The following is a 50,767-nucleotide window of genomic DNA, read 5'->3' as shown; positions in this document are numbered from 1 at the left end:
GCACGCCGGTGAACCAGACGGCGACCTTCTTGCCCTTGAAGTCCTTCACCGAATTGATGCCGCTGTCGTCATAGGTGACGAAGGCGAAGGGCGTGACCTGCTGGTCCATGCCGATGCAGACGACCGGCAGGCCCTTCTCGCGTGCGTAGAGCACGCCTTCGGTGCCGCTGGCGATGCCGAAGGTGTCGTTGCCGGAGCCGACCAGCGTCTCGGCATTGAGGTTCGGACCGCCGGGGTTGATCGTCATGTCGAGCCCGGCCTCTTCATAGAAGCCCTTGGCCTTCGCCACATAGAGGCCGGCGAACTGGGCCTGCGGCAGCCACTTGAGGCGCACGGAGACGGGCTCCAGGGCCGCGGCCGGCTGGAGCGAGGCAAGGCCGGCGACGGCGGCAACGGTGGCGGCGGCCAGGCAGCTTTTCAACGGTATCATCACGGATCCCCTCGCATTGGCAGGCACGAATTGCTGTATGCAGGAACCGTATTTCAATATGCATGCCAACCAACGGAACCGGCGGAAATCCGCCTGCCACTTACGCAACTGCCGGGCGGGCTCGGCCTCAGACCGGCTGAAATGCGCGCGTTGACCAGAGGATGCGCAGCCGGCGCATGAAATATGGGCATTGATTATTCAAGATCGCGTGTTTTGTATACATCAACGTGACGCCGCGCGCCCGGCGCGCCGCCCGCTCCGGAGTTCGTGCCGTGACCGCCAGTTCCGCCGGTATTTCCGTCGGCCATGAAGACGTGACGACAGGCGCCGATCCCGCCGACCTCGGCCTCGTCGAGGCTGCCGCCGCCCTGCGCGCCGGAACACTGACCTCCCGTGCCCTCACGGAGACGATGCTGGCGCGCATCGCCCGGCTCGACCCGTCGCTCCACGCCTATGCCCATGTCGCCGCAAACGCGGCGCTCGCCCGCGCCGACGCCATGGACGCCGAGCGTGCGGCCGGGCTCGACCGCGGCCCGCTGCACGGCATTCCGATGGCACTGAAGGACGTGTTCTGGACCCGAACGATGCCGGCGCGCTTCGGGACCACGATCTTCGACGACTGGACGCCACCCGGCGAGGCCACCGTTCTGGCCCGGCTGGAGGCGGCTGGTGCGGTGCTGCTCGGCACGCTGACCCTGACCGAAGGCGTCTATGCCGGCTATCATCCGACCGTGACCGAGCCCCTGAACCCGTGGGGCGCTGCTCACTGGACCGGCAACTCCTCCTCGGGCTCCGGCGTCGCGCTGGCCGCAAGGCTCTGCTTCGGCTCGGTCGGCACCGACACCGGCGGCTCGATCCGCCTGCCGTCCGCCTGCTGCGGCGTCACCGGGCTGAAGCCGACCTGGGGCCGGGTCTCGCGCCACGGCGTCTTCCCGCTCGCGGCCTCGCTCGACCATGTCGGGCCGATGGCCCGCTCGGCCGCCGACGTCGCCGCGATCCTGTCCGTGATCGCCGGCGCCGACCCGGAGGACCCGACCGCTTCCGTCATGCCCGTGCCCGATTGCCTCGCCGGCATCGACGGCGGGATCGCGGGTCTGCGGATCGGCATCGACCGCCACTTGATCGCCCGGCGCGCCGATGCCGAGGTGGCGGCGACGGTGGACGCGGCGGCGGAAATCCTCGCCGGTCTCGGTGCCGAACTCGTGCCGGTGGAGTTTCCCGAGACGCAGGACGTGCTGACCGGCTGGGCCGTGGAATGCGCGGTCGAGGCGGCGCTGGCCCATGCGGAGACCTATCCCGCGCGCAAGGCCGACTATGGCGAACGCCTGTCGTCGCTGCTGGCGCGCGGCCAGCGCCACAGCGCCTTCGATCTGGCCCGCGCGCAGGAGGCACGACGGGCCTTTGCCGGCAAACTGTCTTCCATGATGGCCGGCATCGACCTCTATCTCTGCCCGGCGCTGCCCGTGGCCGGGCCGAGTCTCGCGTTCATGGATACGCTCGGCGAGGATCCGGCAGCGATCCTTGCCATCGGCCCGTTCACCGCGCCCTTCGATTCCGCCGGCCTGCCGACGATCACCCTGCCCGGTGGCCTCAGCGCGGCCGGCATTCCGGTCGGCGTTCAGCTGGCCGGCCCGGCCTTTTCCGAGGCGCTGCTCTGCCGCGCCGGCCACGCCTTCCAGAGCGTCACCGACCATCACCGCCGCCGTCCTCCGGGACTTTGAGTGCGGCCGCCGATCCCTGTTTTGAGAGACCCTGTCCCCGCCATGTCCGAGATGCTGACCCGCAACCGCTACTTCGACACGCTGTTCTCGACGCCGGATCTCGCGTGGATGGGGCAGAACACCAACCACATCCCGGCGCATCCGGCGGTGACGGCGGCCATCGCCGCCTCGGTCGCGGCGCTGGAGTTCAACGCCTACGCGCCGCCGCTCGGCTTCGAATCCCTGCGCGCCGCCATCGTCGCCGATCTCGGCGTGCCGGGCATGGAGGCGATGGTGACGGAGGGTGGCGTCAACGCGCTGGCCATGGTCACCCGGGCGCGCTGCCGGCCGGGCACCACCTTCGTCACCACCGATCCGACGTGGAAATGGCCGTGCCTGTTCGCCGAGCAGGCCGGCGCCGAGGTGATCCGCATCCCGATCTACGATCCGGCCTGCGCCTATCGCCTGACCCCGGCGGCACTGGCCGCCAACGTCGACGCCCGCACCGCGATCATCTACCTCGTCGATCCGAACAACCCGCTCGGCATCACCTATTCGAAGGACGAGATCGAGGCCTTTGCGGCAATCGCCAGGGACTGCGGCGCGCTGCTGGTCCACGACTGCACCTACCGCGACTTTGCCGAGGGCCATCATCCGGCGCTCCACGCCGCGCCGGAGGGCGCCATCGTCTCGCTCAGCTTCTCCAAGTGGCTCGGCCTTGCCGGCCTGCGGGTCGGCGCGCTGGTGGGAAACCCGGCGCTGCTGGAGGAGATCGCGCCCTATGCCTCCGGCGTGCTCGGCGCCTCGGTCATTGCCCAGCGCGCCGCCGAGGCGGGGCTCACCGTGAAGGGCGAATGGATGGCCAGCGTGCGGGCGATCGATACCGCCAACAAGGCGATGATCCGCGATGCCTGCCTCGCCATCCCGGGCCTTGCCCTGCCGGTCTGGCCCTCGCACGGCAATTTCCTCGTGATCGAGACGGTCGGTGCGGGGCTTCGGCCGGAAGCGCTGGTCGCGGCCTTCATGGCGGAGGGGGTGATGATCCGTCAGGGCAGCTACCACACCGCCGCCTTCGGCGAGCGCTTCATCAAGGTCTCGACCTCGGTGCCGACCGCCTGGGCCGAAAAGTTCTGCGCGCTTCTGCCGGCCATGGCCGAGCGCGCGCGCACGCTGAACGACGTCCAGTCGCAGTTCTGAGGCCAGTTGAAGTTCAAAGGAGAGACCCCGATGTTCGTCACCGCCCGCGACGGCACCCGTCTTCACGTGGAGGAGGCGGGCAGCGGCACGGCCATCCTGCTGATCCACGAATTCGGCGGCAACCACCTGTCGTGGGAGCCGCAGATGAACCATTTTGCCCGCAGCCACCGGGTGATCACCTATGCCGCCCGCGGCTATCCGCCGTCCGATGTGCCGGACGACATCGACCGCTATTCCCAGCGCATCGCCGCCGAGGACGCCGTCGACGTGCTGGCCGGTCTCGGCATCGAGCGCGCCCATGTGGTCGGCCTGTCCATGGGCGGGTTCGCGGCGCTCCACGTCGGCCTGATCGCGCCGGAGCGCTGCCTTTCGCTGACGGTGGCTGGCGCCGGCTATGGCTGCGAGAAGGAAACCGAGGACTATTTCCGCGGCGTGTCGCGGACCGTGGCCGACAGTTTCGAGGCGCAGGGCTCTGAAACCTTTGCGAAGATCTATGCGCTGGGCGCTAGCCGGGTCCAGTTCCAGGCCAAGGACCCGCGCGGCTGGCAGGCCTTTGCCGACCGCCTTGCCACCCATTCGGCGCGCGGCGCGGCGCTGACCATGCGCGGCGTGCAGGCGCGCCGGCCGTCTTACTACGATCTTGAGGCGGAACTGTCAGCGATGACCGTGCCGACGCTGGTGATGGTCGGCGACGAGGACGACCACTGCCTGAAGCCCGGCCTGTTCCTGAAGCGGGTGCTGCCGGCGTCGGGTCTCGCCATCCTGCCGAAGACCGGCCACACGCTCAATCTGGAGGAGCCGCTGCTGTTCAACCTCCTGCTCGCCGGCTTCCTGGCGCAGGTCGAGGCCGGGCGCTGGGGTCTGCGCGATCCGCGCGCCAACCCCGCCCAGATCATGCGCACGGACTGAACGATGACGCCGCCCCGCCTCTCCGTCGACGGCGACCGGCTCTGGGGCCGGTTGATGGCGCTTGCCGGGATCGGCGCGCTGCCGGCCGGCGGCGTCGACCGGCAGGCGCTCACCGCCGGCGAGATCGAGGCCTGGCGGCTCGTCATCGGCTGGGGGCGGGCGATCGGCATGACACCGGCGACGGACGCCGCCGGCAACCTGTTCCTGACGCTCCCCGGCACCGATCCCGCCGCCCTGCCGTTGCTCGCCGGCAGCCATCTCGACACCCAGCCGACCGGGGGGAAATTCGACGGCGCCTTCGGGGTGCTTGCCGCACTGGAAGCGGCCGAAACGCTGCACCGCGCCGGCCTGCGCCTTGCCCGCGATCTGATCGTGGTCGCGTGGATGAACGAGGAGGGCAGCCGCTTTGCCCCCGGCATGATGGGCTCGGCGGCCTTCGCCGGCCTGCGGTCGCTGGGGCAGACCCGAACGGTTGCGGATGCGGCTGGCATCACCGTCGGCGCGGCGCTGGATACCCTTCACGCGGCATTCCCGGACATCGCCCGAAAGCCGTTCGGCTTTCCCTTCGCCGCCTTTGTCGAGCCGCATATCGAGCAGGCAAGGGAGCTTCAGGATACCGGAACCGTGATCGGCATCGTCACCGGCATCCAGGGCAAGACGACCTTTCGCGTGCGGATCGACGGCGCCGAGGGCCACGCCGGCACGGTGCCGCCCGCCGCCCGGCGCGACGCGCTGGCGAGCTTTGCCCGCATCGCCGCCCGGCTTCACGACAGTGTCGGCACGATCGACGACGCGGTCCGCTTCACCATCGGCCGGATCGTCGCCGAACCCAATGCCCCGTCGGTGATCCCGGCGAGGGTGGTGTTTTCGGTGGACCTGCGCCATCCGGGCAATGCCGTGCGGGACGCGGCCGGCCTTGCCATCGAGGCGGCCTGCCGTGAACTTGCCCCGCCCTGCACGGTGACCGTCGAACGGCTGGTCGACGCCCCGTCCAACGATTTCGATCCGGGTATTGGTGCGAGCATTGCCGCCTCGGCGCAGGCCCGCGGCCTCCCTGCTCTGCCGCTGCTGTCGGCCGCCGGGCATGACGCGCGGCATCTCGCGGCGGTCGGCCCGACGGCGATGATCTTCATTCCCTGCCGCGACGGCGTCAGCCACGCCGAGCACGAATGGGCCGAGCCGTCGCATGTGACGGCCGGCGCCGACGTGCTGCTGGACACGCTGCTGGCGCTGGGCATGACGCCCTGAGCCGTTCCTTAGCCGTGCAGGCAGAACCCGCGCCGGTTGCGCTGCGGCACAACCGCGGGCTGGCCATGCCGGCCGATCTGTCGCATCCTTGTCATACGGTCCCGCTAAGCCGCCAGAAGCTCATGAGGACCGAGCCAATGGAGGAGGCCCCGATGACCCGCCCGACGACACGATGGACGCTGACCGCCGGCGCTGCGCTCGCCATGGCGGCGATGGCCGGCACGGCCGAGGCCCGCACCGAACTCCAGTGGTGGCACGCCATGACCGGCGCCAACAACGAGGTCGTGGACACGCTGGCCAAGGAGTTCAACGACAGCCAGGCCGACTACACGGTCGTGCCGGTGTTCAAGGGTACCTATCCGGAAACGCTCAATGCCGGCATTGCCGCCTTCCGCGCCCGGCAGGCCCCGGCGATCATCCAGGTGTTCGACGTCGGCACCGGCGTGATGATGGGCGCCGAGGGCGCCGTGAAGCCCGTGGCCGAGGTGCTGGAGGCCGGTGGCTACACCTTCGACAAGTCGCAGTATCTGGCCGGCATCGTCGCCTATTATTCGAAGCCCGACGGCACCATGCTGTCCTTCCCCTACAACTCGTCCTCGCCGATCCTCTATTACAACAAGGCGATCTTCGAGAAGGCCGGGCTGGACACCGCCACCCCGCCGCGGACCTGGGACGAGGTGTTCGAGGCCGCGCGCAAGATCAAGGCGTCGGGTGCCGCCAACTGCGGCTACACCTCGACCTGGCTGACCTGGATCCATCTGGAGAATTTCGCCGCCTGGAACAACGTGCCCTACGGCACCATGGAAAACGCCTTGGCGGCACCGATGTCGAGCTGAAGATCAACGCGCCGATCTATGTGGAGCATTTCCAGGCGATCGCCGATCTGGCGAAAGAAGGCGTGTTCCGCTACGGCGGCCGCACCTCCGAGGCCAAGCAGCTCTTCCTCTCGGGCGAATGCGCCATCCTCACCGAATCCTCGGGCGGTCTCGGCGACGTGGTGAAGTCGGGGATCGACTACGGCATCGGCCAGCTGCCCTATGAGGCGAAGGCCGCCGGCGCGCCGCAGAACACCATTCCCGGCGGCGCCAGCCTCTGGGTGTTCGGCGGCAAGTCGGACGAGGAATACAAGGGCATCGCCCGGTTCTTCAACTTCCTGTCGCAGACCGAGATCCAGTCGCGCCTGCACCAGAAGTCGGGCTACCTGCCGGTGACCATGCAGGCCTACGAGGCGACCAAGGCCTCCGGCTTCTACGAGCAGAACCCCGGCCGCGAGACGCCGATCACCCAGATGATGGGCAAGGCGCCGACCGAGAACTCCAAGGGCGTGCGCCTGCCCAACCTGCCGCAGATCCGCGACATCGAGAACGAGCAGTTCGAGGCCATGCTGGCCGGCGAGAAGACCGCGCAGGAGGCCCTCGACGAGGCGGTGAAGCTTGGCAACGCGGCCATCGCCGCCACCCACTAAGGGCTTTGCCCTGAGATGATCGCCGCCCGGCGTGCCCGGGCGGCTCTCCCCGTTGTGGTGGCCGGAGGCGGGGACCGGCAGGAGGAAAGCGCATCGCCGTGCCGAAAGCCGTCTTCCCCAACCGGCTGCTGCCCTATCTCCTGCTCAGCCCGCAGATCGCGGTCACGCTGGTGTTCTTCTACTGGCCGGCGGTCCAGGCGCTGTGGCAGTCGATGCTGCGCGAGGACCCCTTCGGGCTGAAGACCACCTTCGTCGGCCTGCAGAATTTCAGCAACGTGCTCGCCGACCCGGCTTGGCTCAACGCCGCCTGGACCACGGTGGTGTTCAGCGTCTCCACCTCGGTGCTGTCCATGGGCACGGCGCTGCTGCTGGCGACCGCGGCCGAGAAGGTGCTGACCGGCAAGGCCTTCTACCGCACGCTGCTGATCTGGCCCTATGCGGTGGCGCCCGCCGTCGCCGGCCTGTTGTGGCTGTTCATGTTCAACCCGGCCATGGGCACCTTCGCCTACATGCTGCGCGACGCCGGCCTTGCCTGGGACCCGCTGCTGGACGGCGACCAGGCCATGGGGCTGGTGGTGGTCGCCGCCGCCTGGAAGCAGATCAGCTACAATTTCCTGTTCTTCGTCGCCGCCCTGCAGTCGATCCCGCGCTCGCTGCTGGAGGCCGCCGCGATCGACGGCGCGCGCTCGGGCAAGCGCTTCCGCACCATCGTCTTCCCGCTGATCGCCCCCACCAGCTTCTTCCTGCTGGTGGTCAACACGGTCTACGCCTTCTTCGACACCTTCGGCATCATCGACGCGGTCACCGCCGGCGGCCCGGCCCGGGCGACGGAGACGCTGGTCTACAAGGTCTACACCGACGGTTTCGTCAATCTCGACCTCGGCAGCTCGGCCGCCCAGTCGGTGATCCTGATGGCCATCGTGATCGCCCTCACCGCCGTCCAGTTCCGCTATGTGGAGCGCCGGGTGCACTATGGCTGAGCCGCGAGGGACCCTGCCATGATCGAGCGCGACGCCGCCGGGCGTGCCCTTGCCCATCTGGTGCTGATCGTCGGCGTGCTGATCGTCGCCTTTCCGATCTGGTACACCTTTGTTGCCTCCACCCAGAGCGTGGAAACGATCCTGCGCCCGCCGCTGCCGCTGGTGCCGGGCGGGGAATTTGCCGAAAACTACGGCAACGCCATCTTCGGCGGCATGAGCCGGATCGGCGGCGTCGGCGTCGGCACGCTCCTGTTCAATTCCACGGTGATGGCGCTCGGCATCGCCCTCGGCAAGATCGTCATCTCGCTGCTGTCGGCCTTCGCCATCGTCTTCTTCCGCTTTCCCTTCCGCATGGCATGCTTCTGGATGATCTTCATCACCCTGATGCTGCCCGTCGAGGTGCGGATCATGCCGACCTACAAGGTGATGGTCGACCTCGGCCTGATCGACACCTATGCCGGCCTGATCCTGCCGCTGGTCGCCTCGGCCACCGCGACGCTGCTGTTCCGGCAGTTCTTCATGACGATCCCCGCCGAACTCGTCGAGGCGGCGCGGATCGACGGTGCCGGGCCGCTGCGCTTCCTGCGCGACATCCTGCTGCCGCTGTCGAAGACCAACATCGCGGCGCTGTTCGTCATCCTCTTCATCTACGGCTGGACCCAGTATCTCTGGCCGCTGCTGGTCACCAACGACAACCGGATGAACACGATCGTCATCGCGCTCAAGAAGATGGTGTCCTTTGCCGACGCGGACACGCCCTGGGACATGGTGATGGTCACCGCGATCCTCGCCATCGCCCCGCCGGTGCTGATCGTGGTGCTGATGCAGCGCTGGTTCGTGCGCGGCCTCGTCGAATCGGAGAAATGAGCCCGTGGCCGCGATCGAACTTCAGGATGTCCGCAAGGTCTACGCCGGCAATGTCGAGGCGGTGAAGGGCGTCAGCCTGTCGATCCCCGACGGCGCCTTCGCCGTGCTGGTCGGCCCGTCCGGCTGCGGCAAGTCCACCCTGCTGCGGATGGTGGCCGGGCTGGAGGCGATCACGTCCGGCACCGTCTCGATCGGCGGGCGGGTCGTCAACGATCTCGAGCCGGCCGAGCGCGACATTGCCATGGTGTTCCAGAACTACGCGCTCTATCCGCACATGACCGTGCGCCGGAACCTCGAATACGGCCTGCGCAACCGCCGCACACCTGCGGAGGAGATCGCCCGCCGCGTCGACGAGGCGGCCCGCATCCTCGACATCGCCGGCCTGCTCGACCGCCGCCCGGGCCAGCTCTCCGGCGGCCAGCGGCAGCGGGTCGCCATGGGCCGGGCGATCGTGCGCGAGCCGGCCGCCTTCCTGTTCGACGAGCCGCTGTCGAACCTCGACGCCAAGCTGCGCGTCGCGATGCGCGCCGAGATCCGTCGCCTGCAGCGCCGGCTGCGCACCACCAGCCTCTACGTCACCCACGACCAGCTCGAGGCGATGACCCTTGCCGACGTGCTGGTGGTGCTGAACGCCGGCCGGATCGAGCAGTCGGGCACGCCGATGGAGCTCTACGAGCGCCCGGCCAGCCTGTTCGTCGCCACCTTCATCGGCTCGCCGGCCATGAACGTGATCCCCCATGGCGCCGCCGTCGCCGCCGGCCTCGTTCCGCAAGGGGCACCCGAGGCGACGCTCGGCATCCGCCCCGAGCACATGCGCCTCGTCGAGGGTCTCGCCGCGTCCGGGGACGAGGCGGTGGTGGATCTCGAGGTCTCCGGCGTCGAGGTGGTCGGGGCGGAGAGCTATGTCACGGGCCGGCTCGGATCGTCCGCCGTGGAGATTTCCGTGCGGGTGCCGGGCCACAGCCGGCTGGAGCCCGGCACGCCGATGCGGGCGGCCGGCGGCCGGGCCGCCTTCCTGCGCTTCGATCCGCAGAGCGGGGCGCGGATTTCCGCGGTTTCCGGAGCGTGACCGCGTTGCCGGCAATGGCGGCGACTTTGAGGAGATTGTCTCCTGACGGGGCCGTCGGATGCAGAAGCCGGCAGGTTCGGGCACCTCAATGGCCAACCCGCCGCAAACTTAACCTATGTTGGAGCAGGGTGCGGCCTCCTCCGCTACGCATGTCGGAGGGACCGGGGCCCGTCGAGTTCGACACGGCTGGCGGTCGTTCCCAAGGAGGCGGACCCCTTGCAGATGCAGCCCGAACTGGAGGCCCGCGACCATCACCTGATGCTCGAAGAGGTCCGTCACCGACTGTCCAACAGCTATCAGCTCGTGGCGGCGCTGGTGCGCACCCAGCTGCGCGCGGCAAGCGGGCAGGAAGCGCGCGAGCGGCTGGAATGGGTGGTCGAGACGGTCACGTCGCTGGCGCGCCTCCAGAAGAGCCTGGCGTCCCTCGGTGGCGCCACCTTCGACAGCTACCTGCACGAGGCCTGCGCGGTCTGGCGCGATGTCTGGACCCATCAGGACATCAACATCGAGGTCGATGCCGACAAGGGCTTGCAGCTGCCCGACGACGTGGCGATCAACATCGCGCTGATCCTCAACGAACTGCTGACCAACTGCTTCGAACATGCGTTCAGGGACGGCCGCAGCGGCACGATCCACGTGCGCCTCAAGCGCGACACCGACACGGTGGCGCATCTGACCGTGCGGGACGACGGCTGCGGCCTTGCTCCCGACAGCACGATCGAGACGCTGGCCGGACAGGGATCGCTGGGCCTGTCGCTGTCGCGTTCGCTCGCCGCCGGCATCGGCGCGCGGCTTCACATCGGCCCCGCCTCACCGTGTGGAACGCTGGCGCGGATCGACTTTCCCTTCTGACGCCGCACGCCGGGGCGAGCGGCGCGGCGGAGCCGGGTTCGCGTTCCATGTTCCCGCTGGGTGAACCAAGATGCCCGCGGCGGCGTTACCTCGCGGGAGCCCTGTGCTAGGAGTGAGGATGAGGTCCACGGCCGGTGTGGCCGCGGCCCGCAATGGGGGCGTGGTGCGTGATGGACAACCCGCTGATCCGGAAACTTGAATTCGGCGCGCGGCTGGAGACTGCCGACCGCGCCCGGCTGGAGGAGATCTGTCGCCGCGCGCGCCGTGTCGAGGCGCGCACCGATCTCATCGAGCAGGGCGAACCGCCGAGCATGGTGCGCCTCGTGCTCGAGGGCATGGCCTATCGCTACAAGCTGCTGCCGAACGGGCGCCGGTCGATCGTCGGTTTCCTGCTGCCCGGCGATTTCTGCGACCTGCACGTGGCGATCCTCGGCCGCATGGACCACGCCATCGCCACCGCGGTGACCTCGACCGTGGTCGAGATCGATCGTGACACCATCGAGGACATCACCCGGACCGAGCCGCGCATCACCCGCGCCTTCTGGTGGGCCACCCTCGTCGACGAGGCGACCCTGCGCGAATGGCTCGCCAGCATGGGCCATCGCCCGGCCGACAAGCAGATGGCGCATCTCTTCTGCGAGTTGCTGATCCGCCTGCAGGCCGTGGGCCGCGCCAGCGTCGACAGCTTCCGCCTGCCGGTGACGCAGGACGAACTGGCCGACACCCTCGGCATCTCGGTCGTCCACGCCAACCGTGTGCTGCAGCAGTTGCGCGAAGACGGGTTGGTCACCATGCGCAACCGCACGGTCAAGATCCACGACGTCGGCCGTCTCTACGCCTTTGCGGAGTTCGATCCGACCTACTTGCATCTCGCGCCACCGCGCAACGAACCCGAAGCCGCCTAGGCGGAGGGCGACAGGCGGACAGGATCCGTTGCGGCACCGGGCGGTCGCGAAACGCACAACCCCGGAGACGACCATGGCCCGCTTCTATTTCGACATCGATGACGGCCTGCGTCTCATCCGCGACCAGGAAGGTGTGGAATTCGCCAGTCTCGGCGATGTCTCCACCGCAGCCATCGGCGTCCTGTCGCCGATCGCCTCCGACCACCTGCCCGACGGGCGACAGCGGGTCTACGTGGTCAAGGTTCGAGACGACACGGACCGCTACATCTTCGTGGCGACGTTGTCGCTGGTGTCCGAGCGGCTGGACTGAGCGGTTCCGGTTTCATCTCCTGATCGGAAATTCTGGATGGGTGCCTGCCGGCGCCGAATTCGCCGCTCACCCCCCCCATCCCTCCCGGCCTCGGGTCACGCGCCCCTCGGTGTTCGGCCTGCGGCCTCACCCCCACAAGGGGAGGCACGCCAGACGCACCACCACCTGCCAATCGGCCTTTCGCCTCGGCGCGCAGTCGCTGTCGCGCAAGCCCTTGCCTTCATCGTCCCCTCCCCCCTTGTGGGGGAGGGACAGGGGAGAGGGGTGGGCCGTACGGCACCGTGCCGGCGTGAAACGCCGGACCATCTCCCACCACCCCCTCACGCGCACCAGCGTGCCACGGCGATCGCGATCGCTTGGTGCAGTCGACCAGATCGCGCACCGACACCTGTTCGTTGGGCTGGTGCGACTGCGCCGGATCGCCGGGGCCGAAGTTGACGGTCGGCGTGCGGCCGAGCCCGGTCGGCAGGCCGATGTCGCTGTGGGCGCCGAAGCCCGACAGCACCGGCGACAGGCCGGCCGCCGTGACCGCGCCCTGGAATGCCCCGACGAAGGGATGGTCGGCCGGCACCTCCGCGCAGTCGGCGTCGAGAATCCATTCCACCCGGGCCGGATGCGCGGCGAGATAGGGGTCGGCCTGGCAGACCGCCGCCACATGCGCCTCGATCTCGCGCTTGACGTGGCCGCCGAGGCCGAACTCGTCCTTCTCGTGCGGCAGATACTGCACGTCGATGATGATCTCGGCCTTGCCGGCCATGGACGAGGGATGCTCGCCGGCCTTGATCTGGGTGACGATGATCTGGTTCGGCAGGTCCATCAGCGGATGGTTTTTCTTCGGGTCGAACATCCAGCGCCGGTTGAGGATGTCGAGCCCGTCGAGCATCTGCCGGCAGAGCTGGATCGCATCCACCGGGCCGCTGCCATACCAGGCGTTGGGCGTCAGCTCGGCGTGGCCGCCGATGCCGTCGATCACGATCCGCCCCCACAGGATCCCGTGGCAGAGCGGGGCGATGCGGTTGGCGGTCGGCTCGGTCATGATGCCGGCGTCGGCCGAGAAGCCGCGGTCGACCATGGCGAGCGACCCCATGCCGCCGATCTCCTCGTCGACCACCGTGGTGAAGACGATGTCGCCGGCAAGCGGAACGCCGGCCTCCTTCAGGAACTCCACCGCCATCAGCATCGACGCGACGCCGCCCTTCATGTCGATGGTGCCGCGGCCGCGCACGAAGCCGTCCTCGACCACGGGCACGAAGGGATCGCTCTTCCAGTGTTCGGCGGCCCCCGGCGGCACCACGTCGATGTGGCCGGTGAGCATGATCGAGCGCCCGCCGCCGCTGCCCTTCAGGACGCCGCCGAGATTGGGTCGCCCCTCGAAGGTGCGGCCTTTGTTGGCGCCGGGCCGGCCTTCATACTTGGCATAGAGCGCCGGGCCGTCCGGGTCCCAGAGATCGGTGGTGAAGCCGAGCGCCTCGATCCGCTTCTGGAGATAGAGCTGGCAGTCGCGCTCGCCGGGGCCGGCCTTGGTCGGGTCGTTGAGCACGATCGAGGGGAAGCTGACGAGATCGCAGAGCGTGGCGACGATGCGGTCCGCGCCGGCCTCGACGAGGGCGGCAATGCGGTCTTCGGTGGCGGTCATGGTCATCTCCGGCGAGTGGTGAGGGCGTCGGCGACGAGGACGGCGACGAGCAGCGCCCCGACGATGCCGACCTGCCAGACGGTGTTGATGTTGAGGCGCAGCAGCGCGGTCTGAAGGGTGACGAGCAGCAGCACGGCGGCCAGCACGCCGGCCACCCCGCCGCGTCCGCCGAAGATGCTGACCCCGCCGAGCAGCACGGCAGTGAGCGAGGTGAGTTCGAGATTCTGGCCGATGTTCGGCCGCGCGCTGCCGAGCCAGGCGAGCGACACGAAGGCCGCCGCCCCGCTGGCAAGGCCGCTGAGGCCGTAGACGATCAACCGCGCCCGGTCGACCGGAATGCCGACCAGTCGGGCGGAGCGTTCGTTGTCGCCCATCGCCACCAGCCAGCGACCCCAGGAGGTGGCGGAGATCACCACGCCGGCGACCAGGAACAGCGGCAGGGCGAGGGTCAGGAACGGCAGGGGAATCCCGGCGAGCGCGCCGCGGCCCCAGGGCGTGAAGGCGGCCGGCACGCCCGACTGTGCCGCGCCCCCGGTGAGTGCCACCGCGCTGCCGGAGAAGACGTAGAAGGTGGCGAGCGTGGCGATCAGCGGCAGAATGCGCAGCCGCGTTACCAGCAACCCGTTGCCAAGGCCGAGCGCGAGCCCGATGCCGAGGCAGGCGAGTGGCAGCAGTGTGGCCGGCAGCCCGGCCGAGACCGCCATCATCGCCAGCACCGAGGCGAGCGAGACGATGCCGCCGACCGACAGGTCGATGCCGGCGCCGCCGGCCAGAATCACCAGCGCCTGCCCGAGCGAGACCAGCGCGAGGATCGACGAGAACTGCAGGATCGTCGTCAGCGTCGAGGCGGTGAGGATGCCGGGGCTGAGGAGGGCGATGCCGGCGACCAGCAGCACCCACAGGCCGGCGAGGATCGCGAGCGTCGGCGATTGGCGCAGTCTGGCGGTCATGCCGGCCTCCGCACGAGGCGGCGAAGCCCCTCGCTGCCAGCGCCGGCTTCCAGCCCGAGCACGATCAGCAGCATGGCGCCGGTGACCACCGGCTGCCACAGCGACGGCACGCCGACCAGCAGCAGCCCGTTCTGCATCAGCCGGATCAGGATCACGCCGAGCACGGTGCCGACGAGGGTGCAGCGGCCGCCGAGGATGCTGGTGCCGCCGAGCACGGCGGCGGCGATCGCCTCGAGCGGCAGGGTCGCGCCGATGGTCATCGACACGTTGCGGTAGGTGGCGATGTAGAAGGTGGCGGCCAGGCCGGCGAGCGCGCCGGCGACGACGAAGGTCATCAGCCGGATGCGGGTCACGGCGATGCCGGAGAGGCGCGCCTTCTCGTCGGAATTGCCGACGGCAAGCAGATGCGGCCCAAAGGGCGTGCGTCGCAGCAGCACGAACACGGCGAGATAGGCAAGCCCGATCAGCACGATCGCCGGCGGGACGCCGAGGACAGGGGTTGCCACCAGATCGGTGAGGCCGGTCGGGATGCCGGACAGCCAGGCGCCGCCGAGCGTGAGGAAGATGCCGGCGCGGTAGACGCCGAGCAGGCCGAGCGTCGCGACGATCGCCGGGATCTTCCCGAAGGCGACGACGGCGCCGGCGACAAGGCCGAGCGCCGCGCCGGCCAACGGCCCGGCGATGCCGGCGAGCGCCGGATCGATGCCGGCCATCAGCAGCTGGCCGACGACGATGGCGGCCAGGCCCATCGCCATGCCGATCGACACGTCGATCGCGCCCATCGCCAGCAGCAGTGTCATGCCGAGCGCGGCCAGCAGCAGCTCCGTGCTGTTGCGCAGGACGGTCAGCAGGTTGCCGGGGGTGAGGAACACCGGGGAGGCGGCGGCAAAGACGAGCGCCGCCACGAGGCAGGCCGCAGCCAGCGTCGCTTCCCGGCCGCCGAGGAGGCGGGTCATGGCTTTCGCGCTCCGGTTTCGGGTCATGAGACGGCGCGCGGCCGTCCGGCACCTCGGGAGACGAGGCGGGGACGGCCGCGCGGGCGGTCAGAAGTCGAACTGGTCGACGTTGTCGGCGGTGAACACCGCCGGCTCGCCGAGCAGCAGGATGCCGGTCGCCGGATCATAGGTGGTCGGGCTGTCGAAGCCCGGCAGCTGGACGCTTGCCTCGAAGGGCTTGCCGTCGATCAGCTGCTTGCCGGCCCAGACCGTGAGGTAGCCGAGCTTGGCCGGGTCCCACAGCACCGAATAGCCGAAGGAGCCACTCTTCAGATAGGAGCGGGCGGTGTTCGGGCTGCAGTAGCCGGTGCCGATCACGCTGCCGATCTTGCCGGCGGTCTCGATCGCCTGGCCGACGCCGGGGCAGGTGGTGGAGGCGACGCCGATGATGCCCTTGAGATCCGGGTTGGCGGCCATCAGGTCGGTGGCGATCTGGGCCGCGCGGTCGGCGGCGCCGCCCGCATACTGCGGCTCCAGCAGCGTCAGCTTCGGATACTTGTCCTTGGCGCGCTCCTGCATGAAGCCGATCCAGGCGTTGAGGTTGGAGGCGGTCGCCTCGCCGGAGACGATGGCGACGGTCGCCTCCTCGCCGACCCGCTCGACCATCTCGTCGATGATCGCATAGCCGAGGCCCTGGTCGGTCGCCTGCGCGACGTAGACGGCGCGGCCGGAGTCCGGCGCGTCGCTGTCGGAGGTGAACAGCTTGACGCCCTTGGCCTTGGCCTGCTCGACCACCGGGGCGATGGTGGAGGCATCGAGGACGCTGACCGACACGGCGCCGACGCCCTGGTCGATCAGGTTCTGCACGATCTGCAGCTGGTCGACCGGGTTGGTGTCGACCGGGCCGGAGTAGATGAACTCCACGCCGAGGTCGGCGGCGGCCTTCTTGCCGCCCTCCTCCATGGCGTTGAAATAGGGGATGCCGATCAGTTGCGGCACGAAGGCGACGGTGTTGGCCGGATCGGCGCTCGCCGGGAGGGCGCCGGTGGCGAGCAGAGTCGCGGCGAAGAGGGTGAGTTTCAGCTGGCGCAGCATGGTCGAGTTCCCGTTCTGGTTGGACGTGCCGTCATTGCTGTTTGTCGAGTGCCCGCACGTCCGGATGGGCACCCGTGATCAGGGAGACGATCTCCTCGGGGTCGGTCGCGTCGCGGCGGCGTTCGGCGACCTTGCGGCCACGGCGGAACACGGCCATGCGGTCGGAGACCTCGAAGACGTCGGCGATGTTGTGGCTGATCAGGAGGACGGCGCAGCCGCGGTCGGCAAGCCGCCGCGTCAGGTCGAGCACCTTGCGCGTCTCGGCGACGGCGAGTGCCGCGGTCGGCTCGTCCATGATCACCAGCCGGGCGTCGAGATAGAGCGCGCGGCAGATCGCCACCGCCTGGCGCTGGCCGCCCGACAGGCTGCCGACGGGGGCGTCCGGATCGGAGATATGGGCGTCGAGTTCGTCGAGCAGGCGCCCGACGACGTCCTTCATCTCGCGGCGACGCAGGAAGGGCACCCCGGCGACCCGGCGCACGATCTCGCGGCCGAGAAACACGTTCTCGGCAATCGAGAGATTCTCCGACAGCGCCAGCTCCTGGAAGATCGTGGCGATGCCGACGTTCGCGGCATCCTGAGGCGAGGCGAAGGCGACGGGCGTGCCGCCGATCGTCAGCGTGCCCTCGGTCGGGGCATGGGCGCCGGCCAGCACCTTGATGAAGGTGGACTTGCCCGCGCCGTTGTCGCCGAGCAGCGCCAGCACCTCGCCGGCATTCACGTCGAGATCGACGCCGGACAGGGCGGTCAGCGCGCCGAAGCGCTTGGTGAGGCCCCTGGCCTCGAGCAGCGGTGTCGGCATGGTCCCTCAAAGCTCCTGTTGCCGGTCCGGATCTGTCCGTGCCCGGTCAGTACCAGCCGGGCCGGACGCCCGTGCCCAGCATCTCGTCGTAGACGTCGGTGCGCCGGTCGCGCAGCACCTGGTTGAAATCGTTCCAGTTGCGCCGCCGCCGGGCCTCGGCCACGTTGATCATGGCGAGCAGGATCTCCTCGCGGTCGGGGCTTGCCGGCCCTGCCACCGGCCAGCCGGTCTGGGCGACGATCAGGCTCTGGCCGATGAAGGGCTGGCCGCGTTCGGTGCCGACCCGGTCGGCGGCGACCACGAACACGGAATTGCTGTGGGCGGCGCCCATGACGATGATGTTGGCCATCGCCTCGCGCGTCGGGTCCTGGCCGGGGATCGGCACCCAGTTGGTCGGCACGCACATGATTTCGGCGCCCTGCAGCGCGGCGAGCCGGAAGCTCTCGGGAAACCAGCAGTCGTAGCAGATGTGGCAGCCGAGCCGGCCGAGCGGGGTCTCGAACACCGGAAAGCCGAGGTCGCCGGGCGTGAAGTAGAGCGCCTCGTCCCCCCAGAGGTGAACCTTGCGATAACGGCCGATCAGGCCGCCGGGACCGACGATCACCGCCGAATTGAACAGCTTCTCGCCGTCGCGCTCGGTGATGCCGGCGACGATGTGGACGCCGAGCCGGGCCGCTGCGGCCATCCACGCGGCGGTGCTCGGCCCCTCCGGCACCGGCTCGGCCAGCGCCCGGGCTTCGGCCCGGGTCTGGAACACGTAGCCGGTGTTGCACAGCTCCGGCAGCACGATCAGTTGTGCCCCGGCGGCGGCCGCCTCCTCGATCAGTTCGAGGCCGCGGGCGACATTGGCGGCCGTCTCGCCGATCCGCGGCTCCATCTGGATCGCGGCGACCGTGACGGGGGCTTCGGCAGGCTTCATCGGCTCGGATCCTCGTCGGCGGGCGGGAGATGCGCGTCAGTCGCGGGCGGTCAGCCAGTCCAGCATCTGGATCACGAGCTGGCGGAAGCCCGGCCAGGCCACGAAGTCGTTCGGCAGCCAGTGCGGGCCGATGTCCGAGGTCCAGACCAGCGTGCGACCGAGGCCATGACGGCCGGTGACCAGCAGCGGATGGCCGCCTTCGTCGTCGGGCAGCGCGGCGATCAGCTCCACGTCGGGGCCGGCCTTGATCCGCACCTCGTTGGCACCCAGCAGCAGCGGCCAGTCGGTGCCGAGGCCCGCGACCACCGGATGCTCCGGCTTCAGCACCTTCGCGGTGAAACCCTCGGGGATCTCGAGCCGGTCGTCATACGGCAGGCATTCGACCGGCAGCGCGGCCTCCACGGCCGTGCGGGCCCAGCGCGCCTTGCCGTCGATGCCCTGGAAGCTGAAATAGCCGCCGAACATGGCCAGACCGCCGCCGGTGGCGGCGTAGTCGCGCAGCAGCTTGAGGCGGTTCGGCACCGGCTTGCCGTGCAGCCAGACGTCCGGATGCAGCAGCAGCGAGTTGGCGCCGACGTCGGAGAGCAGGATCGCGTCATACTCGGACAGGCCGTCGAGGGTGAAGGGCAGCGCCTCGACCGCCACATGGGCGGCCATGTGCTCCACCGCATAGTCGCTGTCGGCGAGCAGCTTCAGCAGGGGGCCGGCGCCCGAATGGAAGGTCACGCTGCCGAACTGGTCGAACCCCTTGTAATGGGTCGCCGAACTCATCCAGGTCTCGCCGACCAGCAGCACTTTCTTCTTGGTCACCGTCTGCTCCTTGTCTTGCTGGCCCGTCATCGGGGGATGCGTCGGCGGATCGTCATCACCGGCCTCTGGCCGGAGGCGACCCGTCGAGCCTCGGCCAAGCCGTGCCTTCTGCGGTCTGCTTGCGCCGGATCGGCGCCTGAACCGTTTCGATCTACGGCCAGCTTAGACTCGAACCGTTTCGATCATCAAGCCGAAGTTTTCGACATATTGCCCCTTTTTGCAGCGCAAAATGCGCAAGATTGCCGCTTGTCGGAAAAATTGAAATGGTTCAATCATTGTGCAACACCGCTCGGCGGGCCAGTCCGCCGGCGTAATGAAGGGGACCCGACATGACCCTCGATCGCCGCAGCTCCGCCTCCTCGTTTTTCCGCCCATCCCGCCGGATGGCGACCTTCGGCCTTGCGGCCGGGCTCGCCGCCGCCGCGCTCGGCCTCGGCGCGCCGTTCGCGGCCACCCCGGCGTCGGCCGCCACCAAGGTGACCTTCGTCCAGGAGTGGCCGGTCGCCGACGGCTTCTGGATCCCGTGGATCCTCGGCAAGGAAAAGGGCTTCTACGCGGAGGAGGGCATCGATCTGGAGATCATCGCCCCGCCGACCGTCGCCGACACGATGAAGTTCCTCGGCACCGCCAGCGCCGACGTCGCCTTCACCACGGTGATGGACGTGATCTTCGCCAAGGAGCAGGAAGCCCCCGTGATCGCCATCGGCCGCTATGGCCGCAGCAACAACTGGGGTCTGCTCAGCAAGGCCGGCAAGCCGGTCGATCTTGCCGGGCTAAAGGGCAAGTCGGTCGGCATCTACAACGACGCCTGGAGCATGGCCCAGCTCTCGATCATGCTGAAGAGCGTCGGCCTCGCCCCGACCGACCTCACCCTCGTCACCGCCGCCGACGACACCGTGCCGCTTCTCCTGCAGGACCGGGTCGACGCCATCACCGGCATCACCAATGCCGAGGGCACCGGCATCCAGGTCGCCGGCGAACAGAAGGCGGAATTCCTGCCCGCCATCGACCACGGCGTGCCCAACACCCCGATCTTCATGCTGGCCGCCAACACCGACTGGCTCGCCGCCAATCCGGAGCTGGCCAGGGGCTTCCTGCGCGCCACGCAGAAGAGCATCGTCTACGCCATCGCCAACCCGGATGAGGGCACCGCCGCCTTCGCCGCGGCCTACGCCAAGGCCTATGATCCGAAGTTCATCTCCACCCAGTGGGCGGACACCATTCCGCTGTTCGGCACCCCCGGCGCCGACCTGATGGTGATGAGCGACGCCGACTGGAGCGCGCTGCTGGCCGCGGTGGGCGAACTCGGCATCGTCAAGGCCGTGCCGGAGGCGACCAGCCTCTACACCAACGACTACCTGCCGAAGTGAGCCAGGCGATGGCCGATCCGGCGTCCCGCCTCGTTCCGGCCTGGACCTATCGTCCCGGGCCGGACGTCTCCCCCGCGCCGCCGCCCGGTCTGGTGGCGGCGCAGGCCCTCGCACGGTCGGCGGCCGCGGCCGGCCTTGCGGCGGCAGCCCCCGGCGTCACCGAACAGGCGATCGAGGCGGCCGCCGGCGCCCATCTGCGTGCCGCCGGCATCCAGCATGTCTGGACGATCACCAACGTCGGCGTCGGCGCCAACGCGCATATCTGCTTTCCGACCCATCCGCCGACCGATCTGGCGGTGGCGGAGCGCGATGTGGTGATGATCGACATCCACCCGGTCACCGCCGACGGCTTCTGGGGCGACTGCACCCGCTGCCGGGTGATCGGCGACCATCCGGACGCCGTCGCCGCGCTCGCCGATCTGGAGGCGATCCACCGCGAGGTGCTGGCCGCCTGCCGGCCCGGCATGCCGGCCTGCGACCTGTTCGGGATCGCCAGCGCCCGGCTGGCGGCCGAGGGCTTCGAACTGCTCGACCTTCTCGCCAACATCGGCCACGGCCTGTCGCCGGGCGCGGCCTATCTCGGCGGCTTCATCGATGCGGGCAACGCCACGCCGATGTGGGGCGCCTGGGCGATCGAGCCCTTCGCCGCCCGCGGCGGCATCGCCGTCAAGGTCGAGGATCTCGTCTGGTTCGGCCGCGACGCCTGCGTCGTGGTCTGACAACATCAAAGGAACCCGCGATGGCGCAGGCTGCAATCCCCAAGCTCGCGCTCGACGGCGTCGGGCGGACCTTCGGCGAGACGGTGGCGCTGGCGCCGACCGACTTCACCATCGCCCCCGGCGAATTCGTGTCGATCGTCGGCCCCTCCGGCTGCGGCAAGAGCACGCTGTTCAACATGGTGGCCGGCGTGCTGGCCCCGACCGCCGGCCGAATCCGCATCGACGGCGACGATGTCACCGGGCAGACCGGCCGCGTCGGCTACATGCTGCAGAAGGACCTGCTGCTGCCGTGGCTGACCGTGGTCGAGAACATCGTGCTCGGCGCCAGCCTGCGGGGCGGGGCCACCGCCGCCCAGCGCGCCGAAGGCGTGGCGCTCGCCCGCCGCTACGGCCTCGGCGACTTCATCAACCACTATCCGGCCGCGCTCTCCGGCGGCATGCGCCAGCGCGTGGCGCTGATGCGCACGCTGGCGATGCACCGCGACCTGATGCTGCTCGACGAGCCCTTCGGCGCCCTCGATTCCCAGACCCGGCTGGCCATGCAGCAGTGGCTGCTCAGCGTCTGGGCCGAGCAGCAGCGCACCGTGGTCTTCGTCACCCACGACATCGACGAGGCGATCTTCCTCGCCGACCGCGTGGTGGTGATGACGCCGCGCCCGGGGCGCATTGCCGAGGTGCTGGCGGTGCCGATCGAGCGGCCGCGCCCGCTCGCCTGCCTCACCGGCGAAGCCTTCGTGGCGATCAAGCGCCGCATCCTCGATCTCATCTACACCGACGCGGGGACGCTGACCCATGCAGCCTGACCTCTCCCGCCGCCGCCGCCTGCTGCTCGGCGTCCTCGGCCCGGTCGCCGCCGTGATCGTCGTGCTGGCGACCTGGGCCTTCTCGGTCTGGTATTTCGCCATCCCCGCCTATGTGATGCCCTCGCCGGCGCGCACCTTCGCCGCGATCGCCGCCGACTGGCAGACGCTCGTCACCGGCCTGCGCATCACCTTCGTGGAGTTCATCCTCGGCTTCATCCTCGGCGCCGGCGCCGGCTTCCTGTTCGCGGTGCTGATGGACGCGTCCTCGGTGGTGCGCGGCGTGCTCTATCCGATCCTGATCGCCAGCCAGGCCGTGCCGATCATCGCCATCTCGGCGGCGCTGACGATCTGGCTCGGCTTCGGCCTTGCGCCCAAGCTGGTGATCGTCGGGCTGGTGGTGTTCTTCCCCGTGGTGGTCAACGTGCTCGACGGCCTCGCCTCGGTCGACCGCGACATGCTCAATCTTGCCCGGTCCATGGGCGGCGGGCGCCTTGCCATCTTCCGGCTGGTCAAGCTGCCGGCGACCTACACGCCGCTGTTCTCGGCGCTGAAACTGTCGGCCACCTTCTCCGTCACCGGCGCGGTGATCGGCGAATGGACCGCCTCGACAAGCGGCGGGCTCGGGGCCTATCTTCTGCAGGCGAATTCTCGCCTCAACACGGCCGGCACCTTCTCGGCGATCATCTTCCTCGCCGGTCTCGGCGTCGCCGCCTTCCTGCTCGTCGTTCTGTCGGAACACCTGATGACACCCTGGAAGTCCTCCCCGAGGCGCGGCGCTGGTCGCGCTCCTACTGGCGGGAGACCGCGGCCGCCCGGACACCGACCGAAGGATGAGCGACGACGAGACGATCCCGGCGCCCGCACGGGCCCGGCCGGCGCGGCGGCTGACGATCCGCGACGTCGCCCAGTCGGCCGGCGTGTCGATCGGCACCGTCAGCGCCGTCCTCAACGACAGCGCCGTGGTGGCCGCCGACACCCGGCGCCATGTGCAGCGGATCATCACCGAACTGGGCTTCGAGCCCAACAATTCGGCGCGCAGCCTCAAGCGTGGCCGGATCTCGTCGATCGGCTTCATCGTGCCCGATCTCGGCAATCCCTTCTTTGCCGCCGTGGCCGAGGGCATCCAGACCGCGCTGGTCGGCCGCGACGTGCTGCTCGTCCTGTGCATGACCGGCGCCCGGCCGGAGCAGGAGGAATATTACGCCAAGGTGCTGCGCACCCAGCGGCTCGACGGCGTCGTCTACCTGTCGGGCACCGGCATGCCGAGCGCGTCGCTGATGGAACTGGCGCGCAAGGGCGCGGTGGTGTTCGTCGACGAACGGCTGCCCGGCGTCGACGTGCCCTTCGTCGCCGCCACCAACCGGCTCGGCGCGCGCGGCGTTGCCGCCCATGTCATCGCCGCCGGCCATCGCCGCATCGCCATCGTCAGCGGCCCGCCGCGCCTGTGGACCAGCGAGCAGCGCCTTGCGGGCTTTCGCGAGGCGCTCGCCGGAGGCGGGCTCGATCCGGACGGGGCAGTGGTGTTCGAGGGCGACTACGAGGAGGCTTCGGGCTATGCCGCCGCCAGCCGCCTGCTCGGCGCGGCGCCGGCCGGGGAGCGGCCGACCGCGATCCTCTGCGCCAACGACCTGATGGCCATGGGCGTGATCCGCTACTGCCGCGAGGCCGGCCTGTCGATCCCGCGCGACCTCAGCGTCACCGGCTTCGACGACATCCCGTCGTCGGCCTTCCTCGACCCGGCACTGACCACGGTCGCCCAGCCGGGACGGGAAATGGGCGCCGCCGCCGCCCGCTGGCTGCTCAACCTCTCCGGCATCGACACCGCCATGCCGGCCCGAACCGAATTCGAGACCCAGATCGTCCTGCGCGACTCGGTCGGGCCGGTTGCGGGGGCGTAGGGCGGCGGTCCGGGGCGTCGCGTTTCGCCCGCCCTCACGCCCGCCGCGCCGTTCCGGAAAACCGCTGGATCGCCTTGTAGACGAGGTCGGGCAGGGTGTCGGCGTCGAGCTTGGATTTGAGGGTCGAGCAGACGTTGGCCACCGTCTTGTAGCTGACGCCGAGTTCCTCGGCGATCTCGCCGTAGGACCGCCCCTCCGCCAGCAGCGACAGGATCTCCTGCTCGCGCCGCGTGAAGTCCGCAAACGCCGACCGGGCCGCGCGCTCGGGGGCGAGCGCCACCTCCATGGCAAGATCGGAGGCGATGTAGCGCTGGCCGGCGCGCACCCTGTCGAAGGCGATGGCGATCTCGCCGGGCGGGGCGTCCTTGTGGACATAGCCCGTCGCCCCGGCGGCAAGCGCCCGGCGCACCACGTTCGGATCGCGGTGCATGCTGAAGACGAGGATCGGCCGGGGCGGGTCGGCGGCGCGCAGGCGGCGCACCAGGCTGAGGCCGGCGAAGGCCTTGCGGTCGAAGGACAGGTCGACGATCACCACGTCCGGCCGCTCGCGGCGCCACAGGCGGAAGGCCTGCAGCGGCCGGGAGGCGGTCAGCACCTCGCAGGCCCCGCTTTCACTGAAGATCTGCCGGCAGCCCTGCAGCACGATCGGATGGTCGTCGACGACCAGGATCTTCGTCATCGTGCGTCGCTCTTTCCCATGCTTGTCACCGCCGCGTCGTCGCCGACCGGGAGCCGGATCTCCGTGCGCGTCCGGCCGTCCGCCCGGTGCGGCGGCATCCAGGCCCCGCCAAGCGCCGCGACCCGTTCGGCAAGGCCGATCAGGCCATAGCCCGGCTTGGCCACGGCCTCGGCCGGAACGCCGCTGCCGTCGTCGGTGACGACGACCGCGAGCCGGCGCCCGCCGGCGTCGAAGCGGTCGTCGATGGCCACCGTGATCCGCCGCGCCTCGCCATGGCGGATCGCGTTGAGCACGCTCTCCTGCACGAAGCGGTAGACGGTGAGATCGATCGCCTCGCCGTAGCTGCCGGTCAGCGTCCCGGCCTCCAGATCGATCCGTGCATCCGGGGCAAACCGCTTCACGCTGGCGATGCCGTCCTCGACGAGGTCGGCGACGCTGACCTCGCCGAGCGACATCGGCCGCAGGTCGGAAATGATCCGCCGCGTCCGCGTCTGGATCGCCTGCGCGAGGTCGGCGAGCGAGGCGAGATCCGCGCCGAGCCGGTCGTCGCCGGGGCGCTCCCGGCCGAGGCGGTCGATGGTCGCCCGGAGGCCGAACAGGTAGGGGCCGAGTTCGTCGTGGAGCTCGTGGGCGATCTGCTGGCGCTCGGCGTCCTGGATCCACAGCAGCCGGCGGGTCAGCTGCTGGTTCTCCTCCTCGCGCCGCGAAAGGGCACAGGCCACGTCGTTGAAGCGGTCGGTGAAGGGGCGCAGTTCCGGGATGCCGGGGTCCGGCAGCCGGACGCTGCCGCCGCCGTCCTGCAGGCGCAGCAAACCGTCGGAGATGACCCTGAGCCGGCTGAAGATGTGGTTGAGGGCGATGAAGGACACGCCCACCAGCACGAAGGTGTAGGCGATGGTGATCGGCATCACGAGGCGGAAGTCGTCCCAGACCTCGAGGATCTCGTCGAAGGAACTGCTCTCCAGCACCAGCGTGTAGACGTCGCCGCCGGGCAGGGCGACGGCAAGGTCGCGGCGGATCGGCTCCACGTCGATCAGCGCGACGAACCAGTCGGGCGGCGCGCTCTCATCCTCGTCGTCGTCATCCTCGACGCTGCCCTCGGCCGGGGCCGCCGCGGGCAGGACCCGCCCGTCGGGGTCGAGCACGGTGATTCGCACATGGCGGGCGCCGGCGTCGGCAAAGGACAGGCGTTCGACCCGCTCCGCCGTGTTGCCGGGCCGCTCGGCCTCGCGCTTGCGGGCGTCGAGCACCTGGGAGGCGATGTCGAAGGACGCGCTGATCTCGCGCTCCACGGCGATCCGCGCGTTGAACACCAGCGCGGTGGCGAGCAGCAGCCAGATCGCGGCGCCAAGCCCCACCAGCGTCAGCACGATCTTGGTCCGCAGCCGCATCGTGGCGGCCGGCGTCCGGCTGCGGGATGCCGCCTCCCGGGCGGCGGCGGGCGTGCCGATCTCGAAGGTGCTCATGGCGTCGTCTCCCCTGCGGCAAAGCGCGTGCGGACCTCGTCCACGGCTGCCGCATGGCTGCGCCCGCCGCGCCTGAGTTCGATATAGGCCTGCGACACCACGCCGAACCAGAGCTGGCCCCCATGGACGGGGTGCAGCGTCAGGTCGGCCAGCACGGCCTCCGGACTCTCCGGGCTGCCGTATTCCCCGGAAACCTCGGCGACCTGGGCGACGCGGTTGGCCAGCATGCGCCGGGTGTCGTGATAGACGGCCTCGGCGCGGTCGAGGGCGGCGCCGAGGCGCGCCGCGCGCTCGGGAACGGAGCCCGGCGCCGCCGGGAAGCGTTCGGCAAGCCAACGCGCCGGCTCGCGCTCGTCGTCGACCGTCAGCCAGTCGCCGGCCGGCCATTCGTCGGCAGGCGCTTCGGCGGCCGAGGGGGGCGGGGACGCGGTCACCGGCGCGTCGTCGCAGCCGGCGACAGCCAGCAGGAAGACGAGCGCCGGCAGGGCGCGCCGCTGCCTGCGGGAGCGGGCCGATCTGCGGGCAAGTCGCTCCCCGTCGCGCATGGCAGGTGACCCTCGGCTCTGATGAGGTGGATGTCGGATGTCACGGAGATATCACCCGAGGTCCAAGTATAGGTGCGACATTCGGGCTCATACGAATTAAAAAAATGTAATACGACAACGGTTTCGCCAGAAAATCCCGGAAAATGGCGCCCGGACCCGTCTCGGAATCACGGTGTCCCACAGCAGTCGGGAAGTAGTTCCCGATCCTGCCTGGGAATAGTGCTCAAGACAACGCCGCCGCCCCATGCGAGCAAAACGACGGAACGGGAGCCCGGACAGCCGCGGACCCCCTGAACGGACGCGATCTAAATCGATGCGATCGTTCCCGGGGCCGCTGGAACCAGCCGGATGCGTTCTTCGAACAAGAAACCATTTTCGGGGGGAGATCCCATGGTTCGATACCAGTCGACAGTGTCCAAGGCCGTGGTGGCGGCGTTGATTGCGGGCGGCCTTGCGGCCGGCACGGGTGCCGCCGTTGCGAACGACAAGCTCGTCGAACTCGCCAAGAGCAACGAGAACTGGGTCACGACCGGTCGCGACTATTCCGAGACCAACTTCAGTCCGATGACCCAGATCAACAAGGACAACGTCAAGAACCTGCGCTCGGCGTGGTCCTTCTCGACCGGCGTCCTTCACGGCCACGAGGGCACACCCCTCGTCGTCAACGGCGTGATGTATGTCCACTCGCCGTTCCCGAACACGACCTTCGCCCTGTCGCTCGACGATCCGGGCAAGATCCTGTGGCAGCACAAGCCCAAGCAGGACCCGACCGCCCGCGCCGTCGCCTGCTGCGACGTGGTGAACCGTGGTCTGGCCTACTGGCCGGGCGACGGCGAGACGCCGGCGCTGATCCTCAAGACCCAGCTCGACGGCCACATCGTCGCCCTCAACGCCGAGACCGGCGCCGAGTTCTGGAAGATGGAGAACTCCGACATCAAGGTCGGCTCCACCCTGACGATCGCCCCCTACGTGATCAAGGACAAGGTGCTGGTCGGCTCCTCGGGCGCGAACTCGGCGTGCGCGGCTACGTCACCGCCTATGACGTCAAGACCGGCGAGCAGGCCTGGCGCGCCTATGCCACCGGCCCGGACGAGCAGATCCTGCTGGCGGACGACTTCAACATCCACAACCCCCACTACGGCCAGAAGGGCCTCGGCACCGGCACCTGGGAAGGCGACGCCTGGAAGATCGGCGGCGGCACCAACTGGGGCTGGTACGCCTACGACCCGGGCACGAACCTCTTCTACTACGGCTCGGGCAACCCGGCGCCGTGGAACGAGACCATGCGTCCGGGCGACAACAAGTGGACCATGACGATCTGGGGCCGCGACATCGACACCGGCGAGGCCAAGTTCGGCTACCAGAAGACGCCGCATGACGAGTGGGACTACGCCGGCGTCAACGTGATGATGCTGTCGGAGCAGAAGGACAAGGACGGCAACGTCCGCAAGCTCCTGACCCACCCGGACCGCAACGGCATCGTCTACACCCTCGACCGCGAGAACGGCGACCTGATCTCCGCCGACAAGCTCGACGACACGGTCAACTGGGTGAAGGAAGTCCAGCTCGACACCGGCCTGCCGGTGCGCGACCCGGAGTTCGCCACCCGCATGGACCACAAGGGCCGCGACATCTGTCCGTCGGCGATGGGCTACCACAACCAGGGTCACGACAGCTACGACCCCGAGCGGCAGCTCTTCTTCATGGGCATCAACCACATCTGCATGGACTGGGAACCGTTCATGCTTCCGTATCGGGCCGGCCAGTTCTTCGTCGGCGCGACGCTGTGGATGTATCCGGGTCCGAAGGGTGATCGCCAGGCCTACGAAGGTCTCGGTCAGGTGAAGGCCTACAACGCCATCACCGGCGACTACAAGTGGGAGGTCATGGAGCGCTTCTCCGCCTGGGGTGGCACCATGGCGACCGCCGGCGGCCTCGTGTTCTACGGCACGCTCGACGGCTTCATCAAGGCCCGTGACGCCGACACCGGCGAGCTTCTGTGGAAGCACAAGATGCCGTCCGGAGCGATCGGTCACCCGATGACCTACGAGCACAACGGCATCCAGTATGTCGCCATCTACTACGGTGTCGGCGGCTGGCCGGGCGTCGGCCTCGTGTTCGACCTGACCGACCCGACCGCGGGTCTCGGCGCGGTGGGCGCCTTCAAGGAGCTCGCCAACTACACCCAGATGGGCGGCGGCATCATGGTCTACTCGCTGGACGGCAAGAGCCCCTACACCGAGGACGTGAACGTCGGCGAGTGGAAGCCGAACAACGGCTGATCTCCGGCCTTCTCCGGCGGCGCCCGAAAGGCCGCCGCCGGAGTTCCACCCGCCGCGGCGGGTCCCAGTTCCAGACCAACAACATCGATGAACCGGCGCACGCGCCAGGACTCGAAAAGCCGGCGTTCACGCCACACCGGGTGAGGGAAACGTCATGATCAAGAGCACGACCTTGAAGCGGCTACTTGCCGGCGCGGCCGTGGCCGCCGCCGTTGTGGTGGCGGGCCCGGCGCTCGCCAAGGACAAGCTGCGCATCTGTGCCTCCACCAAGGAGGCTCCCTATTCCGCTGCCGACGGCAGCGGCTTCGAAAACCGCATCGCGGCGCGCCTTGCGGTCGCGATGGATCGCGAACCGGAGTTCGTCTACACGGACAAGTTCGCCATCTACATCGTCGGCGAGTTCCTCGACGCGAAGAAGTGCGACGTGGTGATGGGCGCCGACGTCGGCGACGAACGCATGCTGACGACCGCCCCGATCTATCGCACGGGCTATGTCTACGTCAGCCGCGAGGACAAGAACTTCACCGGCGCCAGCTGGAACTCGATCGCCGACACCGATTACGGCCGCTTCGCGATCCGCTTCTACACGCCCGCCGAGGTGATGCTGAAATATGCCGGCAAGTGGGAAGACAACGCGGCCTATCTCTACGGCCTGATCAACTTCAAGTCGCGCCGCAACCAGTACAACCAGGTCGCCGCCGACCAGCTGGTGTCGGAAGTCGCCAACGGCGGGGCGGATCTCGCCATCGCCTTTGCGCCCGACGTCGCCCGCTACGTGAAGTCGTCGCCGGTGCCGCTGCGCATGACGATGATCGAGGACGAGATCGTCCGCTCCGACGGCAAGACGATCCCGCTGCAATACGACCAGGCGATCGGCGTGCGCAAGGACGACCGCGCCCTGCTCGACGAGATCAGCGCGGCCCTGCCGAAGATCCGCGGCGACATCGACGCCATTCTCACCGAAGAGGGCATTCCCCTCCTTCCGCCCAGCAGCTGAACGGACCCGCAGCGACGGCCGGCCTTGCCGCGACCCGCCGCTGCCGACCGGATTCCAACAAGGACAGAGCCGACATGTCATTCCGGAGGGTGAAGCCTCTTCTCCTGTGTCTTGCGGGTCTCGCGCTGGCGGGCACCGCCGGCGCCCAGATCCCGCTCTTCAACGTGGTCACCGGCGAGCCGCTCGACCTCAGCTACGCCCTCGAGGAGGGGCGCGACACCGAGGCGGTGAAGACGTTCCTCGAGACGGGCGTCAACATCTACAACGAGAACCCGGAGACCCTGAAGAAGGGCGAGGAGGTCTTCCTGACGGCCTGCTCGGGCTGCCACGGTCACCATGCGGAAGGCAAGATCGGGCCGGGCCTCAACGACGACTACTGGACCTATCCCGGCAACGACACCGACGCCGGCCTGTTCCGGACAGTCTTCGGCGGGGCGCAGGGCCAGATGGGGCCGCAATACGGCCATCTGACCCTCGACGACATGCTGCTGTCGATGAGCTGGGTCCGGCACATCTACACCGGCGATCCGGCGACCGCGACCTGGCTGACCCCCGAGCAGCAGGCGACGTTCAAGCCCTATCCCAAGACGACGCCCGAACCGGAGGAGTGATCCTTCGCGACGGCGCAGCGGCGGCGGCCCTCATCGGCCGCCGGCGGCGGCAGGGTCCTCGGGTGGCGCGGGACCTCTGCCTTCGAACGGGCGCCACCTTTGAACGCCGGGCGCAAAGCACCGGCCGAAACACCGAACGAACTGGGGAGAGAACCACATGAAGATCCTGCTCGTCGCCGCCTCCGCCGCGCTGCTCGGCCTTGCCTCCGTCGGCGCCGCCTCCGCCTATGACGGCACCAACTGCCGGGCGCCCGGCAACTGCTGGGAGCCGAAGCCCGGCTACCCCGACCAGGTCGCCGGCTCGAAATACGACCCGCAGCACGACCCGATGGAGCTCAACAAGCAGTCGGAATCGATCAGCGGCATGGAAGCGCGCAACGCCCAGCGCGTCGCGCATTTCAAGAAGACCGGCGAGTTCGTCTACGACGTGAAGAAGATCCCGGCCGAGTGACGGCCCGGCCGGGCCGGGGCGACGTTCCCCCGACCCGGCCATCGGCACCCTTTGCCCTTCCGGCAAGGTCCCCGCAGTCCGGAGCCCTCACCCGGATTGCCCCTGGGGGACTTTCGCCGCTGGCCCGGAGGCGAGACGCGAGGCCACGGTCACCATCCGTGCCTTTCGACATCTCCCTGGATCACCGAAACGCCCGACCGACGGTCCGTCGTCTCGCCTCCGCGGTCCCTGTTCAGACGCCGGCACCAGCGCATCGCCAGGGCGCGCCGCCGAACCGCGATGGATCGATCCGGACAATGTCCCATTCGCTGACACGGCCCCAGTCTTCCGATCCTGCGGTCCCTGACCTCGCTGCCGAGGACCTCGCGGACTGGCACGCCCGCGCCCTTGCCTTCGAGGCCGCCGTCGGGTCGGCCGTGATCGGCCAGTCGCGCGCGATCCGCCTTCTGACGCTCGCCGTCTTTTGCCGCGGCCATGTCCTGCTCGAAGGCGACGTCGGCGTCGGCAAGACCACCCTGCTGCGCGCCGTCGCCCGGGCGATCGGCGGTCCCTACGAGCGGATCGAGGGCACGATCGACCTGATGCCGACGGATGTGGTCTATGCCGCCTACATCGGCGCGGACGGCCGGCCGCGGGTCGACCCCGGCCCGATCCTGCGCCACGGCGCCGACCTGGCCGTCTTCTTCTTCAATGAGATCAACCGGGCACGGCCGCAGGTCCATTCGCTGCTGCTGCGGGCGATGGCCGAGCGCAGCCTGACCGCCTTCCAGGCCGAGCACGCCTTTCCCCATCTCCAGGTGTTCGCCGACCGCAACAAGGTCGAGCGCGAGGAGACCTTCGAACTGCCCGCTGCCGCCCGTGACCGCTTCTTCATGGAGATCGCGATCGACGCGCCGGCCGATCCGGAACTGCGGCGCCGGCTCGCCTTCGACACCCGCTATCACGACGCCGACGCGCTGGTGGCCGCCGTCTCCGAGGCGGTGCTCGACTTCCGCCAGCTCGGCGGCGTCGCGGCGGCGATCCAGTCCGCCGTCCACGCCGGGCCGGAGATCGAGGCCTATGTCTTCGCCCTGTGGGAGACCCTGAAGGCGCCGCATCTCCACGGCATCGACCTTGCCGGCATTGCCGTGGAGCGGCTGGTGCAGGGCGGGGCCAGTCCGCGCGGCGTCTCGGCGCTGGTGCGCGCCGCCCGCGCCAATGCCTGGATCGAGGGCCGCGACTTCGTGGCCCCCGACGACGTCGCCGCCGTGTTCGCCCCGGTCATGTCGCACCGCGTGTTCCTGACGCCGGCCTATGAGGCCCGGCGCGAGGCGATCGTGCCGGCCTTCATCGATGCGGTCTTCGCCAAGATCCCGACGCCGCGCCGGGGAGGCTGACCATGGCCGCCGCGCGTGCGTCCGACACAGGGACCGACACCGATCGCTCTTCCGGCGCCGACATCGGCACCGACGACCTCGACGCCTTCGCCGAGATCGCCTTTGCGGCGCGCGGCTCGCTCACCGGCGTGCGGCCGGGCCGGCACCGCAGCCGGGCGCTCGGCGCCGGCGGTGTGTTCGCCGGTCTCGCCCCCCTGATCGCCGATCCGGACCCGCGCCGCATCGATCTTCGGGCGTCCTTGCGCGATCCGTTCGGCACGCTCTGGGTCCGCCGGCATCGCCGCACGGTCGATGCCGAGGTGGTGGTGATCCTCGACGTGTCGGCCTCGATGGGCTTTTGCGGCACGGCCTCCCGGCCGGATCTCGCCCGCACGCTGGTCGGCGGTCTCGCCCATGCCGCTGCCCGCTCGGCCGACCGCTTCGGCCTGATCCTCGCTGGCGAGCAGGTGGAGCCGGATCCGTTGATGCCGCCGACCCGCCGCCGCGGTCTCGGCCCGCAGGCCGCCGGCCTCGTCGCGGCGACCGGAACCCATGGCGTCGGCGCGGCCGGGCTGATCGAGGCCGCCGACCTGCTGCCGCGCCGCCGCGCGGTGGTGGTGCTCGTCTCCGACTTCACCTTCGAGGAGGAGGTGCTGGAGGACCTGCTGGGCCGTCTTGCGATCCACGACGTGCGACCGGTGGTGCTGCGCGACAGCGCCCTCGACCGGCCGGATCCTGCCTTCGGTCTCGTCGATCTTCAGGATCTCGAGACCGGACACCGCCGCCTCGTGCTGATGCGGCCCGCTCTTGCCGCCCGCTGGCAGGCCGAGGCGGACGACCGCCGGCGGCGGCTTGCCGACATCCTTGCCGTCCACGGTCTCGAACCGATCGAGATCGTCGACCAGATCGATCCCGTGGCGCTTTTCGAAGCGCTCGGGGCGGGGGGAGGGGCACCGTGACCGGTGACGACCGGCATCGCCGCCCGGAAGCGGCCGCCTCTCCCTCCTGCCATTCCATTCTGCGCCGCACCCGCAAGGCCGTGCGGCTGCTCGCCCTGGCGTCCGGTCTCCTTGCCGCGCTGCCGGTCTCGGCGGCCGAGCCGACCGTCCGGCTGGAGGGCCCGCGCGCCTATGGCTGGTGGATCGGCGACCTGCTGCCGCTGGTGGCGACGGTCGAGGTCGACGCCGGCCTCTCGCTCGACCCCGCCTCCCTGCCGCGGGTGCGGGCGGTCGACTACTGGCTGGACCTGCGCCGCCTCGACGTCACCGAGGAAGCTGCGCCGGAGGGGCGGCGGCGCTACCGGCTCGCCCTCGACTACCAGACTTTCTATGCGCCGCTCGAACCCAAGGCGATGACGATCCCGCCGGTGGTGCTGCGCTTTTCCGGCGAGGCCGGAGTCGCCGAGGTTCGGGTGCCCGGCTTCACCTTCGTCACCGCCCCGATCCGCGAGATCATGGCGCCGACCGTGCCGGAGGCGATGCAGCCGCTGCGCCCGCTCGGGGTGATCGACACCCGGCCGTCACAGGTGGTGGCGGCCGCGGGGGCAAGTCTCGCGTTGCTCGCCCTTGCCGGCCTTGCCTGGCATCACAGCCTCGGCCCCTTCCGCCGCCGGCCGCGCCCCTTTGCCCGGGCGCTGCGCGAGGTGCGCCGCAGCCTTGCCCGCGGTAGCGACGCCGCCGCCCTGCGGGCCGCGCACCTCGCCCTGCACCGCGCCTTCGATTCCGCATCCGCCCGCACGCTGCTCGCCGGCGACCTCGACCGGTTTCTGGCCACCCATCCGGCCTATGTCGCGGCCGAAGACGGAATCCGGGACTTCTATGCCGCCTCGCGCCGGCTGTTCTTCGGCCGCGGCCTGCCGGACGGCGGTGGACGCGACCCTGCCGGCACCGACCTCGTGGACCTCGCCCGGCATCTCGCCGCGATCGAGCGGGGAGGGGCCCGATGAGCTTCGAGCGACCGCTGCTGCTCCTGCTGCTGGTCCTCTGTCTCGTCCCGCTGCTGCTGCGGGCCGAGCGCCGCTCCCCCCATCCAGCCCTCGGCGTCCTGCCCGCCGATCCGCTGTCGCGCCTCGTCACGCTCGCCCTGCGGCTGGCCGCGATCCTGCTGTTTGCGGCGCTCGCCCTGGCGCTCGCCGGGCCTCATCTCGGCGGCGGCACGGTGGCCCGCGAAGGGGTCGGCGCCAACATCGTCCTCCTGTTCGACCGCTCGTCGAGCATGAACGACAGCTTTGCCGGCCGCGCGCCGGACGGCGACGAGGAATCGAAGTCGGCCGTCGCCCGCCGGCTGCTGCGCGACTTCGTCGACCGCCGCCCCCATGACCGCATCGGCGTGGCGGCGTTTTCCACCTCGCCGATGGCGGTGATGCCGATGACCGACCATCTCGACGCGGTGCGCGGCGCGGTCGACGCCATCGACCTGCCGGGTCTCGCCCACACCGACGTCGGCAGCGGCCTGGCCATGGCGCTGACCCTGTTTGCCGACGAGGCGGACCTGAAGTCGCGGGCGCTGATCCTCGTCTCCGACGGCGCCGCCGTGGTCGAGCGCAAGGTCCAGGACCTGCTGCGCACCATGGTCAAGCGCGATCCGGTCAATCTCTACTGGCTGTTCATCCGCACCCGCGGCAGTCCCGGCCTGTTCGAGGCGCCGGGCAAGGCCTCCGAGGACACGCCCCACGCCCGGCCGGAGCGTCATCTCCACATCTTCCTGCAGAGCCTCGGCATTCCCTACCGGGCGCTGGAGGCGGAAAGCCCCGAGGCGATCGGCCGGGCGATCGCCGAGATCGACCGGCTGGAGACCCGGCCGATCACCTATCTGGAACAGCTGCCGCGCCGCGATCTGGCGCCGTGGTTCTACCGCTTCGCCGCCGTGCTGGGCCTCGTCCTGCTCGCCGCCATCCTCGCCGAACGCACGCTGGTACCGGGCGGCGCGCCGCTTGCCCCCGTGGGCCGGCCGGGAGTGCGCCGGCCGGGAGGCGGACGATGAGCGCGCCCGCTTCGACCCTGCCGGTCCGGATCGCGACGGCGAAGCGCCGCGCCGGTGGCCGGCTGGCCGCATTCGCCCGCGACCCGCTGACCCCGCTCCTCGTCCTGCTTGCGCTCGCCGGCCTGGCAGCGGCCGCCGTTGCCGGCTGGCAGGTGCTCGCCGGCAAGCGGACGAATGCGGTGATCCGGGACCTGGCCGCCGGGCGGGACATTGCCGTTCCCATGGACGCGCCGGCCGAACTGCTGCTGGCGCGCGGCGACTTCCTCGTCCGCTATGACCGGGTCGATGCGGCGGAGGGGCTGATCGAGCCGATGACCCGCGCCGGCCGCCCCGATCTCCTTGCCGACCTCTGGTACACGATCGGCCACGGCCGGATGCTCACCGCCTTCGAGGGCGTGGCCGACCAGGACGTCGACGCGGCGACGCCGCAGGTGCGGATCGCCAAGGAGGCCTATCGCCGCGCGCTCGCCCTCGAACCGCAGGCCTATGACGCCAAGGTCAACCTCGACCTCGCCATGCGGCTCGTGCGCGATTTTCCCTCGTCCGAGGCGGAAGGGTCGGAGGATCCGGAGGCGCAGCCGAAGAACCTCTGGACCGACCTGCCCGGCCTGCCGCGGGGGTTGCCGTGAGACGCCGGATCACCTTGCGCGCCGTGCTGGTCGCCCTCGTGGTGACGGCGGCGCTCGTCGCCTCCTTCCGCCCCTCGGTCCTGCGCGAGGGCCGGGTCCACGACCTGATGTTCGTGGTCGACATCACCGGCAGCATGAACGCCCGCGACTACGAGGCCGGCGGCCGCCCGGAGAGCCGGCTGGACCGGGTCAAGGCCGCCCTGCCGGAGGCCTTGCGGCGGCTGCCCTGCGGCTCGCGCGCAGGCCTGTCGATCTTCACCGAGCGGCGCAGCTTCGTGCTCTTCCTGCCGGTGGAGGTCTGCGAGAATTATGCGCCCGTCGCCGCGGCGATCGGGCTGCTCGACTGGCGGATGGCCTGGGAGGGCGACAGCCGCGTCGCCGACGGGCTGTTCCATGCACTGGAAACCGCGAAGGGCCGCGGCTACGACGTCGTCTTCCTCACCGACGGACAGGAGGCGCCGCCGCTCCCCTGGACCGGCGGGCCGGCCTTTGACGGCGAGGCCGGCGCGGTCAAGGGCCTCGTCGTCGGCGTCGGCGGCAGCGCGCCGATCCAGATCCCGAAATTCGACGATCTCGGCCGCGAGACCGGCTTCTGGGGTGTCGACGACGTGCCGCACGAATCCCGCGTCGGCCCGCCGCCGCCGGGCGCGGAAAACCGCCCCGGCTGGCACCCGCGCAACAACCCCTACGGCGAGGTTCTCGTCGGCACCGAGCATCTCACCGAACTGCGCGCCGACTATCTGCGCGATCTCTCGGCCGCCCTCGACCTCGGCTTCGTCCGGCTCGAGACGGGGACGGATCTCGCCCGGGCCATCGCCGAGACCCTGCCCGGCCGCCGCCTGCCGAGCCTTGCGGATCTTGCCCCCCTCGCCGGCGCGGTCGCCCTCGCCCTCGCGCTCGCCGCCTTCCTGCTGCCGGCCCTTCGCCGGGGCGCGCACCGCCGCGCCGGCCCGCAGCACATCTCCCGGATCGACATGACGAAAGGTACAAAGATGCGTTCACGATACATGCCGGTCTCCCGGAATGCCGCCACCCTCCTCGCCGCCGCCGCGTTGGCCGCCTGCCTGTCGGCCGGCGATGCCGCGGCCCATGGCCCGACGCCGCAGAAGGTGGAGGAAGCGATCGAGGTCGGCGCGCCCTGCGAACTCGTCTGGTCGACGCTGCTCGACTTCGGCGCGATCGCCAAGTGGTATCCGGGCCTTGCCAAGGTCGAGGCCGAAGGCGCCTCCGAGCGCGGCGCCACCCGCGTGATCACGCTGGAAAACGGCGAGACCTTCACCGAACGGCTTGACGAGGTCGACCGGGTCGGCCAGGCGCTGACCTACCGTCTTGCCAAGGAAAACCTCAAGGCGCTGCCGGTGAGCTTCTACACCGCGCGCATGGCGGTGACGCGCGAGGGGCCGCAGGGGAAATCCTGCAAGGTCGAATGGTCCGGCAGGCTCTATCGCGGCGACACCACCAACGAGCCGCCGCCCGAACTGAGCGACGAAGCCGCCGTGACCGCGATGAGCAGCTTCTTCCGCACCGGGCTGGAGGGCCTGAAGAAGGCCGTGGAATGAGGCGCCGGGCCGCGGCGCTCGCCGGTCTCTGCCTGCTTGCCGCGAGCCTCCAGGCGCCAGGCCCCTCACTCGCGGCGGGCGAGGACATCGGCGAAATTCTTGTCGTCTCGCAGGGCGCGGCGACATTGACGCGGCTGCCCGCAGACGGGTCGCCCCGCCTGCTGGCGCTCGCCCGCGCGCCGGCGGGCATCGCCGTCGATGCCGCGGGCCGCGTCGCGGCCGTGTCGCACCCGGAACTCGGGCAGGTCTCGCTGATCGATCTTGGCGAGGACACGGTTTCGGACGGGCTCGACATCGGCGGCCAGCCCTTCGGCATCGCCTTCACGGAGGAGGGTCGGCTGCTCGTCACCGACTGGAGCCGCGATCTCCTCGTCCGTCTGGACCCGGCGACCGGCGAGGCCGAGGAGCTCGCCGTCGGCACGGCGCCCTCGGCGGTCGTGGTCGATGCGGCGCGCGGGATCGCCTACACCGTCGACCGCGAGAGCGACCGGGTGAGCCGGGTCGATCTGGCGGGTTTTTCGGTGACGGGAACGGCCGGCGTCGGCCGCGCGCCTTTCGCGGCGGCGCTGTCGGCGGACGGGGCGTGGCTCCATGTCGCCAACGTCCAGAGCGGCGACGTCAGCATCGTCGACACGGCGTCGATGACGGAGGTGGCGCGGGTGGCGATCGGCGGCATGCCTTACGGCGTCGCGGTCGATCCGGCCACCGGCCTCGTGCTGGTGACCGATCAGGAGGGCGGACGGCTGGTGATGGTCGACCCGCAGGCGCGGCGCGTCCGCGGCGAGGTCAGGGTGGGGGACTATCCGGAGGCCGTGGCGGTGACCGGGGACGGTCGCGCCCATGTCGCCAACTGGTTTTCGGACACGGTCGCAACGGTGGATCTCGCCACGCTGAAGGTCGAGAGCACCGAGGTTGCGGCCGGTCCGCGGATGCTCGCCGTGCTGCGGGGCGCGGCGGGGCGGGCTGCAACGAACGGGTGGACTGCAACGGACAAGGGCAGGGGGAATGGGCAATGAACGGATGGAAGACAAGGGCCGCGGCGGGGCTTGCGGCATGGTTCGCGATGGTGGGGGCGGGCGTCCCGGTCGGGGCCGGTCCGGCCGAGACGGCGGAGGCGGACACGCCGCCGGTCGTCGCCGAGCGCCAGCAGCTGATGGTGCGGCTGATCAAGGCGACCAAGGTGCCGCGGGCGATGGTGAAGGGCGAGCGCGACCATGATCCGGCGGCGGTGCGCGCGGCGATGGCCGAGGTGATCACGGCGGCAGCGGCCCTGCCGGGCCTGTTTCCCGAAGGGTCGGGGGAGGGGAGCCACGCCCTGCCGACGGTCTGGGACACCCGTGCCGACTTCGACGCACGGCTGGCCCAGATCGAGCCCCATGCGGCGGCGCTGGCCTTTGCGGCCGACGCCGGTCCGGACGCGCTGGCGTCGGCCTTTGCCGAATATATCGCCGTCTGCGACGGCTGCCACGCGGTCTACCGCAAGCCGGAGTGAGCGGGCCCTGCCTGCGCAAGGCCCGTCCGCATCACGGCGTGACGACCTCGTCGACCGACGACACCTCGTAGGTCCACACCCGGAACGACTTCAGGGTGTGCGGGCCGAAGGAGTTGATCAGCGGGATGTCGGTCGCGTCGCGGCCGCGCGCGACCACAATCCGGCCGATCCGCGGCTTGTTGTTGCGCGGGTCGAAGGTCCGCCAGGCGCCGTCGAGATAGACCTCCATCCAGGCGCTGAAGTCCATCGGATCGACCACAGGCACGCCGATGTCGCCGAGATGGCCGTTCACGTAGCGGGCCGGAATGTTGAGGCAGCGGCAGAGCGTCACCGCCAGATGCGCATAGTCTCGGCAGACGCGACGCGCTCGTGGAAGGCTTCAAAGGCGGTGCGGGTCGAGCGCGCCTGCATGTAGTCGAACTTGATGTGGCCGTTGACGAAATCGCAGATCGCCTGGACGCGGCCCCAGCCCGGCGGCGTGTTGCCGAACATGTCCCAGGCCGTCTGGCTGAGCCGGTCGGTCTCGCAGTAGCGGCTGCCCATCAGATAGACGAGGCAATCGTCCGGCAGCTCGGCCACGGGCACTTCGCGCGCGTCCGGCACGATCTCGTCGAGCTTGCCGTCGTCCTCGATCGTGGCGTCGCCCCAGATCATCAGGTCGCCGGCCGGCGCGACAAGCCGCCGGCAGCGGTTGCCGAACATGTCGCGGTAGGTGGTCGTCGGAACGTCCGGCATCGTGAACACGGTTTCCGGTGTCCGCAGGTCGGCAGCACGGTCGTCGTGGACGGCCAGCAGGCAGACCAGGGCGGTGGGCTGCGGGCAGGTCAGCGTGATCTCATAACCATAGCGGATCAGCATGGGTCTCGTTCTGCCGGACATCGGCGGCGGTCAGCGTGACGGAAACGGTGAGCCGTCGAAACGACTTGCCCGCGGGGGATCATAGACAGGCGTGTGCACTGCGTCAAAAGTCGAGGCGTCTCGTGGGTGCCGCAATTTCGGGCGCCGCCCGGGGCCAACTGCCCCGATTGCGGGCCATGCGCCGACGGGTTGCGGACGCCGGCATCCGCAGACGGACGACACGACTTGCCCTCGACAACGTCGCAACCGGCGCGGTGTTCCATCGGGGCGAGGCCGACACAGACGTGCCGCCCGGCCGGTGGGCGCGGGCGGCACGGATATCGTGTCAGGCGGTCAGCCCGGGCGGGACTTGCCCTTGTTGCCCGGCGCCACCGAGGCGGCCTTGACCTGGCTGCCGAAGGAGGTGTCAGCCTTTGGAGCTGCCTTTTCCTGCTTTGGCTTTTTCAGTTCGCGGTTGCTGCGTTTCTGTCCCTTGGCCATGTCCGAACGTCCTTTCGATCAGATGCGTGCCGTCACCGTCAGCGGGGGCGCGGGCAGCCTCGAGGCTTTCCTGCGTCGCGACGCGCTCGTGGCGTTCGTCGTCGTTGCGGATGCGATACTGGGGCGAGTCGCCGCGCGGCGGCAGCGTGGCGGTGATGTGGAAGCGCCGGCGAACTGGGAGGGATGGCCGAAGCCGCCCTTGAGCCGGACGGCCTGGCCCACCGCGAACAGATGGGTGGAACTCTGGCTCTGCACCTGGCGCACGGGGCGCTGCCGGAAGACCGACGGGGTGGAGGAGACGGCGATGGAAAGGGGGGCCGTGACGGTGGCTGTCATGGTGTGGGGTGGTCCTTTTCGAGAAGGCTCGCGAGCTGGGAGGGCTGGATCGGCACCATCTGCTGCGACGAGCCGGGCGTTCCGATCGAGGGCAGGAACAGGAAGGATCCGACCCGGTGCCATGCGATCTGGGAGAGGCCGTCGATCGATTCCTCGTCGTGGTCGACCCGGTAATCTCCGGCTGGCTGGGGCGTGTCGAAGCCCGGCAGCAGGAAGGGGGACGAGAAGGAGGCGACGGTCTGGACGGTGCGGGTGGTCATCTGCGGACGCTCATCGGAGATACTCCGCAGGAGCGTCGTGAGACACGTCCCGCAACCAGTTCCATCCGAACCGGAAGATCGCGCCGGCTGCCAGTACATCCGTGGTCAGCGCGGTCGATCGTTCCGGGTTCGAATGTAGCGACATGCGCGCCTGATCGCTCCGACCGGGTCCGATCATCGCCGCTGCCAGTACATCCGTGGTCAGCGGGATCATCGGTCCGATATCGGATACGGCGACACGTGCGCCGGATCGGCGCATGTCATTCGCTATCGAGAATTCGGTGGTGAGTGGCGGGTCTCTGACACCGCAAAAGCCAAACGGCCAAATCAACGAGTTCCGTATATGCGCCCGGATCGGGTTTCATACAAGGCGCAGGCGCATTTTATTTTGATTTTATTTCAGTGCGGCCGCGCAAGACATGGCGGCCGCGTGCTGCGCTTGTCCAGAACGGCCTCACGCGGCCGACGACGACCTTGCGACCTGCTCGAAGGCATCCTCGACGAGGCTGACGTGATGCAGCATCGCGGCGTGGGCGGCCGCGGCATTGCCGGCAAGGATCGCCTCGACGATCACGTCGTGCTCGGCAAAGGACAGCGGCAGCCGGCCCGGCGCCCGGAACTGGGCGTTGCGGAAGGGCGCCAGCCGGCGGCGCAGGCCGGCCGCAAAGTCCGACAGCACCGGATTGTGGGCGCCGGCATAGATCTGGAGATGCAGGCTGATGTTGGCGGCGGCATAGGCGGTCTGGTCGCCGGCCTCGACGAGGTCGCGGGTCGACTGGTGCAGCGCCTGCAGGCGGCGGCGCTCCACCGGGTTCATGCCGAGCGCGCAGAGCCGCGCGCAGGTGGCCTCGATCTCGGCCATCGCCACGAACAGCGTTTCGAGGTCCCTGGAGGTCACCTCGGCCACCACCGCGCCGCGGCGCGGGCGCACGTCGATCAGCCCGGTCGTCTTCAACTGCCGGATCGCCTCGCGCACCGGCGTGCGGGAGGTGCCGTAGCGCTCGGCGAGCATGTGCTCGTCGAGCCGGCTGCCCGGCGGCAGCGTGCCGTCGATGATCGAGTCGGCGATCTCCCCGGCAAGAATGTCGGCCCGGGTCATCGAGCCGGCGGAGGGCGTGTCGCGCATGATGTCGAGGCGTGTCCCTGGTCGCTCGCGGTCCCGCGCGCCGGCACAGGCCGGATGCCGCGAGGACCATCGGCCAGATCATGCACAGATTCTCGGCTGCATACAGGCTGAACTTTCAGCAGCGATGACATCTATTTATGCATGCAGTTGGAGAAAATTGCATGCAAGATTGCGGTCAAGGATGCACGGACATCCGGCCTTACCCATCGTTCCCGAGATCTGTTCGCGCCGGCCTCCCGGGCGTCTTCACGCTCGCCGGACCCGGCTGCGACCGCCACGCGCCGGCCTGTCGCCGGACATATCCAGAAGAGGGGGTGCCACGCCCATGAACCGCCGCGAGTTCCTGAAGACCACCACCGCCACCGCGCTGGGCGCCGCCGCCGGCGTTGCCGCGCCCGCCTTCATCAACAAGGCCCAGGCGCAGTCGCGCGCCGAGACGCTGCTGATCGTCTCCGAGAGCGGCCCGAACAACATCGACATCCACGGGGTCGGCACCAACGTGCCCGGCTACGAGGTGTCGTGGAACACCAACGCCCGCCTGCTCAGCCACGGCATGAAGACGGACGAGACCGGCAAGCAGCTCTACGACCGCGACGCGATCATCCCGGAACTCGCCGAGGACATGACCGTCGGCGACATGTCGGCGACCTTCAAGCTGCGGAAAGACGCCACCTTCCACGACGGCACGCCGGTGACGGCCAGGGACGTGAAGTGGTCGCTCGACCGCGCCGTCAGCGTCGGCGGCTTCCCGACCTTCCAGATGAAGGCCGGCTCGCTGGAAAAGCCCGAGCAGTTCGTGGTCCTCGACGACCACACCGTCCGCGTCGATTTCCTGCGCAAGGACCGGCTGACGATCCCGGATCTCGCCGTGATCGTGCCCTGCGTGATCAATTCGGAACTCGTGAAGTCGAAGGCGACGGCCGAAGATCCCTGGGGCCTCGACTACACCAAGGTCAACGGCGCCGGCGCCGGCGCCTACAAGGTGGTGAAGTGGACCGCCGGCACCGAGGTGGTCTACGAGCGCAACGAGGACTGGAAGCTCGGCCCGATGCCGAAGGTCAAGCGCATCGTCTGGCGCATGGTGCCGTCGGCCGGCAACCGCCGGGCGCTGCTGGAGCGCGGCGACGCGGACATCTCCTACGACCTGCCGAACAAGGATTTCGTGGAGCTGAAGGACGCCGGCAAGCTGAACATCGTCTCGACGCCCTATTCGAACGGCGTCCAGTATCTCGGCATGAACGTCACGAAGCCGCCCTTCGACAATCCGCTGGTGCGCCAGGCCGTCGCCTGCGCGGTGCCCTACCAGAAGATCATGGACGCGGTGCTGTTCGGCCTCGCCAAGCCGATGTTCGGTGCCGCCCCCGGCACGCCGACGGAAGCGAAGTGGCCGCAGGCGACCACCTTCAGCACCGATCTGGAGAAGGCGAAAGCGCTGCTGACCGAGGCCGGCTATCCCGACGGCTTCGAGACGACCCTCTCCTTCGACCTCGGCTTTGCCGGCGTCAACGAGCCGCTCTGCGTACTCGTGCAGGAAAGCCTCGCCAAGGTCGGCATCCGCACCACGATCAACAAGATCCCGGGCGCGAACTGGCGGACCGAGCTCAACAAGAAGGAGCTCCCGCTCTACACCAACGTGTTCTCGGGCTGGCTCGACTATCCGGAATACTTCTTCTTCTGGTGCTACCACGGCAACAATTCCGTGTTCAACACCATGAGCTACCAGTCGCCGACCATGGACGGCTTCATCGACGGCGCCCGCGCGGCGGCGGCCGCCGGCGACACGGCGGCCTACGAGGCCGACTGCAAGGGCTTCGTCGACCTTGCCTTCAAGGACGTGCCGCGCATCCCGCTCTACCAGCCCTACGTCAACGTCGCGATGCAGAAGAACGTGTCGGGCTACCAGTACTGGTTCCACCGCCGGCTCGACTACCGCGCCCTCGTCAAGGAGGCGTGACCCGGCGGGCGGGCCGCCCGATCGGTGGTCCGCCCCTTCGCGACCATGAGACCGCCGGACCGTCCGCGGCCCGGCTTCCCTCCTTCACCGGGAGCAGCCCCATGCTCGGCAAGATCCTGAAACGGCTCGGGACCGTGGTTCCCAGCCTGATCGGCGTGGTCATCGTCACCTTCCTCCTCACCCGGGTGATGCCCGGCGATCCGGCCGCCTATTTCGCCGGCCCCGCCGCCACCCCGGAGGCGATCGAGGAGATCCGCCGCAGCCTCGGTCTCGACCGGCCGCTGCTCGAGCAGTTCCTCGCCTATGTCGTGGATCTTGCGCAGGGCGACCTCGGCACCTCGCTCACCACCGGCCTGCCGGTGATGCACGAGATCACCACCCGCCTGCCGGCCTCGGCGGAGCTGACCCTGCTCGGCCTGATCGTCTCGATGGCGATCGCCCTGCCGCTCGGCGTGCTGGCGGCGGTCAGGCAGGGCTCGTGGATCGACCATCTGTCGCGGGTGATCGCGACGGCCGGCGTGTCGCTGCCGGTGTTCTTCACCGGCCTGCTGCTGGTCTACGTCTTCTACTTCATCCTCGGCTGGGCGCCGGCGCCGATGGGGCGGCTCGACTTCTTCTTCTCCGATCCCGAGCGCGTCACCGGCTTCTTCCTGATCGACAGCCTGCTGATGGGCGACCTGGAGCTGTTCCGCGCCGCCTTTTCCCAGATCTGGCTGCCGGCGCTCACCCTCGGCATCTTCTCGCTGGCGCCGATCACCCGCATGACCCGCGCCTCGATGCTGGCGGTGCTCGCCTCCGACTTCGTGCGCACCGCGCGGGCGAACGGCCTGCCGCCGGGGAAGGTCGTGATCACCTACGCCTTCCGCAACGCGCTGCTGCCGATCATCACCACGCTCGGCATGGTGTTCTCCTTCCTGCTCGGCGCCAACGTGCTGGTGGAGAAGGTCTTCGCCTGGCCCGGCATCGGCTCCTACGCGGTCGAGGCATTGATCGCCTCCGACTTCGCCCCGGTGCAGGGTTTCGTCCTCGCCATGGCGATCCTCTACGTCCTGCTCAACCTGCTGATCGACATTCTCTACGGCGTCATCGACCCGCGCGTGAGGATCGAAGCATGACCGCGACCCCCACCTCCCTGCCTGCCGAAAAGGCCGCCACCGGCCTGCTCGCCCACGCCCGCCACATCGTCACCGAGAACCCGGTGACGGGCCTCTCCTTCGGCCTGTTCATCCTGTTCCTGCTCGCCGGCCTCGTCGGACCTCACGTCGTGCCCTACGATCCGCTGGCGAGCGACACCGCGGCGGCGCTGGCCCCGCCGAGCGCCGCCCACTGGTTCGGCACCGACCAGCTCGGCCGCGACATCTTCAGCCGCGTCGTCGTCGCGACCCGGCTCGACATGACGATCGCCATCGCCTCGGTCGCGCTCGTCTTCGTCGTCGGCGGCCTCGCGGGCCTTGCCGCCGGCTATTTCGGCGGCTGGACCGACCAGGTGGTCGGCCGCATCTGCGACACGATCATGGCCTTCCCGCTGTTCGTGCTGGCCATGGGCATCGTCGCGGCGCTCGGCAACACGGTGACCAACATCGTGCTCGCCACCGCGATCGTGAACTTCCCGCTCTATGCCCGCGTCGCCAGGGCCGAGGCCAACGTGCGCCGCGACGCCGGCTTCGTGCAGGCGGCCCGGCTCTGCGGCAACGGCGAATGGCGCATCCTGCTCGGCCAGATCATGCCCAACACCCTGCCGATCATGATGGTGCAGGTGTCGCTGACCATGGGCTACGCCATCCTCAACGCCGCGGGCCTCTCCTTCATCGGCCTCGGCGTGCGTCCGCCGACCCCCGAATGGGGGATCATGGTGGCGGAGGGCGCCGCCTTCATCGTTTCGGGCGAATGGTGGATCGCCTTCTTCCCCGGCGTGACGCTGATGCTCGCCGTGTTCTGCTTCAACCTGCTCGGCGACGGTCTGCGCGATCTCGTCGACCCGCAGCGCCGCACGTGAGGGAGGCCGCGATGAACGTCCACACCAACCATCCCCCGGTGCCGCTGCTGGAGGTGCGGGGCCTCACCGTCGAGTTCGCGACACGGCGCGGCACGGTCCGCGCGGTCGAGCAGGTCGATCTCGACGTCGCCAAGGGCGAGACGCTGGCGATCGTCGGCGAATCCGGCTCGGGCAAGTCGGTCACCTCCTACACGGTGATGCGCATCCTCGACCGCGCCGGCCGCATCGCCGAGGGCAGCATGACCTTCTCCGGCGTCGACCTCGTCGCGGCGAGCGAGAAGCAGGTGCGGGCGCTGCGCGGCCGCGAGATGTCGATGATCTTCCAGAATCCGCGGGCCGCGCTCAATCCGATCCGCACCGTCGGCCGGCAGATCGAGGACGTGCTGAAGGAACACGCGCTCGCCGGCTCGGCGGATGCCAAGGAAAAGGCGATCGCGGCGCTGACCGAGGTGCGGATCGCAAGGCCCGAGGAGCGCTACGACGCCTATCCCTTCGAATTGTCGGGCGGCATGTGCCAGCGCATCGTCATCGCGCTGGCGCTCGCCTGCCGGCCGCAGCTGCTGATCGCCGATGAACCCACCACCGGCCTCGACGTCACCACCCAGAAGGCGGTGATGGACCTCGTGATGGAGCTGACCCGCGCGCGCGGCATGTCGACCCTCCTGATCACCCACGATCTCGGCCTTGCCGCCGCCTATTGCGACCGGGTGATGGTGATGGAAAAGGGCCGGGTGGTGGAGACGGCGCTTGCCGGAACGATCTTCAAGGCACCGAGCCACGCCTACACACGCAAGCTGATGCGGGCGACGCCGCGCGGCGGCGTGACCTTGCGCGACTTGCTGCCCGAAGGCAGCGACCTGACCCCGCCCGAGCCCAGGCCCGCGGCCGCGACCGACGGGACGCCGCTGCTGACCGTGACGAGCCTCGTCAAGGAATACCCGAAGAAGGGCGTCGGCCTGACGCTGGCCAGGCTCATGGGTCGCGGCACGGACGAGGATCTGACGCCCTTCCGTGCCGTCGACGGCATCTCGTTTGCCGTCGGACGCGGCGAGAGCCTCGGCCTCGTCGGCGAATCCGGCTGCGGCAAGTCGACCACCTCGATGATGGTCAACCGCCTCACCGACCGTACCTCCGGCAGCCTGGTCTTCGACGGCATCGACATCGGCGCGATCCCGGCGCGGCAGTTCGCCCGCTCGCCGCTGCGCCGCCGCATCCAGATGGTGTTCCAGGACCCGACCGACAGTCTCAACCCGCGATTCCAGGTCGGCCGCGCCATCGCCGACCCGATCCTGCGCATGGGCACGCCGATGAACGGCGCGGCGCTGAAGGCGCGGGTCGAGGAACTCGCCCGCCTCGTCGGCTTCCCCGAACACCTGCTCGACCGATTCCCGCACCAGCTCTCCGGCGGCCAGAAGGCCCGCGTCGGCATCGCCCGGGCGATCGCCCTCGACCCGGATCTCGTCATTCTCGACGAACCGACGGCCGCCCTCGACGTCTCGGTGCAGGCGGTGGTGCTGAACCTGCTGCAGGATCTCAAGATCAAGCTCGGCATGAGCTACATCTTCGTCAGCCATGACCTGGAGGTGGTGCGGCTGCTGTGCGACCGGGTGGTCGTGATGCGCGCCGGGCGGATCGTCGAGCAGGGGATGACGCGCGAGGTCCTGTCGAACCCGCAGGACCCCTACACCCGCGAACTCCTGTCCTCGATCCCGCATCCGCCGGTGTGACAGGCGTCTGTGACGGGCCCGTCTGAGCGGAAAGGTGGCGGCCGGGCGCACCGCCTCCCTGTCACTCACCCTGTCACTCACCCTGTCACTGGGCCAGCCGTTCGCCGTTCATGGTCAGCGTCACGATGATGCCGTCGGCGGACCAGTCGGTCTTGATCGATCCGCCAAGCTGGCCGGTGACGCTCCTGTTGAGGAGCTTGCTGCCGTAGCCCGCTGCGCCGGTGTCGACGACGGGAGGCCCGCCCCGTTCGGTCCACACGACGCAGACCTCCTCGTCGGAGGAGTTTCCGGTGATGTCCAGCATGCCGGACGTCGCCGACAGGGCCCCGTATTTCAGCGAATTCGTCGCAAGCTCGTGGACCACCAGCGCCAGCGTCGTCGCCGACTGCTCGCCGATGCCCATCCGGGGCACGGCGACGCGGACGCGCCCGCTGAACGCGCCGGTGTCGTCATAGGGCGCCAGCAGCACGGCGATCAGGTCGCCGAGAAGGGCGGCGCGGCCCTGGTTGCCGGCGAGGGGGCGGACGAGGTCGTGGGCGCGGCCGAGCGCCCTCAGGCGCAGGGTGAGTTCCTGCGCCATGTCCTCGACGGTCTCGGCCGAGCGCGAGGTGAGCGAGGTGAGGCCGGCGGCGATCGCCAGCAGGTTCTTCACCCGGTGGCTCATCTCGCCGGCAAGGAGTTCATGACCCTCCTCGGCCTGCTTGCGCCCGGTGACATCGAGGAACACGCCGGACATCCGGCCCTCGTGCAGCCCCTCGTCGTTTCCGAGCCCGCGCGCGGAGATCCAGCGGATTTCCTGGCCGACGAGGATCCGGAAGTCGATCTCGTAGGCCCCGACCAGCGCCCGGGTGGCATTGAACGCCGCGCGTACCCGGTCCCGGTCCGCGGGGTGGATGCGCGAGGAGAGATCCTCGAAGATGACCTTCTCGCTTGGCGGCAGCCCCCACAGCTTGAAGGCCTGCTCGTCCATCGCAAAGGCGTCGGTCTGGACGGTCCACGACCAGAGCGCGACACCGGCCGCGTGCAGGGCGCGCTTCAGGCTGCTGATGTGCCAAAGGGGATGACTCTCGTCGCGAAATGGCATGGAACCCACCCTCATGTGCTTCTTCGAGCAGAGACCGGCCGAGCGTAGCCGGTGGTTCCCGCGAATCTTTCGTGTCCTGCGGCGACGGGCAGAGGACACTGGGGCCAAGAGTGACGCGTTGGCGTCTCCGGAGCAACTGCGGATTGATGACGTCGACCGGACCTTGCCGGACGGACGGTGGCGGGAGCCCCAGGCACGAAAAGGAGGGCGGCCGGACGAGAGCCCGGCGTCTTCCTCGCGATCGCCCGCGAGGACACGGACGTCGTGGCATCTCGAGATGCGAGAGCCCGGGCGGCGCCCCTATCCGCGCAGGGACACGCTGAGACTGCGTCGCTCTCCAGGATGAGTGCGTCCACATCGGCGATGTCGTGACCGCCGTTCGAGCGGATGGCACTCAGGATTTCGGGGCGGGTGATCCGCTCGCGGCGCATCGCCGCCTCGCAGAAAAGGCCGTCCCTGGCCAGCAGCGTCGGCTCCGAGCGGACCGCCGCCGCGAAGGTGGCCGAACGCACCGACGTGTAGGTGACGGCATATTGCGCCAGGATCAGCAGCGCCAGCGCGGCCGCGCCCTCCGCCAGCGCGACGGACTCCTGCAGGACGATCGCCGAAAGCGTCGAGCCGAGCGCGACCGTGACGACCAGATCGAAGGCATTCAGCTTGGCCAGCGTGCGCTTGCCGGAGATCCGCAGGAAGATCACCAGCGTCACATAGGCGAGCAGGCCGACGATGATCGTCCGGATGATCCCTTCCCAGTCCTGGAAGAACATTGCGCTCCAGTCCATGTGGTCCCCCGTTCATTGCTTCGGAGCCCGCCGGGGCCGATCGTCTTCGGTCTTCGGTCTTCGGTCTTCGGTCTTCGGTCCCGGACGTCAGGGCGTGCCGTGGGACGCATCCCCGAGCGTGTCGGCCATGGTCGCGCCGCGCTGGCCCATGGGGCGCGGCGCGCCGGTCGTCGTGTCCCGCGCGGTCTGGTGTTCCATCTCGGCGTTGATCTCCGCCCCGACGATGACGATCAGGACCGAGATCCAGATCCACAGCATCATGCCGATCACCGCGCCCAGCGATCCGTAGGTCGCGTTGTAGTCGGCGAAATTCTGCAGGTAATAGGAAAACCCGGCCGAGGCCGCGACCCAGACGAGGGTGGCGAGCCCGCCGCCCCAGGTGATCCAGCGCCATTTCGCCCGCTCGCGGCTCGGCCCGAAGCGGTAGAGGACCGAGATGCCGGTCCCGACGGCGAGGAGCAGCATCGGCCAGCGCAGCAGGTCGACGATGGTCTCGGAGAAGTCGCCGACCTGCAGCAGCGCCAGCATCGCCGGCACGATGCCCACGGCGACGATCATCAGGATGCCGATGGCCATCGCGCCCAGCGTGAACGAGAAGGCGAGCAGGTTGACGTGGATGAACGAGCGCTTCTCGCGTTCCTCGTAGGCGATGTTGAGCGCCTCGAACAGCGTCTTGACCCCGTTGTTCGCGCTCCAGAAGGCGGTGGCGAAGGCCAGCAGGAAGCCGAAGCTGAGCGCTTCGCGGTCCTGGTCGGCGAGGCTCTGGAGCTGGCTCCGGATCATGTCCACGCCGCCGCCGGGCATCAGGCCGCCGAGAAACGCCACGTGGTCGGCCACCGTCGTCGGGTCCGCGACCAAGCCGTAGATCGACACGAAGGCGGCGAGCGCGGGAAACAGCGACAGCAGCAGGTAGAAGGCGCTGCCGGCGGCAACGAGCGTGATCCGGTCTTCCGACGCCTGCTGCCACACCCGCCACAGGATGTCCTTCCACCCGGCCGCCGGGATCTGCGACGGCCGGCTGGCATCCCGCCCGCGCCCGTCGGCCCGTCTGGCCGCAAGGCCGCCGGCGTCGTCGCGGCTGGCGTCATCGTGGTTGCTGGTCTCGTCCGACATGTCGCCCCCTGTGGCATTGCTCTGAATGCCAAGCGGGAGGCGCGCGATTTGTTCCCTCGGCCAGGGAGCGGGGGCCGGAGCTTCGGACCGGAGAAGCCGCCGATCGATCGCGCTCCCGCGCGGCGCGACCCTGG

The 50,767-nt window shown here is 69.5% G+C and carries 47 protein-coding genes and 4 pseudogenes; 32 read left to right on the top strand and 19 right to left on the bottom strand.

Annotated features, from left to right (window positions below):
- Positions 1-421: ABC transporter substrate-binding protein (locus A6302_RS03870; RefSeq protein WP_245293903.1), on the bottom strand; the 421-nt coding region annotated here is incomplete at its 3' end.
- 281 nt (positions 422-702) lie between these two features.
- Between A6302_RS03870 and A6302_RS03865 the strand changes: the two genes are divergently transcribed.
- From A6302_RS03865 to A6302_RS03815, 11 genes and pseudogenes are all read left to right on the top strand, one after another.
- On the top strand, positions 703-2,151 hold the full coding sequence (locus A6302_RS03865; RefSeq protein WP_245293902.1) for an amidase: 1,449 nt from the start codon (positions 703-705) through the stop codon (positions 2,149-2,151).
- Between the two features lie 42 nt (positions 2,152-2,193).
- Positions 2,194-3,327, top strand: a complete 1,134-nt coding sequence (locus tag A6302_RS03860) for a pyridoxal phosphate-dependent aminotransferase (protein WP_069305935.1) — start codon at positions 2,194-2,196, stop codon at positions 3,325-3,327.
- Between the two features lie 30 nt (positions 3,328-3,357).
- Positions 3,358-4,236: an alpha/beta fold hydrolase gene (locus A6302_RS03855; protein ID WP_069305934.1), complete on the top strand. Its 879-nt coding sequence runs from the start codon at positions 3,358-3,360 to the stop codon at positions 4,234-4,236.
- A 3-nt stretch (positions 4,237-4,239) separates the two neighbouring features.
- A complete protein-coding gene (locus tag A6302_RS03850) occupies positions 4,240-5,484 on the top strand; it encodes a Zn-dependent hydrolase (protein WP_069305933.1) in 1,245 nt (414 codons plus the stop codon).
- Between the two features lie 152 nt (positions 5,485-5,636).
- A pseudogene (gene ugpB, locus A6302_RS03845) lies at positions 5,637-6,949 on the top strand (sn-glycerol-3-phosphate ABC transporter substrate-binding protein UgpB).
- A gap of 98 nt (positions 6,950-7,047) precedes the next feature.
- Complete coding sequence (gene ugpA / locus A6302_RS03840) at positions 7,048-7,929, top strand: sn-glycerol-3-phosphate ABC transporter permease UgpA (RefSeq protein ID WP_069305932.1); 882 nt, start codon at positions 7,048-7,050, stop codon at positions 7,927-7,929.
- 18 nt (positions 7,930-7,947) lie between these two features.
- Positions 7,948-8,796: a sn-glycerol-3-phosphate ABC transporter permease UgpE gene (ugpE, locus tag A6302_RS03835; RefSeq protein ID WP_069305931.1), complete on the top strand. Its 849-nt coding sequence runs from the start codon at positions 7,948-7,950 to the stop codon at positions 8,794-8,796.
- A gap of 4 nt (positions 8,797-8,800) precedes the next feature.
- On the top strand, positions 8,801-9,865 hold the full coding sequence (gene ugpC / locus A6302_RS03830) for a sn-glycerol-3-phosphate ABC transporter ATP-binding protein UgpC (protein WP_069305930.1): 1,065 nt from the start codon (positions 8,801-8,803) through the stop codon (positions 9,863-9,865).
- A 222-nt stretch (positions 9,866-10,087) separates the two neighbouring features.
- Positions 10,088-10,717, top strand: a complete 630-nt coding sequence (locus A6302_RS03825; RefSeq protein ID WP_069305929.1) for a sensor histidine kinase — start codon at positions 10,088-10,090, stop codon at positions 10,715-10,717.
- Between the two features lie 170 nt (positions 10,718-10,887).
- Positions 10,888-11,622, top strand: coding sequence for a Crp/Fnr family transcriptional regulator (locus A6302_RS03820; RefSeq protein ID WP_141703397.1), 735 nt, complete (start codon positions 10,888-10,890; stop codon positions 11,620-11,622).
- A 73-nt stretch (positions 11,623-11,695) separates the two neighbouring features.
- Positions 11,696-11,932 (top strand): DUF6894 family protein, encoded by a 237-nt coding sequence (locus tag A6302_RS03815; RefSeq protein ID WP_069305927.1) that lies wholly within the window; start codon positions 11,696-11,698, stop codon positions 11,930-11,932.
- A gap of 220 nt (positions 11,933-12,152) precedes the next feature.
- On the opposite strand, the gene A6302_RS03810 is transcribed toward A6302_RS03815, so the two are convergent.
- The 7 genes from A6302_RS03810 to A6302_RS03780 all read right to left on the bottom strand — a co-directional run bounded on the left by A6302_RS03810 (position 12,153) and on the right by A6302_RS03780 (position 19,079).
- Positions 12,153-13,568, bottom strand: a complete 1,416-nt coding sequence (locus tag A6302_RS03810) for a M20 family metallopeptidase (protein ID WP_245293901.1) — start codon at positions 13,566-13,568, stop codon at positions 12,153-12,155.
- Between the two features lie 2 nt (positions 13,569-13,570).
- On the bottom strand, positions 13,571-14,518 hold the full coding sequence (locus tag A6302_RS03805) for an ABC transporter permease (protein ID WP_069305926.1): 948 nt from the start codon (positions 14,516-14,518) through the stop codon (positions 13,571-13,573).
- On the bottom strand, positions 14,515-15,474 hold the full coding sequence (locus A6302_RS03800) for an ABC transporter permease (protein ID WP_069305925.1): 960 nt from the start codon (positions 15,472-15,474) through the stop codon (positions 14,515-14,517). Before A6302_RS03800 ends, A6302_RS03805 begins: the two co-directional genes overlap by 4 nt.
- A gap of 87 nt (positions 15,475-15,561) precedes the next feature.
- On the bottom strand, positions 15,562-16,548 hold the full coding sequence (locus A6302_RS03795) for an autoinducer 2 ABC transporter substrate-binding protein (RefSeq protein ID WP_069305924.1): 987 nt from the start codon (positions 16,546-16,548) through the stop codon (positions 15,562-15,564).
- Positions 16,549-16,579: 31 nt separating this feature from the next.
- Entirely contained in the window at positions 16,580-17,350 is a 771-nt protein-coding gene (locus A6302_RS03790; RefSeq protein ID WP_069305923.1) for an ATP-binding cassette domain-containing protein, read from the bottom strand.
- 46 nt (positions 17,351-17,396) lie between these two features.
- Positions 17,397-18,269: a nitrilase family protein gene (locus tag A6302_RS03785; protein WP_083255489.1), complete on the bottom strand. Its 873-nt coding sequence runs from the start codon at positions 18,267-18,269 to the stop codon at positions 17,397-17,399.
- Positions 18,270-18,305: 36 nt separating this feature from the next.
- The gene (locus A6302_RS03780) at positions 18,306-19,079 is read right to left on the bottom strand and encodes a glutamine amidotransferase (RefSeq protein WP_425349110.1); all 774 of its coding nucleotides are present in this window, start codon (positions 19,077-19,079) and stop codon (positions 18,306-18,308) included.
- A 329-nt stretch (positions 19,080-19,408) separates the two neighbouring features.
- Here A6302_RS03780 and A6302_RS03775 point away from each other — a divergent pair, with 329 nt between their 5' ends.
- The 5 genes and pseudogenes from A6302_RS03775 (at position 19,409) to A6302_RS03755 (ending at position 23,869) form a co-directional block, all read left to right on the top strand.
- Entirely contained in the window at positions 19,409-20,449 is a 1,041-nt protein-coding gene (locus A6302_RS03775) for an ABC transporter substrate-binding protein (RefSeq protein ID WP_210183256.1), read from the top strand.
- A gap of 8 nt (positions 20,450-20,457) precedes the next feature.
- Positions 20,458-21,168, top strand: coding sequence for a M24 family metallopeptidase (locus tag A6302_RS03770; protein WP_069305921.1), 711 nt, complete (start codon positions 20,458-20,460; stop codon positions 21,166-21,168).
- Between the two features lie 20 nt (positions 21,169-21,188).
- Positions 21,189-21,971, top strand: a complete 783-nt coding sequence (locus A6302_RS03765) for an ABC transporter ATP-binding protein (protein ID WP_069305920.1) — start codon at positions 21,189-21,191, stop codon at positions 21,969-21,971.
- A pseudogene (locus A6302_RS26005) lies at positions 21,961-22,647 on the top strand (ABC transporter permease); the annotation flags it as partial. The gene A6302_RS03765 and the pseudogene A6302_RS26005, both read left to right, overlap by 11 nt.
- Before the next feature lie 154 nt (positions 22,648-22,801).
- On the top strand, positions 22,802-23,869 hold the full coding sequence (locus A6302_RS03755; protein ID WP_083255488.1) for a LacI family DNA-binding transcriptional regulator: 1,068 nt from the start codon (positions 22,802-22,804) through the stop codon (positions 23,867-23,869).
- A 34-nt stretch (positions 23,870-23,903) separates the two neighbouring features.
- Here the strand turns inward: A6302_RS03755 and A6302_RS03750 are convergent, their stop codons facing one another.
- The 3 genes from A6302_RS03750 to A6302_RS22645 are packed head-to-tail and all read right to left on the bottom strand — an operon-like array spanning position 23,904 to position 26,559.
- Positions 23,904-24,548 (bottom strand): response regulator transcription factor, encoded by a 645-nt coding sequence (locus A6302_RS03750; protein ID WP_069305918.1) that lies wholly within the window; start codon positions 24,546-24,548, stop codon positions 23,904-23,906.
- Positions 24,545-26,014 (bottom strand): histidine kinase, encoded by a 1,470-nt coding sequence (locus A6302_RS03745; protein ID WP_069305917.1) that lies wholly within the window; start codon positions 26,012-26,014, stop codon positions 24,545-24,547. Before A6302_RS03745 ends, A6302_RS03750 begins: the two co-directional genes overlap by 4 nt.
- Positions 26,011-26,559: a hypothetical protein gene (locus A6302_RS22645; RefSeq protein ID WP_069305916.1), complete on the bottom strand. Its 549-nt coding sequence runs from the start codon at positions 26,557-26,559 to the stop codon at positions 26,011-26,013. The genes A6302_RS03745 and A6302_RS22645 overlap by 4 nt, the downstream gene beginning before the upstream one ends.
- 390 nt (positions 26,560-26,949) lie before the next feature.
- On the opposite strand from A6302_RS22645, the pseudogene A6302_RS03735 reads away from it, so the two are divergent.
- The 12 genes and pseudogenes from A6302_RS03735 to A6302_RS03680 all read left to right on the top strand — a co-directional run bounded on the left by A6302_RS03735 (position 26,950) and on the right by A6302_RS03680 (position 38,917).
- Positions 26,950-28,841 (top strand): annotated as a pseudogene (locus A6302_RS03735) (methanol/ethanol family PQQ-dependent dehydrogenase).
- A 154-nt stretch (positions 28,842-28,995) separates the two neighbouring features.
- Positions 28,996-29,838 carry a methanol oxidation system protein MoxJ gene (gene moxJ / locus A6302_RS03730; protein ID WP_069305915.1) on the top strand — a complete coding sequence of 281 codons (843 nt, stop codon included), beginning with the start codon at positions 28,996-28,998 and terminating at the stop codon, positions 29,836-29,838.
- 74 nt (positions 29,839-29,912) lie between these two features.
- Positions 29,913-30,449 (top strand): cytochrome c(L), periplasmic, encoded by a 537-nt coding sequence (moxG, locus tag A6302_RS03725; RefSeq protein ID WP_069305914.1) that lies wholly within the window; start codon positions 29,913-29,915, stop codon positions 30,447-30,449.
- Positions 30,450-30,606: 157 nt separating this feature from the next.
- Complete coding sequence (locus tag A6302_RS03720; protein WP_069305913.1) at positions 30,607-30,900, top strand: methanol dehydrogenase [cytochrome c] subunit; 294 nt, start codon at positions 30,607-30,609, stop codon at positions 30,898-30,900.
- A gap of 296 nt (positions 30,901-31,196) precedes the next feature.
- Positions 31,197-32,276 (top strand): AAA family ATPase, encoded by a 1,080-nt coding sequence (locus tag A6302_RS03715; protein WP_083255487.1) that lies wholly within the window; start codon positions 31,197-31,199, stop codon positions 32,274-32,276.
- 2 nt (positions 32,277-32,278) lie between these two features.
- Complete coding sequence (locus tag A6302_RS03710; protein WP_083255486.1) at positions 32,279-33,214, top strand: DUF58 domain-containing protein; 936 nt, start codon at positions 32,279-32,281, stop codon at positions 33,212-33,214.
- The gene (locus A6302_RS03705) at positions 33,211-34,200 is read left to right on the top strand and encodes a hypothetical protein (RefSeq protein ID WP_083255485.1); all 990 of its coding nucleotides are present in this window, start codon (positions 33,211-33,213) and stop codon (positions 34,198-34,200) included. Before A6302_RS03710 ends, A6302_RS03705 begins: the two co-directional genes overlap by 4 nt.
- The gene (locus A6302_RS03700) at positions 34,197-35,237 is read left to right on the top strand and encodes a vWA domain-containing protein (RefSeq protein WP_069305912.1); all 1,041 of its coding nucleotides are present in this window, start codon (positions 34,197-34,199) and stop codon (positions 35,235-35,237) included. The genes A6302_RS03705 and A6302_RS03700 overlap by 4 nt, the downstream gene beginning before the upstream one ends.
- Positions 35,234-35,866: a hypothetical protein gene (locus A6302_RS03695; RefSeq protein ID WP_083255484.1), complete on the top strand. Its 633-nt coding sequence runs from the start codon at positions 35,234-35,236 to the stop codon at positions 35,864-35,866. The genes A6302_RS03700 and A6302_RS03695 overlap by 4 nt, the downstream gene beginning before the upstream one ends.
- Positions 35,863-37,425 (top strand): SRPBCC family protein, encoded by a 1,563-nt coding sequence (locus tag A6302_RS25590; RefSeq protein ID WP_141703393.1) that lies wholly within the window; start codon positions 35,863-35,865, stop codon positions 37,423-37,425. Before A6302_RS03695 ends, A6302_RS25590 begins: the two co-directional genes overlap by 4 nt.
- The gene (locus A6302_RS03685; RefSeq protein ID WP_069305910.1) at positions 37,422-38,441 is read left to right on the top strand and encodes a Vgb family protein; all 1,020 of its coding nucleotides are present in this window, start codon (positions 37,422-37,424) and stop codon (positions 38,439-38,441) included. The genes A6302_RS25590 and A6302_RS03685 overlap by 4 nt, the downstream gene beginning before the upstream one ends.
- Positions 38,438-38,917, top strand: coding sequence for a c-type cytochrome (locus A6302_RS03680; RefSeq protein ID WP_083255483.1), 480 nt, complete (start codon positions 38,438-38,440; stop codon positions 38,915-38,917). Before A6302_RS03685 ends, A6302_RS03680 begins: the two co-directional genes overlap by 4 nt.
- A gap of 31 nt (positions 38,918-38,948) precedes the next feature.
- Here A6302_RS03680 and A6302_RS03675 read toward each other — a convergent pair.
- The 5 genes and pseudogenes from A6302_RS03675 to A6302_RS03665 all read right to left on the bottom strand — a co-directional run bounded on the left by A6302_RS03675 (position 38,949) and on the right by A6302_RS03665 (position 41,977).
- A pseudogene (locus A6302_RS03675) lies at positions 38,949-39,775 on the bottom strand (transglutaminase-like domain-containing protein).
- 333 nt (positions 39,776-40,108) lie between these two features.
- Complete coding sequence (locus A6302_RS24055; protein WP_245293899.1) at positions 40,109-40,255, bottom strand: hypothetical protein; 147 nt, start codon at positions 40,253-40,255, stop codon at positions 40,109-40,111.
- A gap of 18 nt (positions 40,256-40,273) precedes the next feature.
- The gene (locus A6302_RS21000; RefSeq protein ID WP_245293898.1) at positions 40,274-40,591 is read right to left on the bottom strand and encodes a hypothetical protein; all 318 of its coding nucleotides are present in this window, start codon (positions 40,589-40,591) and stop codon (positions 40,274-40,276) included.
- A complete protein-coding gene (locus tag A6302_RS03670) occupies positions 40,588-40,851 on the bottom strand; it encodes a hypothetical protein (protein ID WP_069305909.1) in 264 nt (87 codons plus the stop codon). The genes A6302_RS21000 and A6302_RS03670 overlap by 4 nt, the downstream gene beginning before the upstream one ends.
- A 454-nt stretch (positions 40,852-41,305) precedes the next feature.
- A complete protein-coding gene (locus A6302_RS03665) occupies positions 41,306-41,977 on the bottom strand; it encodes a GntR family transcriptional regulator (protein WP_069305908.1) in 672 nt (223 codons plus the stop codon).
- Between the two features lie 325 nt (positions 41,978-42,302).
- On the opposite strand from A6302_RS03665, the gene A6302_RS03660 reads away from it, so the two are divergent.
- From A6302_RS03660 to A6302_RS03645, 4 genes are all read left to right on the top strand, one after another.
- Positions 42,303-43,931 (top strand): ABC transporter substrate-binding protein, encoded by a 1,629-nt coding sequence (locus A6302_RS03660; protein WP_069305907.1) that lies wholly within the window; start codon positions 42,303-42,305, stop codon positions 43,929-43,931.
- A gap of 101 nt (positions 43,932-44,032) precedes the next feature.
- Positions 44,033-45,046 (top strand): ABC transporter permease, encoded by a 1,014-nt coding sequence (locus A6302_RS03655; protein WP_069305906.1) that lies wholly within the window; start codon positions 44,033-44,035, stop codon positions 45,044-45,046.
- Positions 45,043-45,927: an ABC transporter permease gene (locus tag A6302_RS03650; protein WP_069305905.1), complete on the top strand. Its 885-nt coding sequence runs from the start codon at positions 45,043-45,045 to the stop codon at positions 45,925-45,927. Before A6302_RS03655 ends, A6302_RS03650 begins: the two co-directional genes overlap by 4 nt.
- Before the next feature lie 11 nt (positions 45,928-45,938).
- Positions 45,939-47,654 carry a dipeptide ABC transporter ATP-binding protein gene (locus tag A6302_RS03645; RefSeq protein WP_069305904.1) on the top strand — a complete coding sequence of 572 codons (1,716 nt, stop codon included), beginning with the start codon at positions 45,939-45,941 and terminating at the stop codon, positions 47,652-47,654.
- An 85-nt stretch (positions 47,655-47,739) separates the two neighbouring features.
- Here the strand turns inward: A6302_RS03645 and A6302_RS03640 are convergent, their stop codons facing one another.
- The 3 genes from A6302_RS03640 to A6302_RS03630 all read right to left on the bottom strand — a co-directional run bounded on the left by A6302_RS03640 (position 47,740) and on the right by A6302_RS03630 (position 50,633).
- On the bottom strand, positions 47,740-48,738 hold the full coding sequence (locus A6302_RS03640; RefSeq protein ID WP_069305903.1) for a sensor histidine kinase: 999 nt from the start codon (positions 48,736-48,738) through the stop codon (positions 47,740-47,742).
- 11 nt (positions 48,739-48,749) lie between these two features.
- Positions 48,750-49,520 carry a DUF421 domain-containing protein gene (locus A6302_RS24050; RefSeq protein WP_245293897.1) on the bottom strand — a complete coding sequence of 257 codons (771 nt, stop codon included), beginning with the start codon at positions 49,518-49,520 and terminating at the stop codon, positions 48,750-48,752.
- Positions 49,521-49,607: 87 nt separating this feature from the next.
- Positions 49,608-50,633, bottom strand: a complete 1,026-nt coding sequence (locus A6302_RS03630; RefSeq protein ID WP_083255482.1) for a YihY/virulence factor BrkB family protein — start codon at positions 50,631-50,633, stop codon at positions 49,608-49,610.
- Between the last annotated feature and the right edge of the window lie 134 nt (positions 50,634-50,767).

The sequence above is a fragment of the Methylobrevis pamukkalensis genome, from assembly GCF_001720135.1.
GTDB lineage: Bacteria > Pseudomonadota > Alphaproteobacteria > Rhizobiales > Pleomorphomonadaceae > Methylobrevis > Methylobrevis pamukkalensis.
Note: the sequence above shows the minus strand (reverse complement) of the source record. Positions and strands in the feature narration are given on the sequence as shown.

What these genes read in the sequence shown, in the direction of transcription:
- A6302_RS03790 (WP_069305923.1), bottom strand. Translation starts at nt 17,350, where the DNA reads ATGCCGACACCGCTGCTCGAGGCCAGGGGCCTCACCAAGCGCTTCGGC.
- A6302_RS03720 (WP_069305913.1), top strand. Translation starts at nt 30,607, where the DNA reads ATGAAGATCCTGCTCGTCGCCGCCTCCGCCGCGCTGCTCGGCCTTGCC.
- A6302_RS21000 (WP_245293898.1), bottom strand. Translation starts at nt 40,591, where the DNA reads ATGACAGCCACCGTCACGGCCCCCCTTTCCATCGCCGTCTCCTCCACC.
- A6302_RS03750 (WP_069305918.1), bottom strand. Translation starts at nt 24,548, where the DNA reads ATGACGAAGATCCTGGTCGTCGACGACCATCCGATCGTGCTGCAGGGC.
- A6302_RS22645 (WP_069305916.1), bottom strand. Translation starts at nt 26,559, where the DNA reads ATGCGCGACGGGGAGCGACTTGCCCGCAGATCGGCCCGCTCCCGCAGG.
- A6302_RS03745 (WP_069305917.1), bottom strand. Translation starts at nt 26,014, where the DNA reads ATGAGCACCTTCGAGATCGGCACGCCCGCCGCCGCCCGGGAGGCGGCA.
- A6302_RS03685 (WP_069305910.1), top strand. Translation starts at nt 37,422, where the DNA reads ATGAGGCGCCGGGCCGCGGCGCTCGCCGGTCTCTGCCTGCTTGCCGCG.
- A6302_RS03660 (WP_069305907.1), top strand. Translation starts at nt 42,303, where the DNA reads ATGAACCGCCGCGAGTTCCTGAAGACCACCACCGCCACCGCGCTGGGC.
- A6302_RS03815 (WP_069305927.1), top strand. Translation starts at nt 11,696, where the DNA reads ATGGCCCGCTTCTATTTCGACATCGATGACGGCCTGCGTCTCATCCGC.
- A6302_RS03695 (WP_083255484.1), top strand. Translation starts at nt 35,234, where the DNA reads ATGAGCGCGCCCGCTTCGACCCTGCCGGTCCGGATCGCGACGGCGAAG.
- A6302_RS03795 (WP_069305924.1), bottom strand. Translation starts at nt 16,548, where the DNA reads ATGCTGCGCCAGCTGAAACTCACCCTCTTCGCCGCGACTCTGCTCGCC.
- ugpE (WP_069305931.1), top strand. Translation starts at nt 7,948, where the DNA reads ATGATCGAGCGCGACGCCGCCGGGCGTGCCCTTGCCCATCTGGTGCTG.
- A6302_RS03820 (WP_141703397.1), top strand. Translation starts at nt 10,888, where the DNA reads ATGGACAACCCGCTGATCCGGAAACTTGAATTCGGCGCGCGGCTGGAG.
- A6302_RS03850 (WP_069305933.1), top strand. Translation starts at nt 4,240, where the DNA reads ATGACGCCGCCCCGCCTCTCCGTCGACGGCGACCGGCTCTGGGGCCGG.
- A6302_RS03700 (WP_069305912.1), top strand. Translation starts at nt 34,197, where the DNA reads ATGAGCTTCGAGCGACCGCTGCTGCTCCTGCTGCTGGTCCTCTGTCTC.
- A6302_RS03640 (WP_069305903.1), bottom strand. Translation starts at nt 48,738, where the DNA reads ATGCCATTTCGCGACGAGAGTCATCCCCTTTGGCACATCAGCAGCCTG.
- A6302_RS03800 (WP_069305925.1), bottom strand. Translation starts at nt 15,474, where the DNA reads ATGACCCGCCTCCTCGGCGGCCGGGAAGCGACGCTGGCTGCGGCCTGC.
- moxJ (WP_069305915.1), top strand. Translation starts at nt 28,996, where the DNA reads ATGATCAAGAGCACGACCTTGAAGCGGCTACTTGCCGGCGCGGCCGTG.
- A6302_RS03680 (WP_083255483.1), top strand. Translation starts at nt 38,438, where the DNA reads ATGAACGGATGGAAGACAAGGGCCGCGGCGGGGCTTGCGGCATGGTTC.
- A6302_RS03775 (WP_210183256.1), top strand. Translation starts at nt 19,409, where the DNA reads ATGACCCTCGATCGCCGCAGCTCCGCCTCCTCGTTTTTCCGCCCATCC.
- A6302_RS03785 (WP_083255489.1), bottom strand. Translation starts at nt 18,269, where the DNA reads ATGAAGCCTGCCGAAGCCCCCGTCACGGTCGCCGCGATCCAGATGGAG.
- A6302_RS03860 (WP_069305935.1), top strand. Translation starts at nt 2,194, where the DNA reads ATGTCCGAGATGCTGACCCGCAACCGCTACTTCGACACGCTGTTCTCG.
- A6302_RS03645 (WP_069305904.1), top strand. Translation starts at nt 45,939, where the DNA reads ATGAACGTCCACACCAACCATCCCCCGGTGCCGCTGCTGGAGGTGCGG.
- A6302_RS03630 (WP_083255482.1), bottom strand. Translation starts at nt 50,633, where the DNA reads ATGTCGGACGAGACCAGCAACCACGATGACGCCAGCCGCGACGACGCC.
- A6302_RS03810 (WP_245293901.1), bottom strand. Translation starts at nt 13,568, where the DNA reads ATGACCGCCACCGAAGACCGCATTGCCGCCCTCGTCGAGGCCGGCGCG.
- A6302_RS24050 (WP_245293897.1), bottom strand. Translation starts at nt 49,520, where the DNA reads ATGGACTGGAGCGCAATGTTCTTCCAGGACTGGGAAGGGATCATCCGG.
- A6302_RS03825 (WP_069305929.1), top strand. Translation starts at nt 10,088, where the DNA reads ATGCAGCCCGAACTGGAGGCCCGCGACCATCACCTGATGCTCGAAGAG.
- A6302_RS03655 (WP_069305906.1), top strand. Translation starts at nt 44,033, where the DNA reads ATGCTCGGCAAGATCCTGAAACGGCTCGGGACCGTGGTTCCCAGCCTG.
- A6302_RS03715 (WP_083255487.1), top strand. Translation starts at nt 31,197, where the DNA reads ATGTCCCATTCGCTGACACGGCCCCAGTCTTCCGATCCTGCGGTCCCT.
- A6302_RS03770 (WP_069305921.1), top strand. Translation starts at nt 20,458, where the DNA reads ATGGCCGATCCGGCGTCCCGCCTCGTTCCGGCCTGGACCTATCGTCCC.
- A6302_RS24055 (WP_245293899.1), bottom strand. Translation starts at nt 40,255, where the DNA reads ATGGCCAAGGGACAGAAACGCAGCAACCGCGAACTGAAAAAGCCAAAG.
- A6302_RS03855 (WP_069305934.1), top strand. Translation starts at nt 3,358, where the DNA reads ATGTTCGTCACCGCCCGCGACGGCACCCGTCTTCACGTGGAGGAGGCG.
- A6302_RS03665 (WP_069305908.1), bottom strand. Translation starts at nt 41,977, where the DNA reads ATGCGCGACACGCCCTCCGCCGGCTCGATGACCCGGGCCGACATTCTT.
- A6302_RS03805 (WP_069305926.1), bottom strand. Translation starts at nt 14,518, where the DNA reads ATGACCGCCAGACTGCGCCAATCGCCGACGCTCGCGATCCTCGCCGGC.
- A6302_RS03755 (WP_083255488.1), top strand. Translation starts at nt 22,802, where the DNA reads ATGAGCGACGACGAGACGATCCCGGCGCCCGCACGGGCCCGGCCGGCG.
- A6302_RS03765 (WP_069305920.1), top strand. Translation starts at nt 21,189, where the DNA reads ATGGCGCAGGCTGCAATCCCCAAGCTCGCGCTCGACGGCGTCGGGCGG.
- A6302_RS03670 (WP_069305909.1), bottom strand. Translation starts at nt 40,851, where the DNA reads ATGACCACCCGCACCGTCCAGACCGTCGCCTCCTTCTCGTCCCCCTTC.
- moxG (WP_069305914.1), top strand. Translation starts at nt 29,913, where the DNA reads ATGTCATTCCGGAGGGTGAAGCCTCTTCTCCTGTGTCTTGCGGGTCTC.
- A6302_RS03650 (WP_069305905.1), top strand. Translation starts at nt 45,043, where the DNA reads ATGACCGCGACCCCCACCTCCCTGCCTGCCGAAAAGGCCGCCACCGGC.
- A6302_RS03710 (WP_083255486.1), top strand. Translation starts at nt 32,279, where the DNA reads ATGGCCGCCGCGCGTGCGTCCGACACAGGGACCGACACCGATCGCTCT.